Raw genomic sequence first — 57,671 nt, 5'->3', positions numbered from 1 at the left:
AATATCTGATTTGAATATTCTGCAATATTACTTATTAATTCCTCCACTTAGATCATATCCTTCTGGTATGCGGTGCTTTTAAAGTATTCAACCAGCTTACGAAAGGATGAGCGGTTGAAGAGGCTCTGCATTCTTGCAGTGAATCCGGAAACCGGCGACAAAACAAAGATTCCGGTAAGTAATAAACGTTTGAATAACAGTACTCTGGACAACCTGGCAGGGTCTCCGCGTTCCCCTTTTTCCCGAATGTAGACAGCAAACTTTCTGAATTGTTTAATGCCTCTTTTTTCTAATATGATGAGGGTTGGTTTGAGCTCAACAGCTCCTGCTGCCAACAATTCAGTTTGAAGCGTTTCCCATTGAGCTGTGGCGGCGGCTTTATAGATAATCGGTCCAAATCTTGATGTATTGCGGATATCACGGGTTTGTACTCCGGCTTCTGGAAGAAATCTTGTAGCTTCTTTCCTGCCTGTAAAGTTCCAGCGAATGATTGTCAACAATGAAATCAGGTTATGGTTAGTATCCGCCAATACAATGGAGCCCACGAGCCGGGCATTCAGGTGAAGTAGTCTGGCTTTGATTTTTTCCTGTGCATTCAGCCACATATTTCGGGTACCCAATACCGTAATAACAGGTTTACCTGACAATACGCGCGCATATTCAGATTGCAAAAAACTGCTGGTTGGAATGGATGGAGAAAGAAACCAGGGCTGGTACCCCAATATAACCAGGTCATAGTGCTTTTCAGGTATGGTAACAGGCTTTACTGCAAAGGGAATTTCAAGTACAGATTCCGGCATCGCATCAAAAAAGGTCTGGCTGGTCCAGGGAAAAGGAAAATCCTGCTCCGGCTGGTATTCTACCATAGTAATTTCTGCCTGGTCTTTGATGTTGCTAACCAGGTTATCCAGTATCTGACCCAATTGACCGCTCTGTGAGTAATAGAGCACTAAAATACTGACTGCCATAACCTGCAATATAAATGCTAACCGCTATTAATTCCTAATTATGCTATTTTTGACAACCTAAATACCCTTGGATGGAAGATTTTAAGAGAACGTTGAAATTACAGATTATTGAAGCTTTGAACCTGCAGGGAATGCAGCCGGAAGAAATTGATGATAACGCTCCGCTCTTTGGCGATGGGCTGGGATTGGATAGTATTGATTCCCTGGAACTGATAGTTTTACTGGAGCGCAACTATGGTATCAAAATAGAAGATCCACGGGAAGGAAGGAAAGTATTTGAGTCAATTCATGTTATGGCTGATTATATCCAGGCCAATCGAAAAAAATAAGTCATGCCCTCCGTTTTTATAACCGGAATGGGCATTGTTTCCGCTTTGGGTATAGGCACTGCCAGTCAAAGGGAAAAACTCGCAGCTGGTGTTTCCGGCCTGGGGCCTGCAACTTTTCTGAACAGCATTCACAAAACTGAATTCCCGTTTGGGGAGGTCCCCTTTTCTACTGAAGAATTATTCAGTAAACTTTCCGATCACAGCAAGCTGCAGCAAAGTCGCCTCCAGGCTTTGGGAGCATTGGCCCTGGAAGAATGTTTTACAGGTGGGGCGCAACAACCTGCTGGCATCCGGCAGGGGCTGATTAATGCCACTACGGTTGGAGGAATGACAGATATAGAAGACCGCTATTTCGAATTGATAAAACCGGAACTGATAGAACCAGACATGAGTTTGGCAGCCGGATTGGATTGCGCTACCGGAACAGAACACCTGGCACGTCAGTTTAATCTTACCGATTTTGTTACTACCATCAGCACTGCCTGCTCCTCTTCAGCCAATGCCATCCAATTGGGTGCAAGACTCTTGCAACAGGGTGTTTTGGACCGGGTGGTTTGTGGCGGGGTTGATAGTCTGACACGTTTCACAGTTAATGGGTTCAATAGTCTGAAAAACCTGGACCGAAATGCCTGCAAACCATTTGATTCCAACAGAAACGGATTGAATCTGGGAGAAGGAGCTGCTTACCTGCTGCTGGAATCCGAAAGATCAATTGAAAAAACAGGTAATAAACCGCTGGCCGTATTGTCGGGATATGCCAATTTTAATGAAGCATTTCACCCAACAGCGCCTTCTCCGGAAGGATTAGGTGCATATGAAGCGATGAAACGTACATTGGAGAAGGCAGGCATTTCGCCTGCATCAGTTTCTTTTATAAACGCGCACGGCACCGCCACATTGAATAATGACGAAGCTGAAAGTATGGCGATCCATCGATTGTTTGGAGAAACCGTGCCTCCATTTGCTTCAACTAAAGTTTACACTGGCCATACCCTGGCTGCATCTGGTGCAATAGAAGCTGTTTTTTCTCTGCTAAGCCTTCAGCATCAGGAAATTTATCCCGCATTAAATTTTGAAACACCAATTGAAGCCACCGGATTAATCCCTTGTCAAACATACCAGGAGCTGCAGGTAGAACATATCTTAAGCAACTCATTTGGATTTGGCGGAAATAATGCAAGTTTACTTTTCAGCAGGTATGATTAAACCGATTTTCATAAGAACAGCCCGGGCCGTTTCTGCACAGGACAGTTTTAACAGCAATGATTTGTTGCAGCCTGTACGAAGCTTAACCGGTAACCGGTTTACTTATCTGGAACCCAATTATCAGGATTATTTTACCATCATGCAGTTGCGGCGAATGAGCCGTATTACCCGACTGGGCCTGGTAACAGCGATTGAATGTTTGCGTGATGCCGGAGATATCCAGCCGGAAGCCATCATAACGGGCACGGGTAAGGGAAGTTTGACTGATACGGAAAAATTCATACATGCAGTCAGGGAGTTTGGTGAAGGCACATTGAACCCTTCTCCTTTTATACAGTCGACTTATAATTCCTTAAACGGACTGATAGGTCTGCATCACCATATTAATTCATACAATTCAACTTATGTACATAGTGGATTTTCATTGGAGCATGCTTTATTGGATGCTGCGATTCAGTTAAATGAACAATCCATTCGAACAGCATTGGTTGGTTCATTCGAAGAAATGACACCAGAGCATTATATCATCAAAGACAAATTGGATTTCTGGAAAAAAGAGATTGACAGTCCTGATGCTGTAATGAAAAGCAGTCCGGGTGCCATTTCCGGGGAAGGCAGCTTTTTCTTTTTCCTGGATTATCAACAGGGGGCTGCTCCGTTGCAATTAGTTGATCTTGCCTTACTGTTTGAACCAGGCGAAGGTGCGGTGTTACGTGCAATGGAAGGTATGCTGAAGCAACATGGATTGGGGTGGGATCAGTTGGATATTTATCTGTCGGGGAGAAATCAGGATTCCAGGCATGATCATTATTATGAGGAAGTGGAGCACTGTCTGAGTGCTACAACACATCAGTTACATTTCAAACACCTGTCAGGAGAATTCGATACAGCAGCTGGCTTTGGATTATGGGCTGCTGTAAGGATGGCTGAAACAAATCAATTGTTTCCATCCATGATTCGTAAACAGGGCAGCACACCATCAATGGACTATATGTTGTTGTACAATCAGTACTATGGAAAGCAGCACTGTATTTATTTGTTGAAAAAGACATAAATAAAAAAAGCCGTCTCAATGAGACGGCCTTTTTTTATAACTGAGATACTGATTAGTTGATTTCAACATCAGCACCAGCTTCTTTCAGCTTGTTAGCGATATCTTCAGCTTCAGCTTTAGATACACCCTCTTTTACAGCTTTAGGAGCTCCGTCAACCAGTTCTTTTGCTTCTTTCAGTCCAAGACCAGTCAGATCTTTTACCACTTTAACTACGTTCAGTTTAGAAGCACCACCACTTTTCAGGATAACGTTGAAAGCTGTTTTTTCTTCAGCAGCAGCTGCACCGCCACCACCATCAGCAGCTACTACTACTGCAGCAGCAGCAGGTTCGATACCATATTCATTTTTCAGTACATCAGCCAGTTCCTGTACTTCTTTTACAGTAAGGCCAACCAGTTGTTCGGCTAAAGATTTTACGTCTGCCATTTTGATTAGATTTTTACCGTCTTCACAGCCTGTTTGCTCCGACGGCGGTTTTAAAAAAATGCTAAGTCTCCCCTCAGGCAGGGGAATATTGTAAAGGGATTATTCAGCAGGTGCTGCTTCTGCAGCTGGAGCTGTTTCACCGCCTTCTTTGTTTGCTTTTTCCAGCAATGCAGCGATAACGCGCTTGGCAGGAGATTGCAACAGACCAATAACTTCACCAATAAGTTCATTTTTGGTTTTGATTTTGGTCAGCGCTTTCAGTTGATCATCACCAACATAGATATCGCCATTGATGAAAGCTGCCTTCAGGATCGGACGCTCACTCTTGGATTCCGTACGGAAAGAGGAGATAATTAATGCCGGATCTTTAGGATTCTCGGAGAACATCAGGGCAGTTACATTATTCAGCGCTTCATACACACCTGCATATTTTTCAGCATCCAGGGATTCCAGTGCTTTTTTGATAAGGGTGTTCTTAGCCACTTTCATTTCCACCTGCTTATCGAAGCAAACGCTGCGCAGTTTGGAAACCTGTGCTACAGTGAGGCTTTCTGTATCAGTGATGTAGAAGTTATTATATTGAGCGAACTTACCTTTCAGCAGTTCAATCACTTCTTGTTTTTGTTCTTTAGTCATACCGCTATGATTTATTTCTACCCTTTACAGGAGAACGGTTTTAGAATTAGTGAATAAAAGTTTTAGTATCGATGGTGATACCCGGACTCATGGTGCTGGCCATGCTAACACCTTTCAGGTAAGTACCTTTAGCGGTAGCGGGCTTCAGTTTCAGGATTGCATTAATCAGTTCCTGGCTGTTTTCAGCAATTTTATCCGGACCGAAACTTACACGTCCGATAGAAGCGTGTACGATTCCAGCCTTATCCACTTTAAATGCGATTTTACCACCTTTAACCTCATTAACAGCAGCTGCTACATCGTTTGTAACGGTTCCTGTTTTGGGGTTCGGCATCAGGTTACGTGGGCCGAGTACTTTACCCAGTTTACCAATCTTAGGCATTACAGCAGGAGTAGCGATGATAACATCGATATCAGTCCAGCCGCTTTCAATTTTCTGGATAAACTCATCCAATCCAACGTGGTCTGCACCGGCAGCTTTTGCATCGTTCTCTTTATCAGGAGTACACAAAACCAAAACGCGCTTGGTTTTACCGGTACCGTGAGGGAGTGTTACAGTTCCTCTTACAGCCTGGTCCGCTTTCTTGGGGTCAACACCCAGTCGAATATGCAGGTCAACAGAAGCATCAAACTTTGCGATGTTTACTTCTTTAACAAGTGCAGAAGCTTCTTTAAGAGAATAAATTTTATTGGAATCAACCTTGGGGTTAACTACTTTTCTTTTTTTAGTGATAGCCATTGCTCAAAAGTTTTTGTGTTACACAATTAATTTTCCCATGGAGCAACACCATCAACAGTGATACCCATGCTACGTGCTGTACCGGCTACCATTTTCATGGCACTTTCCAGAGTGAAGCAGTTCAGGTCAGGCATTTTGTCCTTCGCGATTGCTTCTACCTGGGCCCAGGTAACTTTTCCAACTTTTGAACGGTTAGGCTCTTTAGATCCACTCTGGAGCTTGGCAGCTTCCATTAATTGAACAGATGCAGGAGCTGTTTTGATAACGAAGTCGAACGACTTGTCAGAGTACACTGTGATCAGCACAGGAAGTACTTTACCCATTTTATCCTGGGTTCTGGCATTAAATTGCTTACAGAACTCCATGATGTTCAGACCTTTAGAACCAAGGGCCGGACCAATGGGGGGTGCAGGGTTGGCTTGACCGCCTTTACACTGCAGCTTAACGAAACCAGTGATTTCTTTTGCCATAGTTTTACTTTTTTGGTGTTAACGTCCGCTTTGCTGTAGCATCGGCAGACTCCCAAATCCAATTCGAAAAAAGAACTATTGATTGGGGACGCAAAGGTAGCAATTACAGTAGATATAAACAAAAAAAGTGCGCCAATAGCGCACTTTTAATTCGATGAAGAGCTGGTTAAGCCAGCTTTTCCACCTGCATATAATTCAGTTCTACAGGAGTTGAACGGCCGAAGATCTTAACGGTAACTTTGAGTTTTTTCTTTTCGTCGTTTACTTCTTCAATGATTCCGTTGAAGTCATTGAAAGGACCTTCAATGATCTTGATAGTTTCACCAACGATGAAAGGCTCACTCATACTCATTCCGCCAGCCTCACTCATTTCATCCATCTTACCCAACATCTTGTTCACTTCTGCTTTGCGAAGAGCGATAGGGTTATCTTTACCCAGGAAATGAATTACGTTGCTGGTGTTTTTGATGGTGTCACGAAGATCGTCGCCTAATTTACCTTCTACAATTTCAATCATTACATAACCGGGATAGTAGTTCCGCTCACGCATTACTTTCTTCCCGTTCTGTACTTTATAAACTTTCTCAACCGGCAGAAAGACCTGTTTAACCACCTCACTCCATCCGCCACGGCTAATTTCCTTGTCGAGATATTCCTTTACTTTCCGCTCCTTGCCACTTACGACGCGCAGCACATACCACTTGGTTTCCTGTTGGTTTATAATTTCTTCCATTATGCAAAGAATGAATAGATCATTTTCAATAAAGAATTAGAAGCAAAATCCATCAGCCAGATAACCAGGGTGATCAGGATAGTTGCAACCAGCACGATCAGGGTGGATTGCTGCAGCTGTCCCCAGGTAGGCCAGGTCACTTTTTCCATGAGTTCTTTATAGGACTCGCTGAAGTAGGTTGTTACTTTATTCATGCTACAAGATTACATATTTACAATCAATCACAGAAACAAAAGAACTCAACAGGTTGAATGCCCGTTGAGCTTTTGCAAGTTACTGATTTTACGTTAAGTGGCACGGGCAACAGGATTCGAACCCGTATCTAAGGTTTTGGAGACCTCTATTCTACCATTGAACTATGCCCGTAAGAAAGTGAGACGCGAGACGTGAAATGTGAGACATAAAGACTTACAATTCACAAACCAATCAGCACGTTTCAACAATTTCAAAATTAAACATTAAAAAGTAAAAAATGGTCCCTTAGTTCGGGCAAACCTCCCAAAGGGACCATTTTAACTATTTAACCTTAATGGCTTATTTAATGATCTCGGTTACCTGACCAGCTCCTACGGTACGGCCACCTTCGCGGATCGCGAATTTCAGACCTTTTTCCATAGCGATTGGTTGAATCAGGGTAACTTTCAGGTTGGTGTTATCACCAGGCATCACCATTTCAGTTCCTTCAGGCAGCGTACACTCACCAGTTACGTCAGTAGTACGGAAGTAGAACTGAGGACGATACTTGTTGAAGAACGGAGTGTGACGACCACCTTCTTCTTTGCTCAGTACGTACACTTCTCCACGGAATTCAGTGTGAGGAGTGATAGAACCAGGCTTACAGATTACCATACCACGGCGGATATCTTTCTTTTCAATACCACGGAGGAGCAGACCAGCGTTGTCGCCAGCTTCACCTTCATCGAGGAGTTTTTTGAACATCTCAACGCCAGTTACAGTAGAAGTCATTGGCTTTTCCATCAGACCAACGATTTCAACACCTTCACCAACTTTGATACGACCACGCTCGATACGACCGGTAGCAACTGTACCACGACCAGTGATTGAGAATACGTCTTCTACAGACATCAGGAATGGCATATCAACCGGACGGGGAGGCAGCGGAATGTAGCTGTCTACAGCTTCCATCAGTTCGTCGATTTTAGCAACCCACTTGTCTTCACCAGCCAATGCACCGGTAGCAGAACCCTGGATGATTGGAGTGTTGTCACCGTCAAAGCCATAAGAGCTCAGCAGGTCACGGATTTCCATCTCAACCAGTTCCAGCAGTTCGGGATCATCAACCAGGTCAACTTTATTCATGAACACAACGATCTTAGGAACGCCTACCTGGCGAGCCAGCAGGATGTGTTCTTTTGTTTGAGGCATAGGACCATCGGTAGCAGCCACAACCAGGATAGCACCGTCCATCTGAGCAGCACCGGTAATCATGTTCTTCACATAGTCAGCGTGACCAGGACAGTCAACGTGAGCATAGTGACGGTTTGCTGTCTGATATTCAACGTGTGCAGTATTGATGGTGATACCACGCTCTTTTTCTTCAGGAGCTCCATCAATTTCATCGTACTTCTTCGCTGTCGCCAAACCTTTGGTAGCAAGAATGCTGGTAATAGCGGCAGTCAAAGTGGTTTTACCGTGGTCAACGTGGCCAATAGTACCTACGTTAACGTGGGGCTTTTCCCTCTTAAAGGTCTCTTTTGCCATTTTATTTGTTTTTAAGTTGTGGTTTAAAAATTATCCACCCTCCTTTCGGAGGCATCCTATAAATAAGGTGCAATTGCACCCGTTATCAAGAACTACCAGCTCTGATCACATTTCCTGCGTTCCGTACCGGTTGGCCCTCTGGAGCCGTTAGTGAGAATCGAACTCACGACCTCTTCCCTACCAAGGAAGTGCTCTACCCCTGAGCTACAACGGCGGAATAAATGAGCGGAAGACGAGTCTCGAACTCGCAACCTATAGCTTGGAAGGCTATCGCTCTACCAATTGAGCTACTTCCGCTTACTGTTTTCAGATCGGATCTGAAAGCAATTTCATTCCCATGAAAAGAACTAAACTCATTCAATCTTGCGATTCAATGAGTTTGGTGGGCAGGAGAGGATTCGAACCTCTGAAGTCGAAAGACAGCGGATTTACAGTCCGCCCCATTTGGCCGCTCTGGAACCTGCCCGTTTTATAAAACAAGAGCCACTTGTCGGAATCGAACCAACGACCTACTGATTACAAATCAGTTGCTCTACCAGCTGAGCTAAAGTGGCGATTGAATGTTTAAAAGAACTTCCCATTTTGTTTACGGGATGGCAAAGGTAAAAGAATTTAAGAAATACAAAAATTTTGGCTTCATTTTTTTTAAAATTTCCCGCAAGGCGCACCAGCATTGAATTACAGGAAAAAAAAAGACCTCCGAAGAGGTCTTGAGTATTTTTTAGCTGGCAAATTGTTTTTCTTTTTTTCTTTTTATTTGGTTAACCAGGGAGTCCAGTGCACTGTCAAAGGACTCTTCAAATGATTTACTACTGGCTTTTACAAAGAAGTCGTGTTTAGGGACGTGAACTCTGATTTCTGCTACTTTGTCTTTAATCTGATGCACAACATTGTCTAATTTCAAAAAGACATCCACTTTGATGATCCGGTCGTGAAAAGTGGATAGCTTTTCCAGTTTGCTGGTTACATACTCCACTAACTTAATGTCTGCATCAAAGTGTACAGTCTGAATGTTAACGTTCATAACAATCACGTTTAAAGTGAACAATAAATAAAGAACTTCCGGTTTATGAATAATTCATAGGTTTTAGACCGTCTGTTGCTATGAAGATAACATAAACAGCCTCATTTTCCAAGAATGCCAGTAACTATTTTTATTTTTCGCAAACCATTCACATACAACAAATTAGAGCAATATCTTAGCCTTTGGGATGGGCCTTTTTATGAACCTCTTTGAGTTTGCCGATTGTGTTGTGGGTGTATATCTGGGTAGCTGCCAGACTCGCGTGTCCGAGTAACTCTTTCACTGCATTCAATTCAGCTCCCTGGTTTAGTAAATGAGTAGCAAAACTATGACGGAGAATATGCGGACTTTTTTTCTGCAGGGTTGTCAATCCTTCCAGGTGATTTTTTACAAGGCGGTATAAATATTTTGCATAGACAGGTTTCCCTTTTTCTGTTACAAGCAGTGGTGTATCTGGATTATAGCCTCCCCACTCCTTTTTCTTCATATCCTCATAGGTGCGAATCATATCAAGCAGGGGCTGTTGAACAGGAATAATTCGTTCTTTACCTCCCTTTCCCCATACCCGCAAACTTTTTTGAAAATGGTCCACCTGGTTCTGCCTTAATGATACGAGTTCGCTAAGGCGCATGCCGGTTTGGTAAAACAGCGCCAGTACCAATTGGGTATTAAATCCGGTCCAGCCATCCCCTTCTCCAACCTTATCCAGAAATTGAGCAGCCTGCTTTTCTTCCAGGTAAACAGGAAGGCGTTTACCTCCTTTTGGTGCAGCCAGCTGAGCAGCCGGAGACACTGGAATACGACCTTTCCGCAAGTGATATTTATAAAAGGATCGGAGGGAGGAAAGTTTTCGGGCAATACTTGAAGCAGCCAATGGCTCCTTCCCTTCCTTTAATGAAGATAGCCAGGAACGAATCATCATAGCGCTTGCTTCCGTAAGCTCCTGTACATCGAATTCTACAACTATGTAATCACGAAAAGCTATCAGATCGTCCTGGTAGGCCCGGATGGTAAGCGCTGAATAGCGTTTCTCCAGCTGCAGATAGGATAAAAAATCCGGGAGGCTTGTTTCTGAATTGGCAGACATACAAAAGAGATCGCAGCAAATCTACAAGATTGCTGCGATCTCTTCACACTATATTGAACAGTAAGATCGATTATACTTCGAACTTTCCGCTGGCTACCTGCTGCTTGTAAACAGCCTTGAGCACTTCTGCACGGCGTCTTACAGACGGCTTGGTAAAAGACTGACGGTCTCTCAATTGCACCAGAATCTTCGCTTTCTCAAACTTTTTCTTGTACTTTTTGAGGGCTTTGTCGATGTTTTCGCAGTCTTTAGAATCGATAATCAGCATAGAATATACCTCCTTTGGTAAATTTTTGGAGGGCAAAGATAGGGAAACAGTAACAAATACCAAATCCTTTTTCCCAAAAACCTGTTTTGCCCCTAATTTGCAGTTATGTTTACCGGTATAATAGAGACTACAGGGAAGATTATCAATATTCAGAAGGAAGGCACAAACCGAATTTTTTGGGTTGAATCTGTCATTTCCCATGAATTAACGCTTGATCAAAGTGTTTCTCATAATGGTGTCTGTCTTACAGTAGATGCCCTGGAAGATGGCAAACACAGGGTAACAGCTATTGCTGAAACACTGGACAAAACCAACCTGGGTCAATGGGAAACCGGTGAACTGGTCAACCTGGAAAGATGCATGCCCATCAATGGTCGCCTGGATGGTCATATAGTACAGGGGCATGTTGACTGTACAGCCACCTGTATTTCAAGAATAGACAAATCAGGCAGTTGGGAATATCGCTTTAAAATACCGGTAGCGTTCGCAGCTCTGATAATTGAAAAAGGATCCATTTCTTTAAATGGTACCAGTCTGACAATCTTTAACGTTACCGAAGATGAGTTTACAGTAGCAATTATACCTTATACTTTTGAATACACGAATATCCATACAGTTCACCCGGGTGACCAGGTAAATATTGAATTTGATATTGTAGGGAAATATATAATAAGGAGGCACAACCTGGGACACTAATATAAAGTACGATACTGCTTTTTTAAATAACCTAATTGCTGAAAAAAACTTTTCAACAAGAAAGAATCAATGGCAAGTTGATTCTTTAAATGAGGATCAATTTTGTAGTTCCAACATCCAATTGGACCTTTCTTTATCAAATCAAACTTTAATATCAAAGAATCATTTCCAAACAACAAAAATTCACCTTTTCTAGTTATAAAAGTCCTGTTTTTCTCTGTTGAATCAAGCATGCACCTATTACTGAATAAGTTATCATCATCAATACCTACCATAGATAGTAAAGTGGAAGGAATATCAGTCTGCTGAACGGTATAATCACGTATCCCTGTAATAGACTCTTGTGGATCATAAATCATCATTGGGATTTTAAGTAATCCCCAATCGGATCTAAAAACAAGGTCATCAGCTCTGGAATTATGATCACCAACAAATAGGAATATAGTGTTATTAAACCATGAATAATTTTGAATAGTTTGAAAGAATTTTCTAAGCACATCATCAAAATATAGCATAGATGGAGCTTGCAAAAAACTTACAGACATATTCCTGTAAGCCGAATAATTTGGAAATCTATTGTAAGGATTATGAGTTGAAAGATTAGCAATCCCTGAAATAAATGGCTCTCTCAATTCTGCCATTTTTTTGGCAGCTGTCATAAAAAAAGCATGGTCATAAACTCCATCTTTTTCCAAAACCTGAGGATTAACTATATTCATCGCCTTAGGATTAAAATATTCAGAAATCCCTGAATAACCAACAGTTTTCCAATAATCAGCAGCTTTCACTGTACTACCATAAAAGAGACTTGTAGAATAATTTTGCTTTTGTAAAATATTACCCAAAAAATCTCTGTCTAGTACATAGGGATGCTTAACTCTGTTATCTAATATTAAATTACCTAGACCTAAATATATTGCCCGAATACCATCACTAGATAAATAGCCATTAGCATAGGCGTTTGAAAAATAGAGACTATGTTTTTTTAATGAATCAAAAAAAGGCATTTCAAATTTGCTTGGAGAGCTTTGATTGAAGTTCTCCTCCGAAGCACTTTCAATTATAATCAAAAAAATATTTTTCCCTTTATATTGACCAAAAACTGAACTTTTTTCATCATTTTTTGATAAATCAAAAGATATATCTGACTCAAGCAGATTTATAAACAGATCTTCTGTTTCAGTATCTTTTAAATATGAATATGCAAAACTGAATAATGGATTTACAATTAAACTCCTGTATTTGGCTTTTACAAATCTGAAAGAACTATTAGGTGTTAACCATCCTGCCTGATCGAATTCTCTTATAGAATAAAAAAGAATACCTGTTGTCACAAAAAAACAAAGAGCCAGCTTTTTATGATTATTTATTGTGAATGAATAGGTCCATTTGTCTTTTATTTGAAGCATATTAAATATCCAGTACACAATAATTATAAAACTTAAAATAAAAACAATAACATACCAGAAATATAATCGAATAAAGCCACCTAAAAAATTTCTATGCTCCCACATAATTTCAAGTGTCCTGTTGGAAGGCAATTCAAAATTAAACTTATAAAAAAATGCTCCTAAAAAATTAAAAATTGAATATAGAAATAATAAAAAAACAAGGAATAAATAGCCAACACGTTGATAGATTAAGACATTAGGAAATGCGCTATTCACCAAAACTACAATCCAATGAATGACCCAAAAAAGAGAAATTAAAATAAAATCATAGTGAAAACTACCCAAAAGAACAGACCATATATCAGTGGACTTATCTAACGAAAAAGAATTTAAGTTTGTGAAGAAAAAAAATGCTTTATTCCACAATAAGAATATATAGTAAACCAGATGAAATCGAATACTTTTAGATATAACCCCCATCAATTAACTATTTATTATTCAGTATTTAAAAAAAACTGGAATATTTAAACTTCAAAGTACAACTTCAACAGCTTTTAAAACTATTCAATTCAGTGATTATATTAATTACTGCGTGAATTCTGAATAAAAATAATTAGTCAGTAAGTCATAAGTTCCAGATTTCTGTTATTCCAGTATAGTATCGTTGCGGTTGAGTCAATTGCTAATTTTTCAAATATTTTGGTTTCTCTATTAAATGAAAGAACCGTTGATCTGTTCAAAAACACAGTATTTAAACCTATCAAAAGGCTACCTGAACTGTCGATTACCGGCTTCAGAACTTCATTTAATATTAGTTGCTGAGATGGGCCCTGAAGGGAAAGCAATACAATTCCCGTAGTATCTACCCCCCGTAGGATTAAAGCTTCAGGAAAACCATTCCGAAAAACATGCGCTCCAAAATATTCTTCAGGAAGATTGACTACATACATCTTATCTGCCTTACTCCTATATGCAACCATATCATCCAATATAACCTTACTTATTTCATCAGCTTTCTTCCAGATTTTATTACTGTTATGAAGGCAAAACAAAAAATACCCAAGAAGTAAACTTGTAGCCCAACGCAACTGAACACTGGAACACAACTGAACTAAACTATATGCCAGCAAAATAGAGAAATAAAAAGAAGGGAAATAATATAACCTGTCGCCTTCCAGTGTTCTGGTACTTATTCCAAATAATGAAGGTAAAACAAAGGAAAGCCCAAATGAAATCAGGATTGAGAAAAACACTCCGCGGCCCGACTTATCATGCTTTAAAAGCCTTATGGAGAAAAATAACAAAACAATCCCAGCAATAAGACTAAAAATTATCATCCAACTTTCGGCCAAACCAGGTGGTAAAATGAATCTTCCTGATGCCTTGAAAACTTTAAGCACCAACACAATTGGTGAAAAATCAAAAATCCGATTACCATAATCACCAACAATCAGTCCAACAAAGTAATATCGAACCAATAAATTTAATAGTGCTGTTATCAAAAAAATCAAAGACCATTTCCACCAATTTTTACTCGCTCTTTTATTTGCCAAAAGTAGTGTAGGGACAATCAGGGGCACAAGGATTGTGTTCTCATAAGTACTTAAGGATAAAAAATATAAAACACTAACAGTAATAACCCAGATACCATCCGGGTTTCGAATTAAAGAAAGATAAATAGCAAGAACAGCAAATAAAGTAGCTAGGCTTGAACCACGGCCAACTGCCCATAGTAATGATTCATGATGAAACGGATACAGAATAAAAAATAATGTTGCGCATAACGCAATGACTGTTTTTTTTTCTATTTCAGAAAACAAGACCAGACAACTCTTATAGATCATTAATCCGCATAAAGCATGAATTAATATATTAAAAAACACGTAGGACCAGCCTTGATTTCCACTTATCTGGTAACATAGATAAAGTGTAATATCTGATACAGGCCTGAAAAAACTGTTCAGATTAAAAAAAAGGCCTTTAGACACCTTTAATACTACTTCATGATCATCAGAAGAAAGTCCCTTGTGTAACAAAGAACCATAAACGAGCAGCGTTATAAACAGACAAAGGACGAATACGGTAACCTGTACTAACCGAGACCCTAATCTTGCTGACAAATTAATCATCGTATTAAATACATTTTCCCATATCCCCTGGTAAAATATTTATCAGTATTGTCGCCATCTGCCCTGAACTTATCCAATTTAATTCCATTAAGAGTTGAAACGACACGATACAAATAAACTCCATTTGCCAATCTTTGTCCGAACTGATCTGTTCCATCCCACTTGTATTCCGTTATATTTCGGCCTATACGCAAAGGTCCAAGTTCATCACCTGTGATTTCACGAACTACCTTTCCTGTTACGGTCAGAATCTGAATCTTGAAATTTGTTGGTATTTCACTTCCGGTAAGTGTAAACACAAATGCTGTAGATGTACTGAATGGGTTTGGATAGTTTAACAAGTTTGATATCATAGGCTTATTTACCACCTTGAATTCAATGGAATATCCGGCTCTGCCTGCAGTATTTTCACTGGCATCTTTGCCTACAACAGTCAATTCATAACTATCAATGCCTGATTCCTGATCAAATGTTTGCAAGAATGCAGGAGTAAAATCAATAGTGGCAGTATTATCTGTACCTGCAACAGCTGGAGTAAACCTAACTGTATCATTGTCAAACCTATAATTTTTTATAGTACCATCAGGGAATTTAACCTGAATTCTCATCAGGGAGGTATCTTTTAACAATAAGAACTTTGATTCGTCTTTCAATTTGATTTGAATCCTAGGCTTAGCAGATACTATATCACCATTTAAAATATGAACTCCATCAAATGTTACATCCAGTAATGGATTGGTGTTATCACCTTTTACAAATAAATTTCTGAAAAGAAAATTATTAAATCTATACTGTTCAGGTTGATGAAAATCCGGGTTAAAGTCAACATACAAAGTGTTCAACCCAGGATAGTTCTTTGTATCAATGGTATAATTGAACCTCAATGTATCCTGTCCCGGGAGCGGTTTTTGCATTTGAACCGGAAGTTCAGTAGTAACATTATTTGCATCAGCTATCGTTACCTTAACTTTTAAACTATCAAATGCAACACTCGTAATATTTTTAAATGCAATACCAAAATTTACAGGTTCACCAATTTCAGCTGTGTCTTTAGCGGAAAGATATAATTTAGGAACTATAGCTCCTTCCGGAACCGGATCATAAATTAATTTCCAGTAACTCAATTGGAACGGTGTATAGTTAATCGCGTCCTTATTCTGCATGTATAACTGTACATAGGGATAGGTTTCCGCATTTATATCGGAAATATCAACTATTCGCTCATCAGCTTTGATCTCTTTAAGTACCACCGGACTATTATCTGCTCTAATACCACGTAATTGAATTGTTACTTCATCCGGAATACCTGTCTCCAAATATTTACCTTCCCATCGTAACTCTTTCCAGCTTTTTGCCGGTCCGAATCTAGGTGAAGTAATCATCCCAATGGAGTCTGGTGAGGCTACATTCGTCGAAATAAAAAAACGATCGTACAAGCCAGCAGACACCCTTGTTTGAGGTACAAAAGAAGGATCATTTTTCTTATAGATCAATCCCCAGCATTTAGGAGCATTTACTTCATCAATATTGGTAAATCCTGCATTAAGTAATTTGTGGTAAAGAGAATTATTTGATCCATACAGTGCTGTATCTGCTCTCCAGGTAGAACTGTATGAAGCATTATTAGCAAAATCAATTGACCGTACTATCACATAATAACCATCCGGAATTGAATCCATCATATCCATCATCAGTTTCCTGGATGCAGCGGTCATGTAGGAGAATTCAAAATTCCAGTTTCGCGAAGGCTGACAATTAGCAGACGCACTCCCAAACCGATTTAAATTCTGACCATTCTCATCTACGTTTTTCCAAGGCACCATTGTTTTGGGGTCAATAACTATAAATATGAGAGAACGACCCAAACAAGCACTTTTAATAAAATCATCATCATTAATCACAATGCTAAAGTCATTGTCTTCTAATCCGGAAGTAGGATAAATACCATGTCGAACCTGAACAGAATTATTTCTGATTCCAAAATCCCATTTATTACCTTCTGCCAAAGTCATCTGCATTATTTCAGATTCCTTGTGTTGATAAAAATGTGACTGATTAAACCCAAACTGTCCGTTAGAACGATATTGAAAACTTGAAACATTCCAAATATATTCACCACCCTCCCCTGGAACCAATGCCGTTCTCCAATAATATACCACACTATCCTGAAAACTCATTTGCGGGTCAAATTCAAGCAATCCTCCTTCAGAACTTATAGTTACAGCTTTTTTAAGTGATGAATTAAAATTCGTAGTTGTGTCAATTTCCATGATATACTGTTTCAAGGAACTGAACGGGTTAGCTGTAGATGCATAAAACTTTTGCGCAGGATCTGTTACGATCGAGTAGTTATAAGGGAAAGCCGGAGATGCTTCATCTTCATAAATGAAAAAAGTCTTGGATGTACTATTATTATCCTCAACCATTTCAGAAACCCTGTCCTCTCCATCGATTACAACCGCAATTCTTCCTTGTCCTTTATGGATTGTACTAACGATTGGAAGTTGAAATTCAAGAGAATCAAGTAGTTTAGGAGCAACTCTTTTTTGATTATAGAGTACTACTTCTGTGCCATCCGGATTAATACGCTTAACCTCAACATTTACAGAATCATTTATCGCCTTGCCAATATTGTAGTATTTAATTTTAACATTAAACGTCTGATCCGATACTGAAATAAAGGAAGGACTAATTTCAACAGTTGATTCTTCAACAGCATAATCGGGTTTTTCCTGAAAATTCATTACAAGCGCCGGGTCTCCGTGCAAATTAACTTGCTCCGCATGCGCACGAGCAAGGAAATCGATCGGAGAATACCGTTGCTTCATTTCAATTAATGCATCCTTTATCACTACCCCCAACGGTCTTCCATAATCAGTTTTTCCAATCTGGTTATAAAAGGAAGTCAGGTATACACCCAGGTAATTTACTACTCCAAAATGCGTACTTGCAATGAAAGCTACCCCTCCCCGCTGTTTTGCGAGTGTAAATTTTTCAGTTAGTGTTTCATAAACCTGGAAACGACCTGCAGAATATTGAAAAAAATCTCCCGCATAGCAACCATTAACGGAAAAAACCGGATATTTTCCCTGGTTGTTGTAATCATTGGGATCTTCAATGCTGAATTCAAGCGTGTTGGCAGATGAATGTCCGAAATAGGTTAATAGACTTATCCCTTTTTCAAATTGATTTCGGATAACCTGCGCTCCTGACTGATCCTGCTGCCCACCAGCAGTTTTACATAATACTGTTGCATTTGCACCTGTTAAGGTATCATCAATCAGCGTTTTATATGAATTCATGAAATTACAGAGCTGCACTCCTAACAAAGCGTCAGTAGCTCCGGTTACATGCAAAATATTTTTCTTCCAAATCTGATCCTCAATCTGGCCAGAAATTGTTTTCTGAACCTGTTCATACTCTTTTACCTTTTCCAGGTAATCTGCAACTTCTGCGGGACGAATTACTGAAAGTCTTCCAATAGGTGTTTGAATTAGCGGATCACTGGAAGATGCAGAACTCATGAGATTATCAGAACCTGGAAATCCAAAAGTGGGCAAAAGATTCAATTCTTTTAATTGAGGCCGCATTGTGATATTATTACTGGCCCGGTAATAATTATAAGTTACCCCTTTACCAATCAGAAAAACATTCTGAAGCGGACTACTGAAATTTGCCCTGGCAAACCTTATGAAGTTTTTTATGGACAATGGATGTCCCTCTTGTCCGAATGCAAACTGATCGGTCAACTCTTCAATATCATAAATTTTTGCATTAAAACCTCCACCTATAGCACTGCTTCTATACTGGCGATAATCTTCTACCGGATTGGAACCATCCGGACCATTGAGCAAAACTTTATTGGAAATAATTAAATAATCACCCTGTAATGCTGCATTTGAAAAATCCGTAAATGTTCTAGAACTGAATGCGTTTACAATATTTGGATAACCTGTAGCAGCAACCTGACTTACCATTACCAACCTCCTTATATTTACAGAACCCGGCAGTGCAAATCTAAATACACCCGCAACCTGTGTATTCGCTACATACCGCTCCTGGTTTTCCAGGTCATACAGAACTGGTGCAACTCCCCCGCTATTGAAATTTCTGATTTCAAGAAAATATCCATTGGTACGCGGCTGCAGCTCAAATGCAAATGTTCGGGCATTATTAAAATTAAACTCCCTCGCATAGGTCAATTCATAAAAAGAAATTACCATTCTGTCCAGGTAAGGATCAGGTCCAGTTGCAGGAGCCGGCGGCTGAACATTTGTAAATGCTACTGATGCTGTACCGGTTGCCAGCAAGGCATTCGGAACAGGAACCGTAGCAACCAGATCAGAAAAAAAGTTCATTGAGTTTTCATAAAGTTGGTTACCATTCAACTCCACTCGTACTCTCCTGGTTTTGGTTGTATTTCCAAAAGCACCAAACTGTAGTGTAGCATCGGGTCCGCCAACAAAAGGTCTAAGGTTTGTCTGGTTGTCTGTACGCGTTATACGTTGTCTTATTTCATTACTGGAAAAAAATTCACCTCTATCGTAAGAAGAAGAAAAAACATACTGCTCAAGATCAGCCGCAAATCCCGGATTTAATCTTTCCTTGTAATCTCTTGCCAATTTAAAGATGAAAAATGGCTCGGCGGGAAGTGTATTGGACGATACATCATTATTAATTGAAGTAAATCGCTTGTTAGGCAATGACGACTCAACAGTCAAAAAATAAATCGCAGTATCAACATGCAAATTATATTTTGTCCTGTGCTGAAACTGTTCTTCCCGATATAAAACCCGATCAGTTGTTCCATCATTGGCCAAACCCCAGAATTCAATATAACCATCTGCAGGTAAAACCCCGGAATTGACTGAAGTGAATATGGGAACTTCTACACCATTTCGATATAAACGAAAATGCTCAGCAGGTGTCGAATTCAGACCAATTGTTGAAAGAGATACAGCGGGAATTCTATACAACCCATCAGCTCCTACCTTGAACTTATAATAGGTCTTATTGTAATCAATCCATTCATTATTAAAGGGCTGAGCAAATGAAGTAAATCCGGTTGCCAGTAACACAACCAGCATAATCAATAAACGATTGAAGGAATTCTTTCGGTTCAGATACATATGCTTAATCAGTTACTTTTGTTCTTTGATTTTTTGACAAGGTCAAGTTTCAATGAAAATACGTGCGTATACAGGGGATTGGATTGGTTCGCCAGGTTGGTAAAGGCATAATCAATCATCACATTCTGCAATCGAAATCCTGCTCCAATAGCAGGTTGATAAATCCAAACCTTTTTCTGATAGGTACTGTCATTATCATCCAATGCTTTTTGAAAATTGTTTATGCCCGCACGTACAAAAAATACTTTTTTAACGGAGGCTTCCAGTCCGATTTTTGGATCCACACTCAAAGCAGAGCTACTGATCACTGTATTACGCCTGCCATCAAACGTAAAGTCCAGATTGGCTTCTGCCAGCAGGTCAATCGATTTACTTATTTTAAAGTTATAGGAAGCTCCCGCAATCAGTTTGGGTGCAGTTAGTTCATTCGACTTTACAGGAACATCGTTCTGTGTAACATAAAACACTTCCCTCATTTTGTCGTTTATGTTATATGTCCAGGCATTGAAAGTGGTGGTCACATCTCTGGCAACCACGCCTATCTGCAATCGTTTGTTGATGTACTGAATACCCGCATCGAAACCAAATCCCCAGGCTGTTGCAAAATCACCCGCTTTTCGATGTATGACTTTAGCATTAAAACCAAGATTGAGTTTTTTATCAGTGGACCCCTTCATTTTCAGTTCCTGCGCATAAGAAAAAAGAAAGGCATAGTCAGCAGAAGAAAAGGTTGTGATGTTATCAAAATTAATAGTACCATCCGGTTCCACCAGGAAAACCGTATTTGGAATATCATCTACTGCAAACCGCAGTACCGATAACCCGATTGTTCTTTTACCATCTTTCAGGGGAAGTGCAATATTGGCATAATCGTATTTGCCGATACCAGCAAAATATTCGGCATGCATAATGTTCACCTGGGCCTGGTTCTTAACATGCACCAGCGCAGCCGGGTTCCAATAACCCGCCGTACCATCAGAAACAGAAGCTACCTGCGCCGAGCCCATACCCAGCCCTCTTGCTCCGGCGCCTATATTCAGAAATTCATTGGAATACTTTCGAAACTGTGCCGACAGCGCCATTGGCACCATCAAAAGGCAGAATAAGAATCCTCGGTTAATTAGGTTCATCAGACAACTTTCAGGATAAGCAAAGATTACGCTAATGGACTAAAACGCCGCCGCCCGGCCAATATTGCCTTTCGCCGGCTAATCCGATTACGTTAGTTTTGCTGCAAATTGCAGCATTTTTTATGAATTTAATAGAAGAATTACGATGGAGAGGCATGTTGCAGGATATCATGCCCGGAACAGAGGAACAATTAAACAAAGAAATGACTTCGGCCTATATTGGCTTTGATCCAACCGCAGACAGCCTTCACATTGGCAGCCTGGTTCCCATTCTTCTTTTAATTCATCTTCAAAAAGCCGGTCATAAGCCGTTTGCCCTGATCGGAGGAGCTACCGGAATGGTCGGCGACCCCTCTTTTAAGGCCGAAGAGCGTAAAATGCTGGATGAAGTCACCCTAGAGAAAAACCTGGCCGGCATCCGTGCCCAATTGGAAAAATTCCTGGATTTTGACCCCTCCCGGTCGAATGCCGCTGAAATTGTAAACAATTACGATTGGTTCAAAAACATCAGTTTCCTTGATTTTATTCGTGATGTGGGCAAACATATTACAGTTAATTATATGATGTCCAAGGATTCTGTGAAGAAAAGAATTGAAGGAGACAGCGGTATTAGTTTCACAGAATTTACCTACCAACTGATCCAGGGATATGATTTTTACTGGCTAAACCAGCATAAAAACTGTAAACTCCAGATGGGCGGCAGCGACCAGTGGGGGAATATTACCACCGGTACCGAACTGATTCGGCGAATGGGCGGTGGTGAGGCTTTTGCCTTTACCTGTCCCCTCTTAACCAAAGCTGATGGCGGTAAATTCGGTAAAACTGAAAAAGGTAATGTTTGGCTCGATCCGGAGAAAACATCCCCCTATCAGTTCTACCAGTTCTGGCTGAATGCCTCCGATGAAGATGCCACCAAATGGATCAAGATATTCACGTTCCTGCCCAAAGCTGAAATTGAGTCACTTCAACAGGAACACCAGGCAGCCCCGCATCTGCGTCTGCTTCAAAAAAAACTGGCAGAAGAAATTACCAGCCTGGTACATGGAAAAGAATCTTACGAGTTTGCAGTGAAGACTTCTGATATCCTTTTCGGAAATGTTACTACAGAGGTTATCAAAAGCCTGACTGAAGAACAGTTACTCCAGGTCATGGAAGGAGTACCCCAGCATGAATTTCCATTAGAACGTATAGGTGATGCTACAGATATTGTTACCCTGCTCGCAGACACCGGCATCTTCCCCAGTAAAGGCGAAGCGCGTAAAATGGTTCAGAGTGGAGGCGTAAGCATCAATAAAGAAAAGATACCAGCCATTGATTTTAAACCCGGAACCGAACAGTTGCTGCATAACCGCTACTTCCTAATCCAAAAAGGTAAAAAGAATTATTACCTGGTGAAGGCGGTCTGAATTTCGTACATTAGGGAAGACGCTTGTACTATGAAAAAATCTTCCCTTTTGCTGCTGTTTATCAGCTGGGCTTGCCTTCTTCAGGCACAACCTGACATTCAACGAAAGTTCCAGGCACAATTCATTGAAGTGGACAATAACGGATTGTTGGAACTACCGGAAGGCATTTTCACCATTACCGGCACCCTTTCTATGGACGGCAAACAGGGGGTTACCATTCGTGGTAAAGGACCAGATAAAACCATCCTGAATTTCGCCGGACAAATCTCCGGTGCAGAAGGAATACGAATCACCAATGGCTCCAACATAACGATTGAACAACTCACTGTTCAAAATACAAAAGGAGATGCCATTAAAACACAACTGGTGGATGGTATCCGCTTTCTGAATGTAAAAACAGAATGGACCCGTGGTGCACATTCATCCAATGGTGGATATGGTATCTATCCGGTTCAATGCCAGCGGGTATTGATCGACAGTTGTTATGCCAGGGGAGCAAGTGATGCAGGAATTTACGTAGGGCAATCGCACCATATTATAGTTCGTAATTCAACCGCTACAGAAAATGTTGCAGGAATTGAAATTGAGAATTCCCTTTATGCCGAAGTACACAACAATAAGGCGTTCAACAATACCGGCGGAATACTGGTATTTGACTTACCTGATCTCATTGTAAAAAGAGGCGGGTTTACCAAACTTCACAATAATGAAGTGCTGAATAACAACCATAAAAATTTTGCACCTAAGGGAAACATTGTTGGCAAAGTTCCACCCGGAACCGGGATAATGATACTGGCTTCCAATCATGTTGATATATATGATAATCGCATTATTAATAACCGTACAGCAGGTACAGTAGTGGTTAGCTATTATATCACTGAAAATCCGATCAGCGACAGCAGTTATAATCCCTATCCATCAGCAATTTCTATCCACGACAATTTCTACGAAAGAAAAAACCAAAGGGCTACTATGCAAGGCAGGATGGGCAAATTATTTCGGTTCAAATTACGCTTTGGGAAAAAGGTGCCGCATATTCTGTATGATGGTATCCCGGATCCACAAGCAGCAGGTAAACCCGCCATCTGTATTTCCAATAACCTTAACCAAAGTTTTGCCAACATCGATGCTGCCAATGGATTCAAAAATATTAGTCGCGATGCCAGTCCGTATTCCTGCAAGCTCTCCATTCCCGTTAATGTTCAAATGTAATGAAAACCTTTTCGATTTTTTGTGTACTGCTGCTCAGCTTGGGACTGATGAGTCACTTAGATAGCACTGTATCATCCTTCACTACTAAAGAAAAATTATCCGATTATCAATTTTTCGTTGGGCGACTTGCGGAATTAAATCCGGCAGCCGGAGTCATACGCTATGAATTGAACAGTTCGCTCTTTAGCAACTATGCAGAGAAACTAAGATTTATCGTGTTACCTGAAAAGGGCCAAATGAATTATCACCCTACCCAGCCATTTCAGCTACCCATAGGAACGGTACTCATTAAGCACTTTTATTACCCGCTGGACTTCAGCAATCCAGGCAAGGGGCGGAAACTGATTGAAACCCGCCTCCTAATCCATGAAGCAACGGGATGGAATGCCTTACCTTATATCTGGAATGAGGAACAAACAGAAGCTTATTATGATATAGCAGGCGATACGCGCACTGTTTTATACATCGATCATAAGGGTAAAAAACAACGTACCAATTATGTGATACCGAATAAAAATCAATGTAAGGGTTGCCATACCAATGGTAAAGAATTTCTTCCGATAGGCATTAGTGCTAGACATCTGAACAAGACCGTTAGTTTCGGTGATACCAGAGTAAATCAGTTGAGCGAATGGGCAAATAAGGGCTGGTTAAAAGGATTACCTATTGATGGAATTCCAGCCAATGCAGATTGGGAAAATACAACAGCTTCACTCAATGAGAGAGCCCGTTCCTATCTGGATATCAACTGCGGGCATTGTCACAGTCTGGGCGGACCAGCCAATACCTCGGGACTTTTTCTTGATATACATAACCAGGACCCTCACTTGCTGGGTATCCATAAAACACCGGTTGCAGCTGGCAGGGGATCAGGTAATTTAAATTATGCCATCGTGCCTGGTAAACCGGAAAAATCGATTCTGGTATACCGCATGAATACAAATGATCCTGGTATTGCCATGCCGGAATTAGGCAGGGAGCAAATTCACAAGGAAGGGGTAACCTTAATCAGCGATTGGATCAGGTCTTTGCAAACTCAGTAATTGCCTGTACCAGGGTATCCAATTGACGGGTAGTGGTGTACACATGTGGAGTAATACGAACCCCTTTAATATTTTCCCACTCAATTCCAACTGTGTGAATTTTGTATTTATTAAAAAGGAACTGATCTAATTCTGCCGGTTTTCGGTTTTTTACAGCAACCAATCCAATAGCGCAAGCAAAGCCAGGCTTTAAAGAAGTCCCCAGTTCCACACCAGGTATTTTTTCAACCTTTTCCATCCAATAATTTTTCAGGTAATGAAGTCGTTTTTCTTTCCGTTCCGAACCAATCATTTCCTGGAATTCAATTGCTTTACCGATAGCCTGCTCAATGAAAAAGGGCCGGGTACCCAGATTTTCAAATTTGCGGATATTTGTTTCTTGTCCGGCTGGTGCACCAAATAATGGATACAAGTTTTCAATTTTTTCTTTTCTTACATATAGAAATCCGGTTCCGATGCAGGCGCTAAGCCATTTATGTAAACTTGTACCAAAATAATCCGCCCCCAGTTCATCTATACGAAATTGAAAATGCGCAAAACTGTGCGCTCCATCCACCAATACCTCAATTCCGCGTGCACGTGCCTGACCAGCAATGGTACGAACCGGCAGTATCTGTCCATTCCAGTTGATGATATGTGTGATGTGCACCACACGTGTGCGATTGGTGAACGCTTTTACATATTTCTGGGTAAGGTAGTCATTGTCTTCTGAAGGCAAGTCTAGGTTTATCCAAACCAGTTTAATCCCATCTCTTTTTTCCCGCTGCTTCCACGCATTGATCATATTGGGATAATCCTGTTTGGAAAGCACCACTTCGTCGCCCGCTCTCAGTGGAATACCAAAAATGGCCGTTTCCAGTGCTTCTGACGCATTACGCTGAATGGCCAGCTCTTCGGGATCACATCCCGCCAGCCTGGCGAGGTTCGCACGCAAAGGTTCTCTACCCTGGTCCAGTATCCTCCACATGAAATAACTGGGACCTTCATTACTGAGGTCATGATAACGTTTCATAGCATCCTGTACAACCTTAGGAGACGGACTAACTCCCCCATTGTTCAGGTTTATAATAGAGGGGGAAACAGTATATGCCTGCTGAATGCTATACCAGAAATCCTCTTCTGAAGCCAGGCGCTCTGCATCTACTGACCGGAACTTTGAAAGACTTTCTTCCAACTGGCGGCTCCATGCAGGTACTGAAGCGCTTATGAACAAGGAGCTTAAACCTAGTTTTGATAACTGTTGCAGAAAATTTCTGCGGGAAGCTGCTAACATGTTTGAAAATTAAGCAATTAGAGGATTTAAGAAGATATCCTCTTTTTGGAATTTTTTTTTGGCAGAAATGGACACACCCTTTATTTTTGCACTCCCTTAAGGGACGGATTGCCCGATAGTATAATGGTAGTACGACAGATTTTGGTTCTGTTTGTCTAGGTTCGAATCCTGGTCGGGCAACAAAAAGCAGGTTTAACAACCTGCTTTTTTTATCTTTCCAACCGAATGGACATTGAATCTTTCCGTCAATATTGCCTTTCTTTTTCAGATGTCACCGAAGAATTTCCATTCGGACCCGAAACGCTTGTTTTTAAGGTAAAAGGGAAAATGTTTGCACTCACAGATGTAGATTTATTCGAAAGCATCAATCTGAAAGCTGATCCGGATGAAGCAATCGAATTAAGGGAACGCTATCCTGCCGTGCAGCCTGGATATCATATGAACAAGAAACACTGGAATACAATTATTATGGACAACTCTATTCCTGACAGGGTTATAAAGGAATGGATTGATATTTCCTATAAACTCGTTAGGTCCAGCCTTCCAAAATCTCAGCGATGAAAAGGATCAGGCCAGGTATTGTTGCATTTTCAGCAAACAGGCATCCAGGCTATCTTCCCATGGATAAACAGACACTCCAAAATCACGCTGGATTTTTTCAGTTGCCATAAGGCTGAAAGCGGGCCGTTTTGCGGGTGTTGGATAATCTGATGATGGAATGGGCAGCACTTCACAGTTTGCGTGAATCTTCTGACAAATAGCTTTCGCAAAATCATACCAGCTGATTTGTCCGCTATTGCAGTAATGATAGATTCCACCCGGACGGGATGCTCCTCCCGGAGCATCAAGTACCTCAATTATTTGCAGAATTGTTTTGGCCAGGTCTGCAGCATAAGTTGGAGCTCCGATCTGATCATTGACAACGTTGATTTGCGGACGTTCATTCATCAGCCGGATCATTGTTTTCACAAAATTATTTCCATAGGAAGAGTACACCCACGAAGTTCTGATGATGATGGAGGAAGGCGAGAATGACAGAGCCAGCTCCTCTCCTTTCAGTTTGGAGAGCCCATAATAATTGACGGGATTTACCGGAGCAGTTTCAGTAAGAGGAATTGAACTATTTCCATCGAATACATAATCTGTTGAAATATGAATCAGCCGGCAACTGAACTCATTACATAATTGGGCAATTTTGCCAACTGCCCAACCATTTATCAGCATTGCCTGCTCGCGCTCTGTTTCTGCTTTATCAACAGCAGTAAAGGCAGCACAATTAATACAAAAATCAGGTTGATGGATGGCAAAAAAATCAGCCATTTGTTTTTCCTGATCCAAAGGGAAATCCGCACGATCAGTAAAAAGAAATTGATACTGATGGTGATACAAGACCGAGAGTTCCTGTAATTCTGAACCCAACTGACCATTTGCCCCAGTTACCAGTATTTTTTTCATGGCTCAAATTGAAAGACAGGTTCAATATCAACAAAGCAGGGCAGTATCCGGTCCTTGTCAGAAATTTTTCTGGCTTCCTCGGGAATTTTCCAGTCGATCTCCAAAGCAGGATCATTAAACAGCACTCCTCCTTCTGCCCCTTTATTGTAAAAAGCATCGCATTTATAAAGCACTTCAGCAGTTTCACTTAACACCGAATAGCCATGTGCAAATCCTTTTGGAACCAATAATTGTTTTTTGTTTGCTGCACTTAATTCAATGCTGAACACTTTTCCGAAACTGGGAGAGTTCTTTCTGCAATCAACTACCACATCCAGGATCTGACCTTCCAGAACTCGAATTAGTTTGGTTTGTGCAAAAGGTGGAACCTGGTAATGTAAACCACGAATTACCCCATAACCTGACCTTGCCTGGTTGTCCTGTACAAATTGGTAGTGAATCCCTGCAGCCTCAAATATTGCGGCATTATAGGATTCAAAAAAATAACCCCGGTGATCACCATGAATAGTTGGTTCAAAAATCAGGAGTCCGGGAAATCCGGTTGCTGTAAATGCCATCAGGAACGGTGTTCGTATTGTTCTTTGTAATAATGCTGATAATCTCCGCTTGTAACATGCTCCACCCACTCCCGGTTATCCAGGTACCAGTCAACGGTTTTCTCCAAACCCTCCTCAAACTGAAGAGAAGGTTTCCATCCCAATTCGCGATTCAGTTTGGTGGCATCAATGGCATACCTTAAATCATGTCCAGGACGATCCGTCACATAGGTTATTAACTGAGCGGATTCTCCGGCAGTACGATCCAGCTTTCGATCCATGATTGAACAAAGCAGGTGCACAAGATCAATATTCTTCCATTCATTAAAACCACCAACGTTGTATTTTTCTCCAGGCACACCTTTGTGATAAATCAGGTCAATTGCTCTTGCATGATCTTCCACCCACAACCAATCGCGCACATTTTCACCCTTCCCATATACCGGCAATGGTTTTTTGTTCAGGATATTATTGATCATTAGCGGAATCAGTTTCTCCGGAAAATGATGGGAGCCATAATTATTCGAGCAGTTGCTCATAACCACTGGCAAATGGTAGGTATGATAATATGCCATCACAAAATGATCTGAGGCAGCTTTGGATGCGGAATAAGGAGAACGCGGATCGTAGGGAGTTGTTTCTGTAAACATTCCTTCTTCCCCCAAGGATCCATACACTTCATCTGTGGAAACATGATAAAACCGTTTTCCTTCAAAACGACCCGCCCAACTCTTCCTAGCCACATTCAGCAAATTTGCGGTACCCAGGACATTGGTTTTTACAAACTGTAAAGGATCAGCAATACTGCGGTCTACATGGCTTTCGGCTGCCAGGTGGATTACTCCATCAAAATCATAGCGGTCAAATAATTGCTGCATCCCGGCTTCATCGGTAATATCCCCCTTTTCAAAAATATAATTGGAAGCCTGCTCTATATCCTTAAGATTCTCCAGGTTACCAGCATAGGTAAGGGCATCAAGATTGACAATTTTATAAGCCGGATATTTTTTAACAAACAGCCGTACTACATGCGACCCAATAAATCCTGCACCTCCGGTAATCAATATTGTAGACATTCCATTAATGTTTATGGTTGGGTGATGTAAACTCTTTTGGTTGCTTGAAGAGCTCTTCGTAAGGGAGTGATTTAAAATACTCATAGGTTATCTTCACTCCCTCCGATCTGCTTATGGTTGGGGCCCATCCCAAAATTTCTCTGGCTTTGGTTATATCCGGCTTCCGTTGTTTCGGATCATCTTTAGGTAATGACCGGTATACGATCTTTTGTTCAGTACCGGTTAGACGAATGATTTCCTCTGCAAATTCCTTCAATGTGATCTCATCCGGATTACCAATATTTACGGGGTTGACATAATCACTCATCAGCAGGCGGTATATACCCTCAATCAGATCGTCTACATAACAGAAGGAACGTGTTTGGGATCCATCACCAAAAACAGTCAGATCTTCTCCGCGTAATGCCTGTCCGATGAATGCAGGCAAGGCCCTTCCATCATTGAGTCGCATTCTGGGACCATAGGTATTGAAGATGCGTACGATACGTGTCTCCACCTGGTGATAGGTATGATATGCCATAGTGATGGATTCCATGAAACGCTTGGCCTCATCATATACCCCTCTTGGTCCAACAGGGTTAACATTACCCCAATACTCTTCCGTTTGCGGATGAACCAGCGGATCACCATAAACTTCTGACGTGGAAGCCACCAGGATACGAGCCCCCTTGGCTTTAGCCAGTCCGAGGCAGTTATGCGTTCCCAGAGCGCCCACTTTTAGTGTCTGTATGGGAATTTTCAGGTAATCAATCGGGCTGGCCGGAGAAGCGAAATGCAGGATATAATCCAGGTTCCCCGGAACATGAATGAATTTACTTACATCATGATGGTAAAATTCGAATTGCTCCAGTTTGAACAGATGTTCAATATTCTTAAGGTCCCCAGTAATAAGATTGTCCATCCCTACAACACTGAAACCTTCTTTTATAAAGCGGTCGCAAAGATGAGAACCCAGGAATCCGGCTGCACCGGTAATTAATACTCTTTTTTTCATAGCATTATTTTGAAGCACCGGTTACTGTATTTCTGCCAACACTTTCATAATGAAATCCAAGTTCGGCAATGGCTTTTGTATCGAACAGGTTACGGCCATCAAAAATCACTTTGTTTCTCATTCTGACCACCATTTTCAAAAAATCAGGTGTTCTAAACTCATTCCACTCCGTTGCGATTACAAGGGCATCCGCATCCTGCAAAGCATCATACTGATTTTCTGCATAACTGATTTTATCTCCCAGCGCTTGCTTAACGTTCCGGACAGCTTCCGGGTCAAAAGCAGTTACCGAGGCCCCTTCCTTAAGCAATGCTTCAATTATATAGAGAGCCGGTGCTTCCCGGATATCATCGGTATTCGGCTTGAATGCCAGGCCCCATAGCGCAAACTTTTTACCCTTCAAATCATTTCCAAAATACCGGCGAATCTTAGGTAATAAATGAGTTTTTTGTTTCTCATTTACATCCATAACGGCATTCAGTATCCGAAAATCATATTCAACTTGTGATGCTGATTGAACAAGTGCCTGTACATCCTTTGGGAAACAACTTCCGCCATAGCCGATACCGGGGAATAGAAATCGTTTACCAATTCGATCATCACTTCCAATTCCTAATCTCACCATATCCACATCAGCTCCCAGTCTTTCGCACAGCTGGGCTATTTCATTCATGAAAGAAATCTTGGTTGCCAGGAAAGAGTTAGCGGCGTATTTCGTTAATTCAGCAGAACGCTCATCCATGTAAATTACCGGGTTGCCGGAACGCACAAAAGGGGCATACAAGTCTCCCATCAGTTTGCGGGCACGTTCTGAACTAACTCCAATAACCACCCGATCTGGTTTCATAAAATCATCTACTGCTACCCCCTCGCGCAAAAACTCAGGATTGGATACCACATCAAACTCACCACTGTAATTTTTTGCTACAGCTTCCCGCACTTTATCCGCGGTACCTACCGGTACTGTACTTTTATCTACCAGTATCTTGTAATCAGTCAGTAATTTCCCAATATCCTCAGCTACACCCAATACATAACGTAGATCTGCCGCACCATCAGCACCCGGAGGTGTTGGAAGGGCCAGAAAAATAATAACTGCATCTTTAATTCCATCCGCAAGACTGGTAGTAAAACTCAGCCGACCTTCTTTCAGGTTACGGAGAAATAATTTTTCAAGTCCGGGTTCATAGATAGTGATCTCTCCATTGGACAAACGATCCACTTTTGACTGATCAATGTCAACACAAATAACTTCATTACCTGTTTCAGCAAAACAGGTTCCGGTAACCAAACCTACATAGCCGGTACCAACAACTGCAATTTTCATTCGGATTTCAAGTTTAATTTTTATCTGCGAAAGCTAAAACTTCCGTCGTTATATAATCCAATTGTTCCTGATCAAGCTCTGTATGCATCGGCAAGGAAATCACTCGCTCGGTCAACCAGTCGGTAACCTCCAGTTCAAATTTATTTCCTCCCAGGGCAGCAAACATATTTTGACGGTGCGCCGGTACCGGATAGTAAATCATAGATGGAATCTGTTTCTCAGCCAGGTATTGGTGTAATTCATCCCTGTTTATTCCCTCCAAAATCAGCGTATACTGGTGAAAGACATGTTTATTATTGGAAGCGCGGTATGGAGTGGTAATTTTTTTGTGTCCGGCAAATGCCTGATCATAATAAGCTGCCGCTTTTCTCCGGGCTTCAATATACTGGTCGAGCTTGGGCAGTTTAATATTCAGCACAGCAGCCTGAATACTGTCGAGCCGGCTATTGCAACCCACCATTTCATGATAATACCGAACCTTCTGACCATGATTGGCGATCATACGCATTTTGTCAGCCAGTTCATCATTATTGGTACAGATCGCGCCACCATCACCATAACAACCCAGGTTTTTGGACGGAAAAAAAGAAGTACAGCCGATGGTTCCAATTGTTCCAGTTTTACGCGAACTACCATCTTTATAATAATAGTCACTTCCGATTGCCTGGGCATTATCCTCAATTACAGCCAATCCATGCTTGTTCGCGATTTCCATGATAGCTTCCATATTGGCTGCCTGACCGTATAAATGAACCGGTACAATTGCTTTGGTACGGGGAGTGATCGCATTTTCAATGGCTGCAGGATCAATACAAAAGGTTTTGGGATCCACTTCCACAAATACTGGCTGCAAACGCAGTAACGCCACCACTTCGGTTGTTGCTATATAGGTGAAAGATGGTGTAATCACTTCATCTCCCGGCTGAAGATCCAGCGCCATCATAGCAATTTGAAGGGCATCCGTTCCATTTGCACAGGGGATGACATGCTTGACATCCAGGTAATTGGCCAGCGACTTACTGAAGTCCTGCACAGCCTTCCCATTTATGAAGGCAGCTGAATCCAGCACCTCATGGATTGCCGCATCCACATCGGCTTTAATTTCCTGGTATTGCTTTTTTAAATCCACCATTTGTATAGGTCGCATAAGTCTCCCTCCTCTTTTAAAATGGGCACAAAAATAGCAAAATATAGGTTGGGTGGAACTTTGAATTTAGCTTTGTCGTATATTAACCAATTGATTCAGTGAGTCTTTTATTATACAATCTGTTTATTGTTTTCTACCGGTGGGCACTACTACTGGCAGCCCGCTGGAATCCCAAAGCAAAAAAATGGGTGGAAGGCCGGAAAGCATGGGAACATGCACTAATCCGGTTTCGAAAGCAGGATCAGCGGCCGCTGGTTTGGATGCATTGTGCTTCCCTTGGAGAGTTCGAGCAGGGGCGGCCCATTCTGGAATGGATACGTGCCAATTACCCGAATCATAGTATTCTGCTTAGTTTTTTCTCTCCCTCCGGTTATGAAATCCGGAAAAATTATGCGGGAGCTGATTATGTTTGTTACCTGCCAATGGACAGCGCCCGGAATGCCCGCAAATTCATTGAAACCGCCAACCCATCACTGGTTATCTGGGTGCGCTATGAATTCTGGTATCATTATCTCAATATCTTGTCTGGTAAAAATATCCCGGTTGTGCTAATTGCCGGCCGATTTCGCGAATCCCAACCTTTTTTCAGGAGCTATGGCAGGTTGCATCGCCATATGCTCACCTGCTTCCGGCATCTTTTCCTGCAGGATGATGCTTCCGCCGAGCTGCTAAGCAAGGTTGGTATTCACAAAACCACGGTAGCTGGAGACACGCGGTACGACCGGGTTTCAGCCATTGCGGAAAAATTTGAACCCATTCCGGAAATAGAACGATTTGTAGGAAATCACCCCGTCGTTGTTTGTGGCAGCACCTGGCCGGAAGATGAAGAGGAACTGGACCATTTTGCCAATACCCGTCCTGATATCCGGTTCATAATAGCTCCGCATGAAATTTATGAGGAGCACCTAAGAGACATGGAAAAATTGTTTCAACATACTATCCGTTTTTCTATATGGAAGCAGGCACCGGATGTCGGAACAACTGCCAATGTGCTGATCATCGATAATATCGGAATGTTATCGCGCCTTTATAAATACGCTACACTGGCTTATGTAGGAGGTGGTTTCGGGGACGATGGTCTTCACAACATCCTGGAAGCCGCAGTATATGGGGTCCCTGTCATACATGGTCCTGTATATGATCGGTTTCCAGAGGCCACAGAACTTATTGAGGCAGGTGGAGGCTTTGCTGTTTCAACCGCATTGGAACTGGAAAATCGCTTTCATCAGTTGCTTACAGATGAAAAGACTTTGGCTGCTGCTTCCCAGTCGGCTGCAACATTTGTTGCGAATCGCCGGGGTGCAAGTGCATTCATTCAGAATTATTTGGAGGAAAACCTTCTTCTTACGAGTTGACAAAAATGGCGCACTGTTTCTTTGGAATCATCCCACGCAAGCTTCAGTTTGAGTTCGCGCTCAATCCAGTACTCAGCTTCCTGAAGAATATTAAAGGAATTGATGGTTTTGATGCTACGCTCATACATCACTTCATCACCGCGGAATAATTCCTGTACAAACACAAAACGATCATTTATACCAATGGCTTTTTTGAGATCCCGCACAGGCTCACGGGTAAGTACATCCGCCACTTCTACTGCCCCCTGCTTCAATTTATCATTAAGGGAAGCTCCAGTTAATTGCTGACTCATTACATCATTCAGTTCTCTTATTTCCTTCTGATGTGCCAGGGTTGGGATTTCTTGCATCAGGGACTGCAGCCAATCAGAAGGCAGGGCTGTTTCTGGCTCCTGCACTTTGGGAGTCACTTCCACCACGGTTTCCACAACAACCGGAGCAGGATCCACAACAACTTTTTGAATTGAATTATTAAGAGTAGGTAATACAACCGCTACTTTAGAGTTTCCATTTCGGTGTACAGAAGCAGCCGAAGCCTGTTCCTGAAGAGCCGCTTGCAACAGTTGGGCAGTCATTAGTAATAAGGATGCCTCCGCTCCCTGGTCTGCCTGTTCCTGAAGCTTATTAATCAGTGCTCTAACTCTTTCCATTTGATATGGTACTTTTGGGTTAGTATTGGATTTCATAAAGTTATTAAAATAAAGTTGGAACTGAATCAATACTCATCAAAGGATCTGTTAACCTTTGATAAGTTGTCTGTTCCTCATCAATTGTATAGATCGTGTTTATAGAACCTACACTTAATGGCGGCCGCCGTGGATGGATTGAAGTCATCTGTGGCTCCATGTTTTCAGGCAAAACCGAAGAGCTGATCAGACGCCTGAAACGCGCCCGGATAGCCAATCTGAAAGTCGAAATTTTCAAACCGGCCATCGACGTTCGTTATGATGAACAACAAATCGTTTCCCACGACGAAAACGCTATCACATCCACACCAATTGACAATTCCCAAACCATATTATTAATGGCCTCCAATGTGGACGTGGTGGGAATTGACGAAGCCCAGTTCTTTGACGACCAATTACCTGATGTCTGTGACCAACTGGCCAGGCAGGGCATTCGGGTGATCATAGCCGGACTTGATATGGACTACCTTGGAAAACCTTTTGGGCAGATGCCCTTTCTGCTGGCCAAGGCAGATTATATCACCAAGTTGCATGCCATTTGTGTAAAATGTGGAAATATTGCCTCTTTCAGTTATAGAAAGATCGCCCGGGATAGCCTGGTTTTGCTGGGAGAAAAGGAATCCTATGAACCCCGTTGCAGAACCTGTTATGACGAAAAAAACTGATGCATGAAAGCTGTCATTGCCCTTTTTAAAAAAGACCTGCTCCTGGAGTTCCGGCAGCAATACACATTTTATGGAATTCTATTATATGTTGCCAGTACCATCTTTGTTTTGTACCTGGCTATGGGACAGCCCGAAGACCAGGTCTGGAATGGCCTCTTCTGGATGATCCAGTTATTTGTTTGTGTAAATGCAGTGGCCAAAAGTTTTCTGCAGGAAAGCCGTGGCCGGCTACTCTATTTTTACAGCATAGCCGGGCCCAGGGATTTTATTTTATCCAAACTACTGTTCAATGTTTTACTTATGGGTTTACTAAGCCTGGTTTCCTGGATCCTTTTTGGTTTGTTATTAGGAAACCCAGTTCAGAATGGACTCCGGTTCATGGGTTTGGCGGTTTTTGGTGGATTGGGACTCAGTCTTGTTTTTACCTTTTTATCAGCGATTGCTGCCCGCGCACAACAAAATGCAGCTCTTATGGCCATCCTCGGCTTTCCGTTAATTATTCCTCAAATTTTATTGATGATGAAGCTGGCCAATACCGCATTTAGCCAGGTAATTCAGGATAGTTTGGGTATGATTGTACTGTTATTGGCAGGACTTGATCTGCTGGTGGTTGCCCTGGCCATTATCCTCTTTCCCTTTCTGTGGAAGGACTGATTCTTTTCCCCTAATTTTGCCGCACTTATTCGATTTTATGCGCTTAGCCTGGTGGAAAATCCTTTGCATCCTGCAGCTACTCATCATTTCAGTAGCCGGCTTCCTGGGCGATGTACCCGCCAAACCCATTCTGAATGAAACCATTCGGAATTACTATTTCCATGTGCCCATGTGGTTTGGGATGATGATCTTCTTTATCGTTTCCGTCGTTAACTCAGTCAAATACCTGCGAAGCGGGAATCTGAAACACGATAGCCTGGCTGTTGAATATGCCAATATAGGACTGTTGTTTTGTATACTGGGATTATCAACCGGCATGATCTGGGCCAACTACACCTGGGGTAAACCCTGGAGTAACGATCCCAAACAGATTGGTGCTGCGATTGCGTTTCTGATCTATTTCGCTTACCTCGTTTTACGGAATTCCATGATTGATCCGGACAAAAGAGCAAAGATTGGAGCGGTCTATAATATTTTCGCCTTTGCAATGCTATTTCCAACTATTTGGATTATTCCCCGCCTGCTGGAGAGTCTGCACCCGGGCGGAATGGGCAATCCGGCATTGAATCCGGGTGATGTAGACAGCCGAATGAGGTACTTATTTTACTTTGTGGCTTTTCCTGGCTGGACATTATTGGGAGTGTGGGTCGCCAGTTTATCCATCCGGCTCAAAAATTTGGAAGAAAAAAAACTTCAACATGCGTAATATTAAATGGCAGGGGCTGATTGCAATCCTGCTGCTACTTTCAACCCGGTTATCTGCCCAGGCGCCCATGAATGAGGATGGACCGGTTCAGATGGCTGACGCCCTGCACACCAATGGAAAAATCTATGCAGTAGTTGCAGTTGTGGTACTTATTGTGGCAGGAATATTATTCTACCTGATCCGCCTGGACAGAAAAATCACCAAACTGGAAAACGAAGCCTGATCTTTTTTCGTTGTAAGAGAAGACGATTGCGTAAACACATATAAAAAACACCTAACAAAAAACGAACGTTATGTCTGGACATCAAGAGTACAGCTTCTTTGGAGCAGTAGAGAAGAGCTTTGACAAGGCAGCCAAGTTCACCAACTGGGATCTGGGAATTCTTGAACAAATCAAACAATGTAATTCGGTTTACCGGATGCATTTTCCGGTTAAAATCGGTGATAAGATTGAAGTTATTAAAGCTTATCGTGTTCAACACTCTCATCACAAAACACCCTGTAAAGGCGGTATCCGCTTTGCAACTGCAGTTAACCTTGATGAGGTGATGGCACTTGCTGCACTTATGACCTACAAGTGTGCAATTGTGAATGTACCATTTGGGGGAGCAAAGGGCGGTATATCCATCGACCCTAAAAAATATACCCCTTATGAACTGGAAAAAATTACCCGTCGGTATACACACGAACTGATCAAGAAAAATTTTATTGGTCCGGGTACCGACGTTCCTGCTCCTGATTATGGAACCGGCGAACGTGAAATGGCCTGGATCCTCGACACCTATATGAGTATGAAACCGGGTGAAGTGGACGCCTTAGGATGCGTAACAGGAAAGCCAGTTACGCAGGGCGGTGTTCGTGGACGCAGAGAAGCAACCGGCCTGGGTGTTTTCTATGGTATCCGCGAAGTGTGCAGCATGCCGGATGTAATGCAGCGCCTTGGTCTTGACCTCGGAATTGAGGGAAAAACCGTTGTTATTCAGGGTCTGGGTAATGTGGGTTATCATGCTGCCAAATTTTTCCGTGAAGGTGGCGCTAAAGTGATTGCTATCGCTGAATACGAAGGAGCAATAATGAATCCAGACGGACTGAATGAAGACGAAGTATTCCAGCACCGCAAAAAAACAGGATCCATTCTGAATTTCCCCGGAGCATTGAACCTGGCGAATTCCAATGATGCATTGGAACTGGATTGCGAGATTTTGATTCCTGCCGCCCTTGAAAATGTAATCAATGGTGAAAATGCACCCCGTATTAAAGCACGTATTATTGGAGAAGCTGCGAATGGTCCATTGACCCCTGAAGCAGATGAAGTTTTTGCTTCCAAAGGAACCCTGGTTGTACCTGATATGTACCTGAATGCCGGTGGTGTAACCGTCTCCTATTTCGAATGGTTGAAGAACTTGAGCCATGTTCGCTATGGCCGTTTGGAAAAGCGTTTTACAGAAAATCAGAATAAAAATATCATCAACCAGATTGAGAGCCTGACCGGAAAAAAAGTAGCCGAGAATCACAAAATCATGATCGAACACGGTCCGGATGAGGTGGATCTGGTTTATTCCGGACTGGAAGAAACCATGATCACAGCTACCCGTGAAATCATGGAATGCTGGAAGCAAAATCCATCTATTCCGGATATGCGTACAGCCGCCTATGTAGTTGCCATCAACAAAGTAGCTACCAGCTACAATGAACTGGGCATTTTCCCGTAAGAGATTTTATAGATTAATTGAAAGGTGTTGGTGTTATCATCAACACCTTTTTTAATAGGCGGGGAAGTCTGCGAGAACAGACAATCTTCCTTCTGCCCGGTGATAAATCATCGCTTCCGCACCATTCGTAATTACTAAATAACTAACCGGAATTGCCAGGTTATACCGCAAAATCTGATGCAATACAGCTTCGCTGAGCTGAATATCCATAGCCTTGCATTCCACCATTAGCCAGGGCTTGTGCTCCTGATTATAAACCAGCAAATCAAACCGCTTTTTTAATTCACCTAACTGCATATTTTTTTCAACAGCGATATATGCCTGTGGATATCCTTTAACAACTAAGAGATATTGCAGCACATGCTGACGCACCCATTCCTCAGGTGTCAGCACCAGCCATTTTTTTCGGATCGGATCAAAGACCAGCCGCTGACCATTTGATTCTTTCCATTTCAGACTGATATCGGGATAAACCATTCGGATCATTTGCCAAAGCTATGATTCGAAAATCGTATATTGCTGAAATTGATTTGTCAGAAAGGAAAAACTAATGCCATGAAAACAAAAGAGGAAATAGTGCAGAACTGGTTGCCAAGATATACCGGTCAACCGCTTGAGAACTTTGGGAAATACATACTGCTCACCAATTTCAGTAACTATGTGGAATGGTTTGCCAAATGGCACAAAGTGGACGTTGTTGGCTATGGCAAACCTATGCAATGTGCTACAGCAGAGGATATCACCATTATCAATTTTGGAATGGGTAGTCCGACTGCAGCCACAGTAATGGACCTGGTAACCGCCATTGAACCCAAAGCTGTGTTGTTTCTTGGAAAATGTGGTGGTTTAAAAAAGCGAAACAAGGTGGGGGACCTGATTTTGCCCATAGCAGCTATTCGTGGAGAGGGTACTTCCAATGATTATTTCCCTCCGGAAGTACCGGCACTGCCAGCATTCGCCTTACAAAAAGCGGTATCCACCACAATCCGGGATCACGGTGTGGATTATTGGACGGGTACTGTTTATACCACCAACAGAAGGGTTTGGGAGCACGATGAAACATTTAAGGAATACCTGCAGCAGGTACGGGCATATGCGATAGATATGGAAACCGCTACCATTTTTTCGGTTGGGTTTTACAATAAGATTCCAACCGGCGCCTTGTTGCTGGTGAGTGACTCCCCCATGATACCCGAAGGCGTAAAAACAGAAGAGAGTGATAAAAAAGTTACCACCGAGTTTGTTGAGCGGCACATCAGAATAGGAATAGATTCGCTAAAACAGCTGATCAACGACGGACTAACGGTAAGGCACCTTCGCTTTTAAACTTTGCGTGATGCAGATAAACACAGTCCTGGTTAGTTTATTATTGACTAGTACGTGGTGGAGTTGTAAATCAACAGCAGTTCAAGACCAACCCGCCACTCCACTTGCCGGTAAATTGGTGATCAGTGAGATCTGCAATCACTATGTTGTTGCGTTGGTTTCAGGAAAGTTGGATCCGGCTGTATTGACTGCAAGATTTCACGATGAAAAAAGAAAGTCGGACTATACCAATGTTTTCAGCGTGGAAAGCAGGTGCAGTTTTGCCAAAGCAGGCATCAGTGAAGGAGACCTGTTTACATTTGAGATAGCCTCTTCCAATTATAAAGAAGACTGTATGGTTTGTATGGCTTATTATCCCACCCCTCCTACCCGGCTCAGTATTATCAATGTAAAAAAAATAAATCCCTGACATGCAGGAAGCCTTACCCTTATTGTCAGTCGAAAACCTTTCTGTAGGCTTTCTTCAGGAAGCTGAAATCCGAACAGCCTTACATGGCATCAGTTTCAAAGTTAACCGGGGAGAAATTGTGGCGGTAGTTGGGGAGTCCGGTTCTGGAAAATCAGTCAGTTCCCTTTCAATCTTGCAACTATTACCCCCCAAAACAACCCGGTACCTGAATGGTAAAATTAAATTCACACCATCAAATAGCAAAGAGGAGCTGAACCTGTTGGAAGCACCCGGAACGAAACTTCGCTCTATCCGGGGAAAGGAAATCGCTATGATCTTCCAGGAACCGATGTCTGCACTCAACCCGGTTTTTACCTGTGGTAACCAGGTAATGGAAGCGATACGTACACATACAGGAGTATCCGCAAAAGATGCCCGATTAAAGACGCTTGATTTATTCCAAAAGGTTCAATTACCCGAACCCGAGCTGGTATTGAAAAAATATCCGCACCAACTCAGTGGCGGACAAAAACAACGGGTGATGATCGCAATGGCACTTGCCTGTGAACCTTCCCTGCTGATTGCGGATGAACCTACTACGGCTCTTGATGTGACTGTGCAGAAAAGTATACTGGAGTTACTAACCAACATTCAGGAACAAACGAAAATGGGGATGTTGTTTATCACCCATGATCTGGGACTGGTACGTGATTTTGCACATCGGGTAATTGTTTTATACAAAGGAAGAATAGTGGAAGAAGGCAGTTGTGATGAACTATTTACCAATCCGCAGCACCCCTATACCAGGGCACTGCTGGCATGCCGCCCAATTTTGTATGAGAAGGGACGGAGACTTCCAGTAGTGGATGATTTTTTAGGTCATAAAACAGCAGAAAAACAAACAGCAGAAAAAGTATTGACAGAAAAAGATCCGGCAGCCAATCAGGAGGCAACACCTCTGATCTCGATCCGCTCCTTACGTGTCTGGTATCCGAAAAAACGCCGGTTCTTTGGCCAGGCAAGAGAAATCACCAAAGCTGTTGATGAAATCAATCTTGATATTTTTAGAGGTGAGACACTTGGCATTGTCGGAGAATCCGGTTGTGGGAAAACTACATTTGGAAGAGCACTGTTGCAACTGATACCGATTCAACATGGAAGTATCCGGCTATCCGGAGTTGATCTAACGGAGTTGCCTAAACGAAATTTACGCCGGTACAGAAAAGAGATGCAGCTGGTTTTCCAGGATCCTTACGGCTCTCTGAATCCACGAATCCCAATTGGAGAAGCCATCCGGGAAACGCTGCAGGTACATCATCCTGACTTACCCACCGTTACTCAAAAAGAACAAGTGATGGACTTGCTCAAAAAAGTCCATTTGCAACCGGAACATTATTACCGCTATCCGCATGCATTCAGTGGCGGTCAGCGACAGCGGATTGGAATTGCAAGAGCATTGGCACTTAACCCTTCTTTTGTAGTGTTTGATGAAAGTGTAAGCGCGCTCGATGTGAGTGTTCAGGCACAGGTATTGAACCTGATCAATGAATTGAAAGCTGAATTTGGCTTTACCGCCCTTTTCATTACACACGACCTGGGAGTGGTAAAATACATCAGCGACCGCATACTGGTAATGGAGAAGGGCAGAATAGCTGAGTTGGGTAACACAAACCAGGTAATCAACCATCCTACCTCGTTGGTTACCAAACGTTTATTAGACGCAATTCCCGGACGATCGGAGATCTTTGCGAAATGAAGTTTTAATCCTACCTTTGCACCCATTTAAACATCATGCCGTAACATGATATCAATACCGGAGCCGTAAGTCCGGGTTGTGTTAGACACCCCTCTTCCCTGGATGTTGATATGTGTCGTGTGGCTGGTGGTTGTAAAAACCATTTAATACATGAAGCTATCACAGTTTAAGTTCGATCTCCCCCTTAATCTTATTGCCCAGAACCCTGCGAAAAAAAGAGAAGACAGCCGCCTGATGGTGGTACATCGCAAGACCGGAAACATCGAAAACAAGACTTTCCGGGATATCCTGGATTATTTCGACGACAAGGATGTTTTCATAGTAAACAACACCAAGGTGTTCCCAGCGCGTATGTATGGGCGTAAGGAAAAAACCGGTGCCAAAATTGAAGTATTCCTGCTTCGTGAGCTGAACAAACCCAATCGCCTTTGGGATGTAATTGTAGATCCGGCCCGTAAAATCCGCGTAGGTAACAAACTCTATTTTGGTGACAACGACGAACTGGTGGCTGAAGTAATTGACAATACAACCAGTCGTGGTCGTACGATTCGTTTTCTCTGGGAAGGAACCGATGAAGAGTTCCGCCAAATGCTGGAATTCCTGGGAGAAACACCGCTTCCCAAATACATCAAGCGTAAGCCGGATGAGGAAGACAAGGAGCGTTATCAGACTGTATATGCCAAACATGAGGGTGCGGTTGCTGCTCCGACTGCGGGACTGCATTTTAGTCGCGAGTTGATCAAACGCCTCGAGATCAAAGGCATCCGTTTTGCTGAAGTAACCCTGCATACCGGTCTTGGAACCTTCCGCCCCATTGAGGTGGAGGATCTTTCCAAACATAAAATGGATGCAGAATATTATCGGATCGATGATACTGCCTGCCAGATTGTGAACAAGGCGAAAACCAATAATCACCGGATCTGTTCCATCGGTACTACTACCATGCGGGCAATTGAATCCTCCTTTACGGCTGAAAAATTATTGAAACCATCTGAGGGCTGGACCAATCACTTTATTCACCCACCTTATGAGTTCTCTATAGCGGATTCTCTGGTTACCAATTTCCACCTACCTAAGACCAGCCTACTGATCATGACCTGTGCCTTTGCCGGATACGATCTGGCCATGGAAGCGTACAAAAAAGCCATCAAGGATAAGTACCGCTTTTTTAGCTACGGCGATGCTATGCTGGTGATTTAACAGATGAGCCACTGAAATTAGCCAGACTGTATTTATATTCATAGGATGAAAGCGAAACAAATGAAAGCGTTCATCCTATTTTTTTTGATGTCAAGTCTAAGTCTTTTTGCAGTAGCCCAGGATGTGTTTGAACTCTATCCGGTGGATTCGATTCCGAATTCAAAACCTTCTTCCCTTGTTGAGAAGGCTGAAACAGCAGGCAGTGGACGCCTGATTATTTCGAATGTTACGAAACCAACACTCACAGCCTATTTACCAGACCCTTCAAAAGCCAATGGAACAGCGGTGATTATTTGTCCGGGTGGCGGATACAGGGTACTCGCTGCCGACCATGAAGGTGCTGCTGTGGCAAAAAAATTCAATGAGTGGGGAGTAACCGCTTTCGTTCTGAAGTATCGCCTGCCTTCAGACGAGAGCATGGAAAATAAAACCATTGGTCCCTTACAGGATGCACAGCGGGCCATCCAGTTTGTTCGTGAAAAAGCTAAACTCTGGCAACTCAATCCGAAACAGGTTGGGATCATGGGATTCAGTGCTGGCGGACATTTGGCCGGTTCTGCAACTGTTCACTTTGATCAGGCATTCATCACGAATCCACTGAAAACATCCCTGCGCCCGGATTTTTCAATTCTAGTGTATCCGGTGATCAGTTTCACAGATGAATTTTCGCATAAGGGTAGCAGGGAGGCATTACTCGGTCAGGAACCAGATCCGGCACAAGTAAAGTTTTTCTCGCTGGAAAACCAGGTGACGAAAAAAACACCGCCTGTATTTCTGGTACATGCCAAGGATGATCGTACCGTTAAAATCGACAACAGTCTTAAACTAAAAGAGGCCCTGGATAAAGTCCGCGTCAAAAATGATTTGTATACCTATGAAAAAGGCGGGCATGGCTTTGGAATGATCAATCCGAGTAGTGATGTCGAATGGATGAAATTCGTTTACCAGTGGATGTTCGACCAGGACCTGATCCTTAAGAAGCGATAAGTTTCCAAGCCCGCCTTCTTATTAAAGTCCGAATAAACCGGAATTGAGTAACTGCAAGGTTTGTTGTTTGCTGCCGGAAGGTATCAACAGGGATACATTGTGCCGGCTGCCACCATAAGAAACCATCCGCACAGGCACCTGCTTCAGCGAATCAAACAGGAGACTCAGCACATCCTTTGTTTCAGCAATTTCATTGCCCACAATTGAAACAATGGTCTGATCGCGATCCACTTCCACTGAACCAAAGGGTTCAAGCTCCTTCACAATTTCTTTCAGATAGGCATCACTGTCAATAGTAACCGAAACGGCCACTTCAGACGTAGTGATCATATCAATTGGAGTGCGGTATTTTTCAAAGACTTCAAAAATCTTCCGAAGGAATCCATAAGCCAGCAACATGCGGCTGCTTTTGATTTTAATGGCGATGATACCATCTTTGGCAGCGATCGCCTTGACTCCAACCGAGCCGGCTTCTTTAGTAATGGTTGTACCTGCAGCATCCGGCTGCATAGTATTCAGCAGTTTCACCGGAACGCTTTCCTGTTGTGCCGGCCAAATACAGGTGGGATGCAAAATTTTCGCTCCGAAATAAGCCAGCTCAGCTGCCTCTTCAAAACTGAGTTGTTCAATAGGAACAGTTTTATTTACAACCCTAGGATCGTTGTTGTGCATGCCATCAATATCTGTCCAGATTTCACAAACCGTACTGTTGGTTGCTGCTGCTACCAGTGAAGCGGTATAATCACTACCACCACGTTTCAGGTTGTCTACTTCTCCCTTGGCATTACGACAAATATAACCCTGCGTAACAAATAATTTCTTGTTGGGATGCTGTGCGAGGATGGTCATTAATTTTTTACGGATCGAACCCAGTTGCGGTTCATCATTGGCATCAATACTCATGAACTCAAGCGCCGGCAAAAGTGCATGATCAATGCCCTGCTCTTCCAGGTAAATGGAAAAAAGTTTGGTACTCATCAACTCGCCCTGGGCCAGGATATCCTTATTCAGCGCATCGTTGAATGATATTTTGGTAATGATATTCAGGAATTCAAAATGTTCGCTGATTTGCTGGTTGGCTTTGGCGCGGGTATCGTCTTTTTTCAACAAATCCAGAATGAACTGTTTGTAATGAGCTTCCAACTGATCCACGATCTGTTTGGCACCTGCCTTATCACCTTTGGAAAGTGCATCTCCAATTGAAACCAGTGTATTGGTAGTGCCGCTAAGTGCACTTAAAACAACAATCTTGGGTTCCCCGTCTTTGGTAATTAACTGGGCAACCTGGTGCATTCTCTCCGGCTTCCCTACAGAGGTGCCACCGAACTTCATTACTTTCATCAGCCAACCTTTTTAAAATTATTAAACAAAATCACCTAATCTCTGATCAAGCGGCAGCGAATTTACGCCAATCGTAATGGAATTGAAAATTTTTGAGCAAGTGATTGAAGATCTTCAATTACAGGATCCAGCAGGGGTATGCCCTGTTCTCTCCGCACCGATTCCAGTTCTCTTTCCGGATCACCTGGCACCAGTACGGAGGCTTCTCCCGGTACTGTTTTAGCACTGCGGAACCGACGAATCCAGTTATCCATATCTTTTTTAAAATCAGCAGCCGGACGAAAGGCATCAATGCGCATGGCGCCAAAAAAATGACCAATGCCTTTGCCTGGCATACCGGTTGGCATTGGAACATAGGCCGGAAAGGGAGGCACCCAGGGTCCATAGTTGGCGCCGCTTAGTACAGCTGAAAAAATATCTACAATGGCTCCCAGAGCATATCCCTTATGACTGCCGTGTTCACGATCGCCACCTAGCGGTAAGAGGGCACCACCTTTTTTTAAGGCATGTGCATCAGTGGTAGGCTCCCCTTCAGCATCCTGGATCCAGCCAATGGGTGCTTCCAGGTTTTTTCTTTGTAAAATTTCCAGCTTTCCATTCGCAGCTGTGGTAGTTGCCATATCAGCCACAAAGGCGGGTTCTTCTCCAGCGGGAATCGCTACACAAATAGGATTGGTACCCAACAAACGTTCTGTTGAAAATGTAGGTGCAACCAACGCAGAGGCATTGGTCATACTGATGCCAATCATTTCCTGCTCCAGGGCCATCATCGCATGCCATCCTGCGATACCATAATGATTGCTGTTTTGTACACTCACCCAGCCTGTTCCAACCTGGGCAGCTTTTTGCATGGCCACTTTCATGGCGTAGGGGGCAACCACCAAACCCAACCCACTGTCGCCATCCACTACTGCAGTAGAAGGTGTTTCATGTATGATACGGATGGATGGAGTTGCATTCACCCGACCGGCTTCCCATAACCGGATATAGCCGCTGAGCCGCGCGATACCATGTGAATCAATACCTCTTAAATCTGCACTTAGCAAAACGGCTGTTGCTGTAGTTGCATCTGCTGCTGAACATCCGATCGATTGAAATAATTGCTTGGTAAATTCAACCAGGTTTTCATACCGTACTACTGTTTCTGCCATGCTGCAAAGAAACAATAAAAAAAGTGCACCCAACCGGATGCACCTTTTCAAAAGAATTTGATTTCAATTTTAGAAAGGCAAGTCATCACCTCCCTGGTCCATACTTACTGGGGCTGGACCCATTGCAGGCGCAGAATAGTTTCCTCCCTGGCTATATCCCTGTTGAGCTTGGGCACCACCCTGGGCATATCCACCACCCTGACCTTCAGAACGTGCTCCCAGCAACTGCACATTCAAAACCCTCATAGAAAGAGAAGCACCGGTGCTGCCATCATTTTTCTGATACGTGCGGACTTCAGGAGTTCCTTCCACATAAACCTGAGTTCCTTTTTTCAGATAGGGTGCTACCGCCGTACGATCTGACCAGTAAGCACAATCCACCCAAATGGTCTTATCCTGCTGGTTGCCCTGGGCATCCCTGTATCGTTCTGTATGGGCTACCGTGAAATTCATCACCGAGCGGCCATTTACATTGTTCACTGTGCAATCTCTCCCGAGATTTCCTATTACCTGAAGCTTGATCATAACTTAACAATTTTAGCTACGTAAATAAAATTAGAACAGGCAATATACGTTGGCAGAGACCTACAAAAAACCGTTCTTTCACCCTTGTTGATAACTTTTGATTAGTCCTCATCCGCAGTTGCAGATCCAGCTTCAATCAGTCGCCCGAAAAACACTGCATTCAGGAATAATTTTGTTCCTCCCAGCCAGTAGGCCCGGAAATTGGGATTGTCTCCAATACAGATAACTCTTCCACTACCACTTGCCTGCACCAGTACTGCGGCAGATTGCTTCACTGCTTCCAGGTTCTGTTGTGTAACAAAGCCACTTGCCAGCGGATCTTTACCATATCGGAAAGGAACAGCAAAGCTGTTGGAAGGGATTTTCATAAATACATTGTTCTGCTTAAACAGGTAAACCTGCTCCTCTTCATAACCATAACTCAATGGATGTGTGAGATCCAGTTGCGCCTGAAAAATCGCTCCTCTTATCTGTTGCGCATTTACAATCATAGAACGTTGCGCATATGGATACTGTTTCGTGCTATCCAGTACCGGTGCTGTTTTCTTGAACTCCAGTTTTACAAGGCCCGCCTGCTTTGCCCATTCAATAGCATCCTCTGTTAGGATGAGTGTACCTCCCTGCTGAACCCATGTTTTTAATTTCTCTGCCTGGAAGGCATTGTAATTTCCTCCAACCAATACCATGGTATTATAAGCAGCCAGGTTGATACGATTGAATACGGCCGCTTCCAACATACTGGGAGGCATGCCAAATCGCTGATCCAGCAGATGCCAAACTTCCCCCGCATCCAGCGCACTTACTCCTGCTCCTACTAACATCGCGATGGAGGGTTGTGTTACCGGCTGCAGCGATCTACTGCCTAAATCCACTCCTCCTGCAGACATTCCTGTATTTAATCCTATTACATTAACATTGGCAGCAGCCCCTTCTTTTTTCAAGAGCGCGTGTAAATCAGTCCGTGTTTTTGATTGCAACTGTACCGGAACCAGTAAGGTTCCCAAAGGAAATGTTTTCGGTTGTCCGTTTATGTTAGCTGTAAACGTTTTGGTTGCAACCCGTACTACAACTCCTTCTTTCAATAAATTATTCAGCATTCTGGGTGCATAATATTCACTCCATTCAAAAACATACGCATAGGTATTCTCATCTGCAAGCAAGTTTCCTTTTGTTCCTTTCCAATCAGTTAATACCACAGTTTTTACTGTACCCAATTGTGCTGCTGTTACTACACTGTTTTTAAGTCCCATCGCCATGGTCATAGTCCAGGCCGTGATATCATAAAACAGACTGTCTTTGTATTCCGGAATTTTCTCAAAAAAAGTCTGAATCAATTTATACTGCGGTTGTTGTGTTCTTACAAGATAACTGCTTCCTTTTTTGAAGCTTTGCTTACCCAGGTTCAAATCCTGCTGAAGTTGTTCCACTACGATCTGATGGCGACGCAACATTTCAACAAAAATGCCGGTCCGGGATTCATCCGACTCATTACCGAAAACCCAGGCTTTCACCGGAGCTGCTGCGGCATCCTTTGCCATTTGCTGATAGAATTCCCGCTGGTACTTTAACAGGTCTACCCGCAAGTCTCTTGCCGCTGCAAGGGTTGATAAAGTAGTAGTAAACTGATTGCGAATTGTGAAAGGGAAAGTCAGTACACCATTGATGGTTTGCTGGGCATGCCCACGGGAGGAAGCCTGCTCAAATAAGATTCCGATACATCCCTGCGCATCCGGATAAGTTGAGCCCTTGCCATAATAGAAATCATCATAGCCTTCCTTGGTATAATAGAGTGACCCGATCTTATCCAGGAATTTCGCATGATAGTTGGCTACCGCCTGCGTAAGTTCCTGGTTTTTTACAGGCGTGAGCGGGTTAACCCTGCTTGGCTCTCCGGGTTGAAAAAAGAAGGTAGCATCACTTCCCATCTCATGGTGATCCGTTAAAATATTGGGGCGCCATTGCTGGTAAATACTTAACCGGTTCTGACTTTCCCGGTGTTGGGCTGGTAACCAGTCGCGGTTTAAATCAAACCAATAATGATTAAACCTTCCCCCGGGCCACACTTCATTAAACTCCCTCGATGCAGGATCGGTTACCAGGTGCTGACTCTTATGCATATTGGCCCAGGTCGCAAAACGATTTAGACCATCGGGATTAAAAGATGGATCAAATAAAATAACCACTTCATTGAGCAGCGAATCTATAGCCGGACCTTCAGCCGCAGCCAGGTGATAGGCTGTCAGAACAGCCGCGTTAGCACCACTGGGCTCATTTCCATGAATAGAAAAACCCTGGTAGACAACTGCCGGCATCTCCTGGTAATTCAGTGCCCCTGTATAGCCTGGATCACTTAAGCGGAGATGTTCTTCGCGTATGCTTTCCAGTTTACGATGATTGGCAGCACTTGTGATGATGAGCACCAATTGTTGCCTGGCCTCATAGGAGGTACCCATTACCACCAGTTTAATGCGATCCGGTGCCGCTGCCGCCAATGCCTTCATGTACAAAACAAGGCGGTCGTGGGTGATATGCCACTCACCTACTTTATGGCCAATCACTTTTTCCGGTTCCGGTACCGAGGACCGGTATTGCTGTCCGGCTGGGAGATAATAACTGAGATCCTGCGCCTGAACCAAGATTGCAGCCAATAAGAACCCAAAAACAAATAATAATTTCCTCATATGTGTAGTTTAACCGAAATGGAAGATAGGAAGTATGGAAGAGGAAACAAGGGAGGAGAAGGAGACAAAGGAGACAAGGGAAGTGTTCGTATATTTGCAACTTCAATGCAGATCAAATGAGCAGAAAAGGAAAAGTGCTGGTGGCGATGAGCGGTGGTATTGACAGTACCGTCACCGCCCTGATGCTGCACGAGCAGGGATATGAGGTTGTGGGCATTACCATGAAAACCTGGGATTATGCCAGTTCGGGTTCCAGTAAAAAGGAAACCGGCTGTTGCAATATTGACTCCTTCAATGATGCGAGGATGGCAGCCGTACAACATGGCTTTCCCCATTTTATTCTGGATATCAGGGAAGAGTTCGGAGATTTTGTTATTGAAAATTTTGTAGACGAATACCTGGCAGGGCGTACGCCCAACCCCTGCGTTATGTGCAATACACATATCAAGTGGAGGGCCCTGTTGAAACGGGCAGATGCCCTGGATTGCGACTATATCGCAACCGGCCATTATGCCAATATTCACCAGCATACCAATGGCCGGTTTTATCTCAGCAAAGGACTGGATGAAACCAAAGATCAGAGTTATGTGCTCTGGGGATTGCAACAAGATTTGTTAAGCAGAACCCTGCTTCCATTAGGAACTTACAGGAAGACTGAAATTCGTCAGATGGCACATGATTTCGGCTATCCCGAACTGGCAAAAAAAGCAGAGAGTTACGAGATCTGTTTTGTTCCGGATAACGACTACCGCGGATTCCTGAAGAAAAAAGTGAGTGGACTGGAAGAACGTGTGGACGGAGGATTATTTGTTGACAAAACAGGTAAGATCCTTGGCAAACACAAAGGCTATCCCTTTTATACCATTGGGCAAAGAAAAGGACTTGATATCGCATTGGGTAAACCTGTGTATGTAACCGGCATCTTTCCTGAAACCAATACAGTAGTACTGGGTGATGAAGAAGACCTAAATCGCTCTGTGATGCAGGTTAATAAAATCAACTGGATCAAATACGAGGGAGTACCTGAAGGGATGGAAGCAACCACAAAAATCCGGTACAAAGACAAAGGATCCTTATCCACCCTGCACCAGAATGAAGCAGGTGTGGAAGTGCGGTTTTTTGAAGAAGTGAAGGGGATCGCACCCGGACAAAGTGCCGTATTTTACGAGGGAAATGATGTGATTGGTGGTGGTATCATTCAGAGACCGTCCATCGACCTGATTTAAGCAATAAACCAACCCGAAAATCGTTACATCGCTATGAGAAAAACAATCGGAAACTGGCTGCTACTGGCCGGGTTGATCACACTGGTTGCCTGTGGCAAAGAAACAGCCAATCCGGATTTTGAAGAAGTTTCCGACTATCTGGTGCTGGAACCTGGCAAAACTCTGATCTACCAGTTGGATTCGATTGTCAAAACTCCTTTCAATGATACCGCTTTTACTACCATCAGCTACCAGGCCAAAGATGTAGTGGATGCTGAGATCACTGATAATTTGGGCAGACCCAGCTGGAGAGTCTTCCGCTATCTTCGCCCGCTTAACAGTACAGATGAAAATGCGTGGACTCCAAACATGACTTATTTGATTACTCCAATGAGAAAAGCAGTGGAAGTAATTGAAGAAAATCTTCGCTTCCAGAAACTGGTGTTCCCGATTGACCAGAACACCGTTTGGCGTGGCAATTCTCATATTAATACAACTCCTGGTGGTCCGCTGGATTACCTGGATGCCTGGGAATATAGTTATTCTTCAATTGGCGAATCTTTTAGTCCTTTTGACACTCCATTTGAAAATACGATAACCGTATTGCAGGCAGATGAAGCCCTCGGTGTGCAGAATGAAAAACCGGAAGATCCAGACCTGGATGCTTACAGGACCTATAGTGTGGAAGTGTATGCAAAAGAACTGGGACTGATTTATAAGGAACTTCGCTACTGGACTTATTCAGCCAGAACGCTGGACAATTTGGGTAATCCGGCACAACCCTTCCCTTATGGAAGAACGGAGGGAGGAGGTATTCGTTTACGCCTGATCAGTCATAATTAATTATTACTGTTTTTCTCCCGGAAGAATTCATGAAAATACAGAAGCTGGAAACGGACTGCATTTTTCCAGTAGTCCCAGTTGTGCGAGCCAGGTCTTGTTATGTATTCATGTGGAATATTGCGATATATTAATTCCTGGTGCAACCTTTCATTTACAGCAAAGAAAAAATCTGCTGTTCCGCAATCGATCATCAGAGCTGGCTTGCCAGGTTGAGCCAGGTGTAGCAGGTTGATGACGGTATGCTCCTCCCATCTGGTTTTGTTCTCCGCATAAGTACCCAGTCTTTTTGCCATATCCCAGTTATTCGGAAATGGGCGGATGTCAACTCCCCCACTCATACTTCCCGCTGCACCAAAAACATCCAGATGTTTTAAGGCCAGATACAGTGCCCCATGTCCTCCCATACTAAGGCCGGTAATAGCACGACCGGCAGCTGTTGGAATGGTTTTAAACTGGCGATCGATGATCGCTACCAGTTCCTCTGCCACATAAGTTTCATATTGAAAAGCTGGATCAACCAGGCTGTTCCAGTACCAACTACCGAAACCACCATCCGGACAAACGATCAGTACATTGTAGCGATCTGCATCTTCTTTGATAGCAGGTACTTTTTCAATCCAGTTACTGAAGTTACCGCTGTAACCATGCAGCAAATAAACCACTGGAAAACGTTTTCCGGTTTCATAACCAGCCGGTTTGATCACCACTGCTTTGATATCTTTCTTCATGGATGCACTCCGGGTCACCAAAGTATCCACTGTTGCAGCCTGAAGGGAAAAAGCAAAACAGATAAATAAAATAACGCAGAAGAACAGACGATTTCTCATCCTATAAACCTACAACTTTTGCAGTAATGCCGCGAACATCGAGTCCGCCTTTTCCGAATAACCATTCAGCGTCTTCATTTTTAAACATTGAAGCGGATAGGTTTCCAGCAGCCAGTTGATATTCGCTTCATTTTCCTTACTAAAAACAGAACAGGTTATGTAGAGTAGGTAACCACCTTCTGCCAGTTTTGGAATGAGCGAGGCCAGGATTTTTTTCTGTAAAGCAGCATAGTTTTCAATAGCACCTGCTTCAAAGAAACAGAGTTGTTCCGGAGTCCTGCTCCAGGTACCGCTACCCGTGCAGGGAAGATCAGCTATGATCAGCTGTTGTGGTTCCAGTTTCCTATACTCCTCTCCTGCTTTGGCCGGATCCGATAAATCAGCTACAAAGCCATTATAGGAATAGAGTCCCGCCTGGCGGAAACGCTGGTATAAATTCTGTAAAATAGAACTACGTATGTCGGATACTGTTAGTCTGGCTCCCGGCAACCGGTCAAACACAAAAATGGATTTGCCGCCGCTTGCTGCACAGGCATCCCAGATAGCCAGGTCATCCTGTTGACGCAGACTGATGGCGATTTCTTCCACCATTCCAGTTGCCCGTTGTGAATTCAGGTCCTGCACCACCAGTTCCTGGTTCAAAGAGAACAATTCCTCCACCTTAAATCCATTCGGAAGCCTGCAACCATCACTGGTTTCCATAATAAAAGGAACACCGGCCTTATTCAGTTTTTTCTGAACCGATTCCAGGTAGGCGGGTCGAATACGGATAAATAAATCAGGTTGGTCAAGATGTGAACAGGCAAAAGCAGTGGCATCTATGTCGGCACTTAATTCAGACTGTAAAGGAAATAGCACTGCAGCAAATACAGCAAGAGAAAGAATGTTTTCCGGATCAATCAATGCCAATTTGGCTTCTGTCGAAAGCGTTGTTTTTTCATTCCATTCCTCATGCAAAGACTGCAGCAATCCATTGGGTTCTTTTGAACACAAAAAGAGTCCGGCTATCATCCGGTCAACCGGCTCCAGGTTTTTGAACGCATGACCCAACCGGAACCAGCAATAACAAAGCTGCGCGATCTGTTTACGATCGCGCGAGCCATGTTTTTTATGCGTTGAAAAATACTGTTTGAGATGATGTACAAAAGGAATATGACCAGTATAGCCCTGAACCAGTTGCAATGCAACTACCAGATGTGCACGGGCAAACATCAGAGTTCCAGCAAGGTCTTGACAGGATCCTTACCGAACAGCAGTTGTTCAGGTTTTTCTAGCAATTCTTTCACCCGAACCAGGAACCCAACAGATTCACGACCATCAATAATACGGTGGTCGTAACTGAGTGCCAGGTACATCATTGGCTTGATTACCACCTGCCCGTTCACTGCCATGGGCCGATCTTCAATCTTATGCATACCCAGAATAGCGGACTGCGGAATATTGATGATAGGAGTACTCATAAGAGAACCAAACACACCTCCATTGGTGATGGTGAACGTACCACCAGTCATTTCTTCAATGGTCAGTTTATTATCACGCGCCTTGGTTGCGAGCTCCACAACTTTTTTCTCGATATCAGCCATACCCATACTTTCTGCATTCCGGATAACAGGTACTACCAGACCTTTTGGTGCAGAAACCGCAATGGAAATATCGCAATAATCATGATACACGATGGAGTCTCCATCAATGTAAGCGTTCACAGCAGGCCATTCCTGCAAGGCAAAACAAACTGCCTTGGTAAAGAAGCTCATGAAGCCAAGGTTCACACCATGCTTTTCCTTGAATTTGTCTTTATACTGTGCTCTCAACGCCATAACTGGCCCCATGTCCACTTCATTGAAAGTGGTAAGCATGGCGGTTGTATTCTTTGCCTCAACCAGCCGGCGGGAAATCGTCTTACGCAGGTTGCTCATTTTTTCCCGCTTTTCATTACGGGTGAAGAGTTCAGCACCAGGTTTACGCCCCGGATTATTAAGTGCTTCCAGCACATCGTTTTTCAGGATCTTACCACCGCTACCGCTGGCAGGCACTGATTTAGGATCAATTTTTTTATCAGCAATGATCGCTGCAGCAACCGGAGTTGCTTTTACATCATTGGGAACTGTAGTAACCGGTGCATTGGTGGCAGCAGGTTTTGCTTCAGGTTTAACTGCAGTAGCAGCAGGCTGTGGTGCAGCAGTAGGAACAGCCACATCCGTATTAATGGAAGCGATTGGATCTCCAATTTTGATTACATCTCCTTCTTTGGCTTTCTGACTAAGTTGACCGGCATCTTCCGCATTCAATTCAAAAGTTGCTTTTTCACTTTCCAGTTCACACAAAACTTCATCGCGCTGAACCAGATCACCTTCTTTCTTCAGCCACTTAACCAGTGTCACTTCTGTGATAGATTCGCCAACAGTTGGCACTTTCATTTCAATGATACCTTTTCCAACAGCTTTTGCAGGAGCAGCTTCAACAGGTGCTGCAGCTGCTTTCGCGGGCTCTTCTGCTTTTGCTGCAGGGGCATTACCCGCAGGCGCTACAGCAGTTTCATCGATGGATGCAACCACGTCTCCAATTTTGATGGTATCTCCTTCCGCTGCTTTGGTAACCAGGATACCTGCCTGTTCGGCATTTAGTTCAAAGGTTGCTTTTTCACTTTCCAGTTCAGCAATTACCTCATCCCGGTGAACATAACTTCCATTTGGTTTCAACCACTTGATAAGCGTTACTTCTGTTATGGATTCCCCAACTGTCGGAACTTTTATATCTATCATAAATCAAAATTCAAAGTATATGTATTATGCGCTCAGTTCTTTATATCGTGAAAGCTGTTTCAATAATCTCCGCCTGTTCCTGTGCATGCACTTTCGCATAACCGGTAGCGGTAGATGCACTTGGCTGGCGACTGATCACTCCAAAATTAATGGTAGCCAGGTTCATTTTAAGGAAGGAAGCCGCTCCCATATTCAATGGTTCTTCCTGCACCCAGAACCAGGTTGCTTTATTGTACTTCTGATACAATTCATCCAATTGTTTTTGAGGCAGCGGATATAATTGTTCTACCCGAACCAACGCTACGTCTTTCACTCCTTCCTTTTGCTTTTTGGCAGCCAGATCAAAATACACTTTACCGCTGCAGAACAATACTTTTCGAATAGCACCTGCATTTTCAACTGTTGCATCATCAATTACTTCCCTGAAGGAGCCTGTAGTGAAATCGGCTTTAGTTGAATAGGTATCCGGCAACCGCAGGTTTGCTTTTGGAGAGAAATTGATCATTGGTTTACGGAAAGGCCAGGCAATCTGTCTTCTCAATGCATGGAAGAAGTTGGAAGCAGTAGTAATATTAGTAATCACCATGTTCAACTCTGCACACATCTGCAGGAAGCGTTCCATCCGCGCAGAACTATGCTCTGGTCCCTGTCCTTCGTATCCATGCGGCAATAACAATACTACCCCATTCATGCGGTTCCATTTCTGTTCACCGGCTGCGATGAACTGATCAATCATGGTTTGAGCACCGTTACAGAAATCTCCAAACTGTGCTTCCCAGATAACCAGGCTAAGCGGATTTGCCATCGCATATCCATACTCAAAACCCAATACGCCATATTCACTCAGCAGGGAGTTAAAGATCCGGAATTGTCCATTTGCACCAGGAATTCTACTCAAGCGATTATAGGCCTTATTCGTTTCTTCATCTCTCAATACTGCATGTCGATGGCTGAAAGTTCCCCTTCTCACATCCTGGCCACTCATCCGCACATCATGTCCCTGTAATAACAGGGATGCATAAGCGAGCAATTCACCCGTAGCCCAATCTATTTTTCCTTCTTCCTGGAATAGTTTCACTTTGTCCTGGATGATCTTATCCACTTTCTTAAGTGGCTTAAAATCATCAGGCCATTGCATTAACTGTTCAAATAACAAATCAAATTCCGCACTGCTGATGGCTGTAACAGGTGATGCATGAAAATCTTCATCGGTAGCACGACGTAAACTTCTCCAGGCCTTTTCAGGTAACTGATATTTATAAGGCAGCGGATTTTGTTTCACTTCATCCAGGCGATCCTGCAGATCAGTCCAGAATTTCTTTTCCATTTCCTGGGCCATCTGCCTTGCATCTGTATCTCCATTTTCCAGCAGATGTGAAACATATACTTCACGGGGATTCGGATGTTTATCAATTAAGGCATATAAACCAGGTTGCGTGAATTTCGGATCATCTCCTTCATTGTGGCCATGCTTGCGATAACAAACCATATCAATGAAGATATCCTGGTTGAACTGCTGGCGATAACGGGTCGCAATTTCCACACATTTCACTACAGCTTCCGCATCATCACCATTTACGTGAAGTACCGGTGCCTGCACAGTTGCAGCCAGAGAAGTACAGTAATCCGAACTTCTTGCCTCATCAAAATCAGTAGTAAAACCAATCTGGTTATTAATTACAAAATGGATAGTGCCACCGGTATTATAACCTTCCAGTTTGCTCATCTGCAATACTTCATATACGATTCCTTGTCCGGCTATGGAAGCATCACCATGAATTAAGATCGGAAGAATTTTATCGTACTCACTTCCATATAATACGTCTGCTTTAGCGCGGGCAAATCCTACTACAACCGGATCAACAGCTTCGAGGTGGGAAGGATTGGGTGCCAGTTTAAGGTGCACTGTTTTGCCATCGGGTGTTTGCACATCGGAACTGTATCCCATATGGTATTTAACATCTCCACTACCCATGGTCTGGTCCATCATTGCGGTTCCTTCAAACTCACTGAAAATATGTTCATAGGTTTTACCCATTATATTGGCGAGAATATTCAGACGCCCGCGGTGTGCCATCCCGATTACCACTTCCTGAACCCCTAAAGAACCGGCGGTATTAATAATGGCATCCAGGGCCGCGATGGTAGTTTCCCCTCCTTCCAGTGAAAAGCGTTTCTGCCCGATATATTTGGTATGGAGGAATTTCTCGAAGATCACACCCTGGTTGAGTTTTTCCAGGATTCGTTCTTCCTGCTTTACCGTCAGGGGTTTGTGAAAATCCTTTTCCATTGCA

General features: G+C 43.0%; 53 protein-coding genes and 6 tRNA genes (1 of these 59 running past the window's edge). 22 read left to right on the top strand and 37 right to left on the bottom strand.

Features of this window, described 5'->3' with window-relative positions:
• Positions 1 to 47: 47 nt before the first annotated feature.
• On the bottom strand, positions 48 to 968 hold the full coding sequence (locus tag MD536_RS00585) for a hypothetical protein (protein WP_239594738.1): 921 nt from the start codon (positions 966 to 968) through the stop codon (positions 48 to 50).
• Positions 969 to 1,039: 71 nt separating this feature from the next.
• Here MD536_RS00585 and MD536_RS00580 point away from each other — a divergent pair, with 71 nt between their 5' ends.
• From MD536_RS00580 to MD536_RS00570, 3 genes are read left to right on the top strand one after another with little or no spacing between them, the layout of a single operon-like run.
• On the top strand, positions 1,040 to 1,297 hold the full coding sequence (locus MD536_RS00580; RefSeq protein WP_234865295.1) for a phosphopantetheine-binding protein: 258 nt from the start codon (positions 1,040 to 1,042) through the stop codon (positions 1,295 to 1,297).
• A gap of 3 nt (positions 1,298 to 1,300) precedes the next feature.
• Complete coding sequence (locus tag MD536_RS00575) at positions 1,301 to 2,503, top strand: beta-ketoacyl-[acyl-carrier-protein] synthase family protein (protein WP_239594737.1); 1,203 nt, start codon at positions 1,301 to 1,303, stop codon at positions 2,501 to 2,503.
• Positions 2,496 to 3,557, top strand: coding sequence for a beta-ketoacyl synthase chain length factor (locus MD536_RS00570; RefSeq protein WP_239594736.1), 1,062 nt, complete (start codon positions 2,496 to 2,498; stop codon positions 3,555 to 3,557). The genes MD536_RS00575 and MD536_RS00570 overlap by 8 nt, the downstream gene beginning before the upstream one ends.
• Before the next feature lie 52 nt (positions 3,558 to 3,609).
• Here MD536_RS00570 and rplL read toward each other — a convergent pair whose 3' ends face one another.
• From rplL to rpsU, 15 genes are all read right to left on the bottom strand, one after another.
• Positions 3,610 to 3,984 carry a 50S ribosomal protein L7/L12 gene (gene rplL, locus MD536_RS00565; protein WP_150846601.1) on the bottom strand — a complete coding sequence of 125 codons (375 nt, stop codon included), beginning with the start codon at positions 3,982 to 3,984 and terminating at the stop codon, positions 3,610 to 3,612.
• Positions 3,985 to 4,083: 99 nt separating this feature from the next.
• Entirely contained in the window at positions 4,084 to 4,620 is a 537-nt protein-coding gene (rplJ, locus tag MD536_RS00560) for a 50S ribosomal protein L10 (protein ID WP_239594735.1), read from the bottom strand.
• 46 nt (positions 4,621 to 4,666) lie between these two features.
• The gene (gene rplA / locus MD536_RS00555; protein WP_234865285.1) at positions 4,667 to 5,359 is read right to left on the bottom strand and encodes a 50S ribosomal protein L1; all 693 of its coding nucleotides are present in this window, start codon (positions 5,357 to 5,359) and stop codon (positions 4,667 to 4,669) included.
• Between the two features lie 26 nt (positions 5,360 to 5,385).
• A complete protein-coding gene (rplK, locus tag MD536_RS00550) occupies positions 5,386 to 5,829 on the bottom strand; it encodes a 50S ribosomal protein L11 (protein ID WP_150846598.1) in 444 nt (147 codons plus the stop codon).
• 166 nt (positions 5,830 to 5,995) lie between these two features.
• Positions 5,996 to 6,562, bottom strand: a complete 567-nt coding sequence (gene nusG / locus MD536_RS00545; RefSeq protein WP_239594734.1) for a transcription termination/antitermination protein NusG — start codon at positions 6,560 to 6,562, stop codon at positions 5,996 to 5,998.
• Positions 6,562 to 6,756: a preprotein translocase subunit SecE gene (secE, locus tag MD536_RS00540; protein WP_234865281.1), complete on the bottom strand. Its 195-nt coding sequence runs from the start codon at positions 6,754 to 6,756 to the stop codon at positions 6,562 to 6,564. Before secE ends, nusG begins: the two co-directional genes overlap by 1 nt.
• Before the next feature lie 98 nt (positions 6,757 to 6,854).
• A tRNA-Trp gene (locus tag MD536_RS00535) sits at positions 6,855 to 6,928 on the bottom strand.
• Positions 6,929 to 7,096: 168 nt separating this feature from the next.
• A complete protein-coding gene (gene tuf, locus MD536_RS00530) occupies positions 7,097 to 8,284 on the bottom strand; it encodes an elongation factor Tu (protein WP_234865280.1) in 1,188 nt (395 codons plus the stop codon).
• Positions 8,285 to 8,423: 139 nt separating this feature from the next.
• Positions 8,424 to 8,498 (bottom strand) — tRNA-Thr (locus MD536_RS00525).
• 10 nt (positions 8,499 to 8,508) lie between these two features.
• Positions 8,509 to 8,581: transfer RNA gene (locus MD536_RS00520), tRNA-Gly, on the bottom strand.
• An 83-nt stretch (positions 8,582 to 8,664) separates the two neighbouring features.
• Positions 8,665 to 8,750: transfer RNA gene (locus MD536_RS00515), tRNA-Tyr, on the bottom strand.
• A 15-nt stretch (positions 8,751 to 8,765) separates the two neighbouring features.
• Positions 8,766 to 8,838 (bottom strand) — tRNA-Thr (locus MD536_RS00510).
• Positions 8,839 to 9,005: 167 nt separating this feature from the next.
• Positions 9,006 to 9,308 carry a ribosome hibernation-promoting factor, HPF/YfiA family gene (gene hpf, locus MD536_RS00505; RefSeq protein ID WP_150846594.1) on the bottom strand — a complete coding sequence of 101 codons (303 nt, stop codon included), beginning with the start codon at positions 9,306 to 9,308 and terminating at the stop codon, positions 9,006 to 9,008.
• A gap of 175 nt (positions 9,309 to 9,483) precedes the next feature.
• Positions 9,484 to 10,395 (bottom strand): tyrosine-type recombinase/integrase, encoded by a 912-nt coding sequence (locus MD536_RS00500; protein ID WP_239594733.1) that lies wholly within the window; start codon positions 10,393 to 10,395, stop codon positions 9,484 to 9,486.
• A gap of 70 nt (positions 10,396 to 10,465) precedes the next feature.
• A complete protein-coding gene (gene rpsU / locus MD536_RS00495) occupies positions 10,466 to 10,663 on the bottom strand; it encodes a 30S ribosomal protein S21 (protein WP_150846592.1) in 198 nt (65 codons plus the stop codon).
• A 105-nt stretch (positions 10,664 to 10,768) separates the two neighbouring features.
• Here rpsU and MD536_RS00490 point away from each other — a divergent pair, with 105 nt between their 5' ends.
• Complete coding sequence (locus tag MD536_RS00490) at positions 10,769 to 11,359, top strand: riboflavin synthase (protein WP_239594732.1); 591 nt, start codon at positions 10,769 to 10,771, stop codon at positions 11,357 to 11,359.
• Here the strand turns inward: MD536_RS00490 and MD536_RS00485 are convergent.
• The 4 genes from MD536_RS00485 to MD536_RS00470 form a co-directional block, all read right to left on the bottom strand.
• A complete protein-coding gene (locus MD536_RS00485; RefSeq protein ID WP_239594731.1) occupies positions 11,356 to 13,176 on the bottom strand; it encodes an LTA synthase family protein in 1,821 nt (606 codons plus the stop codon). The two genes, MD536_RS00490 and MD536_RS00485, sit on opposite strands and share 4 nt — an antisense overlap.
• A 191-nt stretch (positions 13,177 to 13,367) precedes the next feature.
• Positions 13,368 to 14,594: a hypothetical protein gene (locus MD536_RS00480; protein ID WP_239594730.1), complete on the bottom strand. Its 1,227-nt coding sequence runs from the start codon at positions 14,592 to 14,594 to the stop codon at positions 13,368 to 13,370.
• Between the two features lie 281 nt (positions 14,595 to 14,875).
• Positions 14,876 to 20,008, bottom strand: a complete 5,133-nt coding sequence (porU2, locus tag MD536_RS00475; protein WP_239594729.1) for a putative type IX secretion system sortase PorU2 — start codon at positions 20,006 to 20,008, stop codon at positions 14,876 to 14,878.
• Positions 20,009 to 20,016: 8 nt separating this feature from the next.
• Positions 20,017 to 21,138, bottom strand: a complete 1,122-nt coding sequence (locus tag MD536_RS00470) for a putative type IX sorting system protein PorV2 (RefSeq protein WP_460565181.1) — start codon at positions 21,136 to 21,138, stop codon at positions 20,017 to 20,019.
• A gap of 122 nt (positions 21,139 to 21,260) precedes the next feature.
• On the opposite strand from MD536_RS00470, the gene tyrS reads away from it, so the two are divergent.
• From tyrS to MD536_RS00455, 3 genes are read left to right on the top strand one after another with little or no spacing between them, the layout of a single operon-like run.
• Positions 21,261 to 22,544 carry a tyrosine--tRNA ligase gene (gene tyrS, locus MD536_RS00465; RefSeq protein WP_239594727.1) on the top strand — a complete coding sequence of 428 codons (1,284 nt, stop codon included), beginning with the start codon at positions 21,261 to 21,263 and terminating at the stop codon, positions 22,542 to 22,544.
• Between the two features lie 30 nt (positions 22,545 to 22,574).
• Positions 22,575 to 23,756, top strand: a complete 1,182-nt coding sequence (locus tag MD536_RS00460; RefSeq protein WP_239594726.1) for a parallel beta-helix domain-containing protein — start codon at positions 22,575 to 22,577, stop codon at positions 23,754 to 23,756.
• Positions 23,757 to 23,803: 47 nt separating this feature from the next.
• Positions 23,804 to 24,799: an SO2930 family diheme c-type cytochrome gene (locus MD536_RS00455; protein ID WP_239594725.1), complete on the top strand. Its 996-nt coding sequence runs from the start codon at positions 23,804 to 23,806 to the stop codon at positions 24,797 to 24,799.
• On the opposite strand, the gene MD536_RS00450 is transcribed toward MD536_RS00455, so the two are convergent.
• The gene (locus MD536_RS00450; RefSeq protein WP_239594724.1) at positions 24,777 to 26,072 is read right to left on the bottom strand and encodes an aminotransferase class V-fold PLP-dependent enzyme; all 1,296 of its coding nucleotides are present in this window, start codon (positions 26,070 to 26,072) and stop codon (positions 24,777 to 24,779) included. The two genes, MD536_RS00455 and MD536_RS00450, sit on opposite strands and share 23 nt — an antisense overlap.
• 109 nt (positions 26,073 to 26,181) lie before the next feature.
• Between MD536_RS00450 and MD536_RS00445 the strand changes: the two genes are divergently transcribed.
• Both MD536_RS00445 and MD536_RS00440 read left to right on the top strand, forming a co-directional pair.
• Positions 26,182 to 26,252 (top strand) — tRNA-Gln (locus MD536_RS00445).
• A 45-nt stretch (positions 26,253 to 26,297) separates the two neighbouring features.
• Positions 26,298 to 26,633, top strand: a complete 336-nt coding sequence (locus MD536_RS00440; protein WP_239594723.1) for an MmcQ/YjbR family DNA-binding protein — start codon at positions 26,298 to 26,300, stop codon at positions 26,631 to 26,633.
• A 6-nt stretch (positions 26,634 to 26,639) separates the two neighbouring features.
• Here MD536_RS00440 and rfbD read toward each other — a convergent pair whose 3' ends face one another.
• From rfbD to MD536_RS00410, 6 genes are read right to left on the bottom strand one after another with little or no spacing between them, the layout of a single operon-like run.
• Complete coding sequence (rfbD, locus tag MD536_RS00435) at positions 26,640 to 27,527, bottom strand: dTDP-4-dehydrorhamnose reductase (protein WP_239594722.1); 888 nt, start codon at positions 27,525 to 27,527, stop codon at positions 26,640 to 26,642.
• Positions 27,524 to 28,084 carry a dTDP-4-dehydrorhamnose 3,5-epimerase gene (rfbC, locus tag MD536_RS00430; RefSeq protein ID WP_239594721.1) on the bottom strand — a complete coding sequence of 187 codons (561 nt, stop codon included), beginning with the start codon at positions 28,082 to 28,084 and terminating at the stop codon, positions 27,524 to 27,526. The genes rfbD and rfbC overlap by 4 nt, the downstream gene beginning before the upstream one ends.
• A complete protein-coding gene (gene rfbB / locus MD536_RS00425) occupies positions 28,084 to 29,139 on the bottom strand; it encodes a dTDP-glucose 4,6-dehydratase (protein ID WP_239594720.1) in 1,056 nt (351 codons plus the stop codon). Before rfbB ends, rfbC begins: the two co-directional genes overlap by 1 nt.
• 4 nt (positions 29,140 to 29,143) lie before the next feature.
• Complete coding sequence (locus MD536_RS00420; protein ID WP_239594719.1) at positions 29,144 to 30,133, bottom strand: UDP-glucuronic acid decarboxylase family protein; 990 nt, start codon at positions 30,131 to 30,133, stop codon at positions 29,144 to 29,146.
• 4 nt (positions 30,134 to 30,137) lie between these two features.
• The gene (locus tag MD536_RS00415; RefSeq protein ID WP_239594718.1) at positions 30,138 to 31,460 is read right to left on the bottom strand and encodes a UDP-glucose dehydrogenase family protein; all 1,323 of its coding nucleotides are present in this window, start codon (positions 31,458 to 31,460) and stop codon (positions 30,138 to 30,140) included.
• A gap of 13 nt (positions 31,461 to 31,473) precedes the next feature.
• Positions 31,474 to 32,607, bottom strand: a complete 1,134-nt coding sequence (locus MD536_RS00410) for a DegT/DnrJ/EryC1/StrS family aminotransferase (RefSeq protein ID WP_239594717.1) — start codon at positions 32,605 to 32,607, stop codon at positions 31,474 to 31,476.
• A gap of 98 nt (positions 32,608 to 32,705) precedes the next feature.
• Between MD536_RS00410 and MD536_RS00405 the strand changes: the two genes are divergently transcribed.
• The gene (locus MD536_RS00405) at positions 32,706 to 33,962 is read left to right on the top strand and encodes a 3-deoxy-D-manno-octulosonic acid transferase (RefSeq protein WP_239594716.1); all 1,257 of its coding nucleotides are present in this window, start codon (positions 32,706 to 32,708) and stop codon (positions 33,960 to 33,962) included.
• Here the strand turns inward: MD536_RS00405 and MD536_RS00400 are convergent.
• Complete coding sequence (locus tag MD536_RS00400; RefSeq protein ID WP_239594715.1) at positions 33,929 to 34,612, bottom strand: DUF8457 domain-containing protein; 684 nt, start codon at positions 34,610 to 34,612, stop codon at positions 33,929 to 33,931. The genes MD536_RS00405 and MD536_RS00400 overlap by 34 nt on opposite strands.
• A gap of 131 nt (positions 34,613 to 34,743) precedes the next feature.
• Between MD536_RS00400 and MD536_RS00395 the strand changes: the two genes are divergently transcribed.
• The 5 genes from MD536_RS00395 to MD536_RS00375 all read left to right on the top strand — a co-directional run bounded on the left by MD536_RS00395 (position 34,744) and on the right by MD536_RS00375 (position 38,385).
• On the top strand, positions 34,744 to 35,313 hold the full coding sequence (locus MD536_RS00395) for a thymidine kinase (protein ID WP_317208100.1): 570 nt from the start codon (positions 34,744 to 34,746) through the stop codon (positions 35,311 to 35,313).
• Positions 35,314 to 35,316: 3 nt separating this feature from the next.
• Positions 35,317 to 35,967: a heme exporter protein CcmB gene (locus MD536_RS00390; protein WP_239594714.1), complete on the top strand. Its 651-nt coding sequence runs from the start codon at positions 35,317 to 35,319 to the stop codon at positions 35,965 to 35,967.
• A gap of 37 nt (positions 35,968 to 36,004) precedes the next feature.
• Entirely contained in the window at positions 36,005 to 36,673 is a 669-nt protein-coding gene (gene ccsA, locus MD536_RS00385) for a cytochrome c biogenesis protein CcsA (protein WP_239594713.1), read from the top strand.
• Complete coding sequence (locus tag MD536_RS00380; protein WP_239594712.1) at positions 36,666 to 36,896, top strand: CcmD family protein; 231 nt, start codon at positions 36,666 to 36,668, stop codon at positions 36,894 to 36,896. Before ccsA ends, MD536_RS00380 begins: the two co-directional genes overlap by 8 nt.
• A 70-nt stretch (positions 36,897 to 36,966) precedes the next feature.
• Positions 36,967 to 38,385, top strand: coding sequence for a Glu/Leu/Phe/Val family dehydrogenase (locus tag MD536_RS00375; protein ID WP_239594711.1), 1,419 nt, complete (start codon positions 36,967 to 36,969; stop codon positions 38,383 to 38,385).
• A gap of 51 nt (positions 38,386 to 38,436) precedes the next feature.
• Here MD536_RS00375 and MD536_RS00370 read toward each other — a convergent pair whose 3' ends face one another.
• Entirely contained in the window at positions 38,437 to 38,871 is a 435-nt protein-coding gene (locus MD536_RS00370; protein ID WP_239594710.1) for a type I restriction enzyme HsdR N-terminal domain-containing protein, read from the bottom strand.
• Positions 38,872 to 38,940: 69 nt separating this feature from the next.
• Here MD536_RS00370 and MD536_RS00365 point away from each other — a divergent pair, with 69 nt between their 5' ends.
• The 5 genes from MD536_RS00365 to MD536_RS00345 all read left to right on the top strand — a co-directional run bounded on the left by MD536_RS00365 (position 38,941) and on the right by MD536_RS00345 (position 44,042).
• Positions 38,941 to 39,711, top strand: coding sequence for an AMP nucleosidase (locus MD536_RS00365; protein ID WP_239594709.1), 771 nt, complete (start codon positions 38,941 to 38,943; stop codon positions 39,709 to 39,711).
• 10 nt (positions 39,712 to 39,721) lie between these two features.
• The gene (locus MD536_RS00360) at positions 39,722 to 40,120 is read left to right on the top strand and encodes a hypothetical protein (RefSeq protein ID WP_239594708.1); all 399 of its coding nucleotides are present in this window, start codon (positions 39,722 to 39,724) and stop codon (positions 40,118 to 40,120) included.
• Between the two features lies 1 nt (position 40,121).
• Positions 40,122 to 41,855, top strand: a complete 1,734-nt coding sequence (locus tag MD536_RS00355) for an ABC transporter ATP-binding protein (RefSeq protein WP_239594707.1) — start codon at positions 40,122 to 40,124, stop codon at positions 41,853 to 41,855.
• Between the two features lie 150 nt (positions 41,856 to 42,005).
• Positions 42,006 to 43,055: a tRNA preQ1(34) S-adenosylmethionine ribosyltransferase-isomerase QueA gene (gene queA, locus MD536_RS00350; protein WP_234865228.1), complete on the top strand. Its 1,050-nt coding sequence runs from the start codon at positions 42,006 to 42,008 to the stop codon at positions 43,053 to 43,055.
• Between the two features lie 45 nt (positions 43,056 to 43,100).
• A complete protein-coding gene (locus MD536_RS00345; protein WP_239594706.1) occupies positions 43,101 to 44,042 on the top strand; it encodes an alpha/beta hydrolase in 942 nt (313 codons plus the stop codon).
• Between the two features lie 21 nt (positions 44,043 to 44,063).
• Here MD536_RS00345 and MD536_RS00340 read toward each other — a convergent pair whose 3' ends face one another.
• The 4 genes from MD536_RS00340 to MD536_RS00325 form a co-directional block, all read right to left on the bottom strand.
• Positions 44,064 to 45,383, bottom strand: coding sequence for an aspartate kinase (locus MD536_RS00340; RefSeq protein WP_239594705.1), 1,320 nt, complete (start codon positions 45,381 to 45,383; stop codon positions 44,064 to 44,066).
• Between the two features lie 62 nt (positions 45,384 to 45,445).
• Complete coding sequence (locus MD536_RS00335) at positions 45,446 to 46,534, bottom strand: Ldh family oxidoreductase (RefSeq protein WP_239594704.1); 1,089 nt, start codon at positions 46,532 to 46,534, stop codon at positions 45,446 to 45,448.
• A gap of 69 nt (positions 46,535 to 46,603) precedes the next feature.
• Positions 46,604 to 47,059 (bottom strand): single-stranded DNA-binding protein, encoded by a 456-nt coding sequence (locus tag MD536_RS00330; protein ID WP_239594703.1) that lies wholly within the window; start codon positions 47,057 to 47,059, stop codon positions 46,604 to 46,606.
• Between the two features lie 101 nt (positions 47,060 to 47,160).
• On the bottom strand, positions 47,161 to 49,740 hold the full coding sequence (locus tag MD536_RS00325; protein WP_239594702.1) for a M14 metallopeptidase family protein: 2,580 nt from the start codon (positions 49,738 to 49,740) through the stop codon (positions 47,161 to 47,163).
• Positions 49,741 to 49,856: 116 nt separating this feature from the next.
• Between MD536_RS00325 and mnmA the strand changes: the two genes are divergently transcribed.
• Entirely contained in the window at positions 49,857 to 50,966 is a 1,110-nt protein-coding gene (gene mnmA / locus MD536_RS00320; RefSeq protein ID WP_239594701.1) for a tRNA 2-thiouridine(34) synthase MnmA, read from the top strand.
• A 33-nt stretch (positions 50,967 to 50,999) separates the two neighbouring features.
• Positions 51,000 to 51,788: a hypothetical protein gene (locus MD536_RS00315; protein WP_239594700.1), complete on the top strand. Its 789-nt coding sequence runs from the start codon at positions 51,000 to 51,002 to the stop codon at positions 51,786 to 51,788.
• On the opposite strand, the gene MD536_RS00310 is transcribed toward MD536_RS00315, so the two are convergent.
• The 4 genes in view from MD536_RS00310 to MD536_RS00295 are tightly spaced (at most 40 nt apart) and all read right to left on the bottom strand, a layout consistent with a single transcriptional unit that may run on beyond the window.
• Entirely contained in the window at positions 51,785 to 52,615 is an 831-nt protein-coding gene (locus tag MD536_RS00310) for an alpha/beta hydrolase (RefSeq protein ID WP_239594699.1), read from the bottom strand. The two genes, MD536_RS00315 and MD536_RS00310, sit on opposite strands and share 4 nt — an antisense overlap.
• A gap of 9 nt (positions 52,616 to 52,624) precedes the next feature.
• Positions 52,625 to 53,827: an RsmB/NOP family class I SAM-dependent RNA methyltransferase gene (locus MD536_RS00305; RefSeq protein ID WP_239594698.1), complete on the bottom strand. Its 1,203-nt coding sequence runs from the start codon at positions 53,825 to 53,827 to the stop codon at positions 52,625 to 52,627.
• Positions 53,827 to 55,377, bottom strand: a complete 1,551-nt coding sequence (gene odhB / locus MD536_RS00300) for a 2-oxoglutarate dehydrogenase complex dihydrolipoyllysine-residue succinyltransferase (RefSeq protein ID WP_239594697.1) — start codon at positions 55,375 to 55,377, stop codon at positions 53,827 to 53,829. Before odhB ends, MD536_RS00305 begins: the two co-directional genes overlap by 1 nt.
• A 40-nt stretch (positions 55,378 to 55,417) precedes the next feature.
• Positions 55,418 to 57,671: the 3' portion of a 2-oxoglutarate dehydrogenase E1 component gene (locus tag MD536_RS00295; protein ID WP_239594696.1), read on the bottom strand. The gene runs 506 nt beyond the window's last position; 2,254 of the gene's 2,760 nt are visible here — the last part of the coding sequence; its start codon lies beyond the right edge, outside the window; it ends in the stop codon at positions 55,418 to 55,420.

The sequence above is a fragment of the Flavihumibacter cheonanensis genome, from assembly GCF_022352215.1.
In the GTDB taxonomy this organism is placed as follows: domain Bacteria; phylum Bacteroidota; class Bacteroidia; order Chitinophagales; family Chitinophagaceae; genus Flavihumibacter; species Flavihumibacter cheonanensis.
This window is presented reverse-complemented; position numbering and strand designations above follow the sequence as displayed.

Coding starts and splice junctions, on each gene's coding strand:
- MD536_RS00585 (WP_239594738.1), bottom strand. CDS start 968: ATGGCAGTCAGTATTTTAGTGCTCTATTACTCACAGAGCGGTCAATTG.
- MD536_RS00580 (WP_234865295.1), top strand. CDS start 1,040: ATGGAAGATTTTAAGAGAACGTTGAAATTACAGATTATTGAAGCTTTG.
- MD536_RS00575 (WP_239594737.1), top strand. CDS start 1,301: ATGCCCTCCGTTTTTATAACCGGAATGGGCATTGTTTCCGCTTTGGGT.
- MD536_RS00570 (WP_239594736.1), top strand. CDS start 2,496: ATGATTAAACCGATTTTCATAAGAACAGCCCGGGCCGTTTCTGCACAG.
- rplL (WP_150846601.1), bottom strand. CDS start 3,984: ATGGCAGACGTAAAATCTTTAGCCGAACAACTGGTTGGCCTTACTGTA.
- rplJ (WP_239594735.1), bottom strand. CDS start 4,620: ATGACTAAAGAACAAAAACAAGAAGTGATTGAACTGCTGAAAGGTAAG.
- rplA (WP_234865285.1), bottom strand. CDS start 5,359: ATGGCTATCACTAAAAAAAGAAAAGTAGTTAACCCCAAGGTTGATTCC.
- rplK (WP_150846598.1), bottom strand. CDS start 5,829: ATGGCAAAAGAAATCACTGGTTTCGTTAAGCTGCAGTGTAAAGGCGGT.
- nusG (WP_239594734.1), bottom strand. CDS start 6,562: ATGGAAGAAATTATAAACCAACAGGAAACCAAGTGGTATGTGCTGCGC.
- secE (WP_234865281.1), bottom strand. CDS start 6,756: ATGAATAAAGTAACAACCTACTTCAGCGAGTCCTATAAAGAACTCATG.
- tuf (WP_234865280.1), bottom strand. CDS start 8,284: ATGGCAAAAGAGACCTTTAAGAGGGAAAAGCCCCACGTTAACGTAGGT.
- hpf (WP_150846594.1), bottom strand. CDS start 9,308: ATGAACGTTAACATTCAGACTGTACACTTTGATGCAGACATTAAGTTA.
- MD536_RS00500 (WP_239594733.1), bottom strand. CDS start 10,395: ATGTCTGCCAATTCAGAAACAAGCCTCCCGGATTTTTTATCCTATCTG.
- rpsU (WP_150846592.1), bottom strand. CDS start 10,663: ATGCTGATTATCGATTCTAAAGACTGCGAAAACATCGACAAAGCCCTC.
- MD536_RS00490 (WP_239594732.1), top strand. CDS start 10,769: ATGTTTACCGGTATAATAGAGACTACAGGGAAGATTATCAATATTCAG.
- MD536_RS00480 (WP_239594730.1), bottom strand. CDS start 14,594: ATGATCTATAAGAGTTGTCTGGTCTTGTTTTCTGAAATAGAAAAAAAA.
- porU2 (WP_239594729.1), bottom strand. CDS start 20,008: ATGTATCTGAACCGAAAGAATTCCTTCAATCGTTTATTGATTATGCTG.
- MD536_RS00470 (WP_460565181.1), bottom strand. CDS start 21,138: ATGAACCTAATTAACCGAGGATTCTTATTCTGCCTTTTGATGGTGCCA.
- tyrS (WP_239594727.1), top strand. CDS start 21,261: ATGAATTTAATAGAAGAATTACGATGGAGAGGCATGTTGCAGGATATC.
- MD536_RS00460 (WP_239594726.1), top strand. CDS start 22,575: ATGAAAAAATCTTCCCTTTTGCTGCTGTTTATCAGCTGGGCTTGCCTT.
- MD536_RS00455 (WP_239594725.1), top strand. CDS start 23,804: ATGAGTCACTTAGATAGCACTGTATCATCCTTCACTACTAAAGAAAAA.
- MD536_RS00450 (WP_239594724.1), bottom strand. CDS start 26,072: ATGTTAGCAGCTTCCCGCAGAAATTTTCTGCAACAGTTATCAAAACTA.
- MD536_RS00440 (WP_239594723.1), top strand. CDS start 26,298: ATGGACATTGAATCTTTCCGTCAATATTGCCTTTCTTTTTCAGATGTC.
- rfbD (WP_239594722.1), bottom strand. CDS start 27,527: ATGAAAAAAATACTGGTAACTGGGGCAAATGGTCAGTTGGGTTCAGAA.
- rfbC (WP_239594721.1), bottom strand. CDS start 28,084: ATGGCATTTACAGCAACCGGATTTCCCGGACTCCTGATTTTTGAACCA.
- rfbB (WP_239594720.1), bottom strand. CDS start 29,139: ATGTCTACAATATTGATTACCGGAGGTGCAGGATTTATTGGGTCGCAT.
- MD536_RS00420 (WP_239594719.1), bottom strand. CDS start 30,133: ATGAAAAAAAGAGTATTAATTACCGGTGCAGCCGGATTCCTGGGTTCT.
- MD536_RS00415 (WP_239594718.1), bottom strand. CDS start 31,460: ATGAAAATTGCAGTTGTTGGTACCGGCTATGTAGGTTTGGTTACCGGA.
- MD536_RS00410 (WP_239594717.1), bottom strand. CDS start 32,607: ATGCGACCTATACAAATGGTGGATTTAAAAAAGCAATACCAGGAAATT.
- MD536_RS00400 (WP_239594715.1), bottom strand. CDS start 34,612: ATGGAAAGAGTTAGAGCACTGATTAATAAGCTTCAGGAACAGGCAGAC.
- MD536_RS00390 (WP_239594714.1), top strand. CDS start 35,317: ATGAAAGCTGTCATTGCCCTTTTTAAAAAAGACCTGCTCCTGGAGTTC.
- ccsA (WP_239594713.1), top strand. CDS start 36,005: ATGCGCTTAGCCTGGTGGAAAATCCTTTGCATCCTGCAGCTACTCATC.
- MD536_RS00380 (WP_239594712.1), top strand. CDS start 36,666: ATGCGTAATATTAAATGGCAGGGGCTGATTGCAATCCTGCTGCTACTT.
- MD536_RS00375 (WP_239594711.1), top strand. CDS start 36,967: ATGTCTGGACATCAAGAGTACAGCTTCTTTGGAGCAGTAGAGAAGAGC.
- MD536_RS00370 (WP_239594710.1), bottom strand. CDS start 38,871: ATGATCCGAATGGTTTATCCCGATATCAGTCTGAAATGGAAAGAATCA.
- MD536_RS00365 (WP_239594709.1), top strand. CDS start 38,941: ATGAAAACAAAAGAGGAAATAGTGCAGAACTGGTTGCCAAGATATACC.
- MD536_RS00360 (WP_239594708.1), top strand. CDS start 39,722: ATGCAGATAAACACAGTCCTGGTTAGTTTATTATTGACTAGTACGTGG.
- MD536_RS00355 (WP_239594707.1), top strand. CDS start 40,122: ATGCAGGAAGCCTTACCCTTATTGTCAGTCGAAAACCTTTCTGTAGGC.
- queA (WP_234865228.1), top strand. CDS start 42,006: ATGAAGCTATCACAGTTTAAGTTCGATCTCCCCCTTAATCTTATTGCC.
- MD536_RS00345 (WP_239594706.1), top strand. CDS start 43,101: ATGAAAGCGAAACAAATGAAAGCGTTCATCCTATTTTTTTTGATGTCA.
- MD536_RS00340 (WP_239594705.1), bottom strand. CDS start 45,383: ATGAAAGTAATGAAGTTCGGTGGCACCTCTGTAGGGAAGCCGGAGAGA.
- MD536_RS00335 (WP_239594704.1), bottom strand. CDS start 46,534: ATGGCAGAAACAGTAGTACGGTATGAAAACCTGGTTGAATTTACCAAG.
- MD536_RS00330 (WP_239594703.1), bottom strand. CDS start 47,059: ATGATCAAGCTTCAGGTAATAGGAAATCTCGGGAGAGATTGCACAGTG.
- MD536_RS00325 (WP_239594702.1), bottom strand. CDS start 49,740: ATGAGGAAATTATTATTTGTTTTTGGGTTCTTATTGGCTGCAATCTTG.
- mnmA (WP_239594701.1), top strand. CDS start 49,857: ATGAGCAGAAAAGGAAAAGTGCTGGTGGCGATGAGCGGTGGTATTGAC.
- MD536_RS00315 (WP_239594700.1), top strand. CDS start 51,000: ATGAGAAAAACAATCGGAAACTGGCTGCTACTGGCCGGGTTGATCACA.
- MD536_RS00310 (WP_239594699.1), bottom strand. CDS start 52,615: ATGAGAAATCGTCTGTTCTTCTGCGTTATTTTATTTATCTGTTTTGCT.
- MD536_RS00305 (WP_239594698.1), bottom strand. CDS start 53,827: ATGTTTGCCCGTGCACATCTGGTAGTTGCATTGCAACTGGTTCAGGGC.
- odhB (WP_239594697.1), bottom strand. CDS start 55,377: ATGATAGATATAAAAGTTCCGACAGTTGGGGAATCCATAACAGAAGTA.